At 71.5% G+C, this 56,955-nt stretch carries 54 protein-coding genes and 1 pseudogene (2 of these 55 only partly in view); 38 read left to right on the plus strand and 17 right to left on the minus strand.

The features are described 5' to 3' along the window. On the minus strand, positions 1-182 hold the 5' end (the start) of the coding sequence (locus ABFX51_RS20925) for a DUF7933 domain-containing protein (RefSeq protein ID WP_143249899.1). The gene continues 1,039 nt to the left of window position 1, outside the view; only the first 182 of its 1,221 coding nucleotides appear in the window; the start codon lies at positions 180-182; its stop codon lies beyond the left edge, outside the window. A 188-nt stretch (positions 183-370) separates the two neighbouring features. Further along, the gene (locus tag ABFX51_RS20930; protein WP_346054658.1) at positions 371-1,237 is read right to left on the minus strand and encodes a DMT family transporter; all 867 of its coding nucleotides are present in this window, start codon (positions 1,235-1,237) and stop codon (positions 371-373) included. Between the two features lie 52 nt (positions 1,238-1,289). Between ABFX51_RS20930 and ABFX51_RS20935 the strand changes: the two genes are divergently transcribed. Continuing rightward, on the plus strand, positions 1,290-1,868 hold the full coding sequence (locus tag ABFX51_RS20935) for a CGNR zinc finger domain-containing protein (RefSeq protein ID WP_346054659.1): 579 nt from the start codon (positions 1,290-1,292) through the stop codon (positions 1,866-1,868). Positions 1,869-1,878: 10 nt separating this feature from the next. On the opposite strand, the gene ABFX51_RS20940 is transcribed toward ABFX51_RS20935, so the two are convergent. After that, entirely contained in the window at positions 1,879-2,535 is a 657-nt protein-coding gene (locus ABFX51_RS20940) for a cation efflux transmembrane domain-containing protein (RefSeq protein WP_428832489.1), read from the minus strand. Further along, a complete protein-coding gene (gene cmtR, locus ABFX51_RS20945) occupies positions 2,532-2,873 on the minus strand; it encodes a Cd(II)/Pb(II)-sensing metalloregulatory transcriptional regulator CmtR (protein ID WP_346054660.1) in 342 nt (113 codons plus the stop codon). Before cmtR ends, ABFX51_RS20940 begins: the two co-directional genes overlap by 4 nt. Before the next feature lie 225 nt (positions 2,874-3,098). Between cmtR and helR the strand changes: the two genes are divergently transcribed. Together helR and ABFX51_RS20955 are read left to right on the plus strand one after the other, a co-directional pair. After that, positions 3,099-5,306: an RNA polymerase recycling motor ATPase HelR gene (gene helR, locus ABFX51_RS20950; RefSeq protein ID WP_346054701.1), complete on the plus strand. Its 2,208-nt coding sequence runs from the start codon at positions 3,099-3,101 to the stop codon at positions 5,304-5,306. Between the two features lie 43 nt (positions 5,307-5,349). Beyond that, positions 5,350-6,144, plus strand: a complete 795-nt coding sequence (locus ABFX51_RS20955; protein ID WP_091509537.1) for an IclR family transcriptional regulator — start codon at positions 5,350-5,352, stop codon at positions 6,142-6,144. On the opposite strand, the gene ABFX51_RS20960 is transcribed toward ABFX51_RS20955, so the two are convergent. Both ABFX51_RS20960 and ABFX51_RS20965 read right to left on the minus strand, forming a co-directional pair. Then, a complete protein-coding gene (locus tag ABFX51_RS20960) occupies positions 6,120-7,145 on the minus strand; it encodes a dihydroorotate dehydrogenase (RefSeq protein ID WP_346054661.1) in 1,026 nt (341 codons plus the stop codon). The two genes, ABFX51_RS20955 and ABFX51_RS20960, sit on opposite strands and share 25 nt — an antisense overlap. Continuing rightward, on the minus strand, positions 7,146-8,522 hold the full coding sequence (locus ABFX51_RS20965) for an MFS transporter (RefSeq protein ID WP_346054662.1): 1,377 nt from the start codon (positions 8,520-8,522) through the stop codon (positions 7,146-7,148). A gap of 143 nt (positions 8,523-8,665) precedes the next feature. Here ABFX51_RS20965 and ABFX51_RS20970 point away from each other — a divergent pair, with 143 nt between their 5' ends. The 8 genes from ABFX51_RS20970 to ABFX51_RS21005 all read left to right on the plus strand — a co-directional run bounded on the left by ABFX51_RS20970 (position 8,666) and on the right by ABFX51_RS21005 (position 15,304). After that, entirely contained in the window at positions 8,666-9,556 is an 891-nt protein-coding gene (locus tag ABFX51_RS20970; RefSeq protein WP_346054663.1) for a DUF6282 family protein, read from the plus strand. Between the two features lie 12 nt (positions 9,557-9,568). Beyond that, positions 9,569-10,435: a cupin domain-containing protein gene (locus tag ABFX51_RS20975; RefSeq protein ID WP_346054664.1), complete on the plus strand. Its 867-nt coding sequence runs from the start codon at positions 9,569-9,571 to the stop codon at positions 10,433-10,435. Then, positions 10,432-11,202 carry an HpcH/HpaI aldolase family protein gene (locus tag ABFX51_RS20980; RefSeq protein WP_346054665.1) on the plus strand — a complete coding sequence of 257 codons (771 nt, stop codon included), beginning with the start codon at positions 10,432-10,434 and terminating at the stop codon, positions 11,200-11,202. The genes ABFX51_RS20975 and ABFX51_RS20980 overlap by 4 nt, the downstream gene beginning before the upstream one ends. Continuing rightward, the gene (locus tag ABFX51_RS20985; protein WP_346054666.1) at positions 11,199-12,062 is read left to right on the plus strand and encodes an LLM class flavin-dependent oxidoreductase; all 864 of its coding nucleotides are present in this window, start codon (positions 11,199-11,201) and stop codon (positions 12,060-12,062) included. The genes ABFX51_RS20980 and ABFX51_RS20985 overlap by 4 nt, the downstream gene beginning before the upstream one ends. Further along, complete coding sequence (kce, locus tag ABFX51_RS20990; RefSeq protein ID WP_346054667.1) at positions 12,062-13,000, plus strand: 3,5-dioxohexanoate:acetyl-CoA acetone transferase; 939 nt, start codon at positions 12,062-12,064, stop codon at positions 12,998-13,000. Before ABFX51_RS20985 ends, kce begins: the two co-directional genes overlap by 1 nt. Continuing rightward, positions 12,997-13,752 carry an SDR family NAD(P)-dependent oxidoreductase gene (locus tag ABFX51_RS20995; RefSeq protein WP_346054668.1) on the plus strand — a complete coding sequence of 252 codons (756 nt, stop codon included), beginning with the start codon at positions 12,997-12,999 and terminating at the stop codon, positions 13,750-13,752. The genes kce and ABFX51_RS20995 overlap by 4 nt, the downstream gene beginning before the upstream one ends. After that, on the plus strand, positions 13,745-14,944 hold the full coding sequence (locus ABFX51_RS21000) for an iron-containing alcohol dehydrogenase (RefSeq protein WP_346054669.1): 1,200 nt from the start codon (positions 13,745-13,747) through the stop codon (positions 14,942-14,944). The genes ABFX51_RS20995 and ABFX51_RS21000 overlap by 8 nt, the downstream gene beginning before the upstream one ends. Positions 14,945-15,160: 216 nt before the next feature. Next, the gene (locus ABFX51_RS21005) at positions 15,161-15,304 is read left to right on the plus strand and encodes a hypothetical protein (protein ID WP_177228774.1); all 144 of its coding nucleotides are present in this window, start codon (positions 15,161-15,163) and stop codon (positions 15,302-15,304) included. A 35-nt stretch (positions 15,305-15,339) separates the two neighbouring features. Here the strand turns inward: ABFX51_RS21005 and ABFX51_RS21010 are convergent, their stop codons facing one another. Further along, positions 15,340-15,906: a TetR/AcrR family transcriptional regulator gene (locus tag ABFX51_RS21010; protein WP_091509858.1), complete on the minus strand. Its 567-nt coding sequence runs from the start codon at positions 15,904-15,906 to the stop codon at positions 15,340-15,342. A 104-nt stretch (positions 15,907-16,010) separates the two neighbouring features. Between ABFX51_RS21010 and ABFX51_RS21015 the strand changes: the two genes are divergently transcribed. From ABFX51_RS21015 to ABFX51_RS21030, 4 genes are all read left to right on the plus strand, one after another. Beyond that, positions 16,011-16,895, plus strand: a complete 885-nt coding sequence (locus ABFX51_RS21015; protein WP_346054670.1) for an alpha/beta hydrolase family protein — start codon at positions 16,011-16,013, stop codon at positions 16,893-16,895. Positions 16,896-16,998: 103 nt separating this feature from the next. After that, complete coding sequence (locus ABFX51_RS21020; protein ID WP_346054671.1) at positions 16,999-20,229, plus strand: TIM-barrel domain-containing protein; 3,231 nt, start codon at positions 16,999-17,001, stop codon at positions 20,227-20,229. Positions 20,230-20,529: 300 nt separating this feature from the next. Further along, positions 20,530-21,525, plus strand: coding sequence for an MGH1-like glycoside hydrolase domain-containing protein (locus tag ABFX51_RS21025; protein ID WP_346054672.1), 996 nt, complete (start codon positions 20,530-20,532; stop codon positions 21,523-21,525). Between the two features lie 3 nt (positions 21,526-21,528). After that, positions 21,529-22,575 (plus strand): glycosyl hydrolase family 65 domain-containing protein, encoded by a 1,047-nt coding sequence (locus tag ABFX51_RS21030; protein ID WP_346054673.1) that lies wholly within the window; start codon positions 21,529-21,531, stop codon positions 22,573-22,575. Here the strand turns inward: ABFX51_RS21030 and ABFX51_RS21035 are convergent. Both ABFX51_RS21035 and ABFX51_RS21040 read right to left on the minus strand, forming a co-directional pair. Continuing rightward, positions 22,547-22,891, minus strand: coding sequence for a hypothetical protein (locus tag ABFX51_RS21035; RefSeq protein WP_143249898.1), 345 nt, complete (start codon positions 22,889-22,891; stop codon positions 22,547-22,549). The two genes, ABFX51_RS21030 and ABFX51_RS21035, sit on opposite strands and share 29 nt — an antisense overlap. 71 nt (positions 22,892-22,962) lie before the next feature. Next, complete coding sequence (locus ABFX51_RS21040; RefSeq protein WP_091509509.1) at positions 22,963-24,096, minus strand: S1 family peptidase; 1,134 nt, start codon at positions 24,094-24,096, stop codon at positions 22,963-22,965. A gap of 168 nt (positions 24,097-24,264) precedes the next feature. On the opposite strand from ABFX51_RS21040, the gene ABFX51_RS21045 reads away from it, so the two are divergent. Further along, the gene (locus ABFX51_RS21045) at positions 24,265-24,831 is read left to right on the plus strand and encodes an O-methyltransferase (RefSeq protein ID WP_091509507.1); all 567 of its coding nucleotides are present in this window, start codon (positions 24,265-24,267) and stop codon (positions 24,829-24,831) included. Positions 24,832-24,912: 81 nt separating this feature from the next. On the opposite strand, the gene ABFX51_RS21050 is transcribed toward ABFX51_RS21045, so the two are convergent. The 3 genes from ABFX51_RS21050 to ABFX51_RS21060 all read right to left on the minus strand — a co-directional run bounded on the left by ABFX51_RS21050 (position 24,913) and on the right by ABFX51_RS21060 (position 27,067). Continuing rightward, positions 24,913-25,626 (minus strand): GntR family transcriptional regulator, encoded by a 714-nt coding sequence (locus tag ABFX51_RS21050; protein WP_091509505.1) that lies wholly within the window; start codon positions 25,624-25,626, stop codon positions 24,913-24,915. A 30-nt stretch (positions 25,627-25,656) separates the two neighbouring features. After that, on the minus strand, positions 25,657-26,151 hold the full coding sequence (locus ABFX51_RS21055; RefSeq protein ID WP_091509503.1) for a TetR/AcrR family transcriptional regulator: 495 nt from the start codon (positions 26,149-26,151) through the stop codon (positions 25,657-25,659). Between the two features lie 289 nt (positions 26,152-26,440). Then, positions 26,441-27,067, minus strand: a complete 627-nt coding sequence (locus tag ABFX51_RS21060; protein ID WP_091509499.1) for a TetR/AcrR family transcriptional regulator — start codon at positions 27,065-27,067, stop codon at positions 26,441-26,443. A gap of 121 nt (positions 27,068-27,188) precedes the next feature. On the opposite strand from ABFX51_RS21060, the gene ABFX51_RS21065 reads away from it, so the two are divergent. After that, a complete protein-coding gene (locus tag ABFX51_RS21065; RefSeq protein WP_218153499.1) occupies positions 27,189-28,046 on the plus strand; it encodes an enoyl-CoA hydratase/isomerase family protein in 858 nt (285 codons plus the stop codon). Between the two features lie 6 nt (positions 28,047-28,052). Next, on the plus strand, positions 28,053-29,255 hold the full coding sequence (locus ABFX51_RS21070) for a metal-dependent hydrolase family protein (protein ID WP_346054674.1): 1,203 nt from the start codon (positions 28,053-28,055) through the stop codon (positions 29,253-29,255). Positions 29,256-29,265: 10 nt separating this feature from the next. Here ABFX51_RS21070 and ABFX51_RS21075 read toward each other — a convergent pair whose 3' ends face one another. Further along, a complete protein-coding gene (locus tag ABFX51_RS21075; RefSeq protein ID WP_245783138.1) occupies positions 29,266-30,168 on the minus strand; it encodes a LysR family transcriptional regulator in 903 nt (300 codons plus the stop codon). A 125-nt stretch (positions 30,169-30,293) separates the two neighbouring features. Here ABFX51_RS21075 and ABFX51_RS21080 point away from each other — a divergent pair, with 125 nt between their 5' ends. The 8 genes from ABFX51_RS21080 (at position 30,294) to ABFX51_RS21115 (ending at position 39,957) form a co-directional block, all read left to right on the plus strand. Then, positions 30,294-31,376 (plus strand): tartrate dehydrogenase, encoded by a 1,083-nt coding sequence (locus ABFX51_RS21080; RefSeq protein ID WP_428832490.1) that lies wholly within the window; start codon positions 30,294-30,296, stop codon positions 31,374-31,376. Continuing rightward, positions 31,373-32,983, plus strand: coding sequence for a hydantoinase B/oxoprolinase family protein (locus ABFX51_RS21085; protein WP_346054677.1), 1,611 nt, complete (start codon positions 31,373-31,375; stop codon positions 32,981-32,983). Before ABFX51_RS21080 ends, ABFX51_RS21085 begins: the two co-directional genes overlap by 4 nt. Continuing rightward, the gene (locus ABFX51_RS21090) at positions 32,980-35,046 is read left to right on the plus strand and encodes a hydantoinase/oxoprolinase family protein (protein ID WP_346054678.1); all 2,067 of its coding nucleotides are present in this window, start codon (positions 32,980-32,982) and stop codon (positions 35,044-35,046) included. The genes ABFX51_RS21085 and ABFX51_RS21090 overlap by 4 nt, the downstream gene beginning before the upstream one ends. Before the next feature lie 75 nt (positions 35,047-35,121). Continuing rightward, positions 35,122-36,393: an MFS transporter gene (locus tag ABFX51_RS21095; protein WP_346054679.1), complete on the plus strand. Its 1,272-nt coding sequence runs from the start codon at positions 35,122-35,124 to the stop codon at positions 36,391-36,393. A gap of 13 nt (positions 36,394-36,406) precedes the next feature. Then, positions 36,407-37,375: a phosphoglycerate dehydrogenase gene (locus ABFX51_RS21100; protein ID WP_346054680.1), complete on the plus strand. Its 969-nt coding sequence runs from the start codon at positions 36,407-36,409 to the stop codon at positions 37,373-37,375. 5 nt (positions 37,376-37,380) lie between these two features. Continuing rightward, the gene (locus ABFX51_RS21105; RefSeq protein ID WP_346054681.1) at positions 37,381-38,760 is read left to right on the plus strand and encodes an acyclic terpene utilization AtuA family protein; all 1,380 of its coding nucleotides are present in this window, start codon (positions 37,381-37,383) and stop codon (positions 38,758-38,760) included. After that, positions 38,753-39,091, plus strand: coding sequence for a DUF4387 domain-containing protein (locus tag ABFX51_RS21110; protein WP_346054682.1), 339 nt, complete (start codon positions 38,753-38,755; stop codon positions 39,089-39,091). Before ABFX51_RS21105 ends, ABFX51_RS21110 begins: the two co-directional genes overlap by 8 nt. Beyond that, positions 39,088-39,957: an alpha/beta hydrolase gene (locus ABFX51_RS21115; RefSeq protein WP_346054683.1), complete on the plus strand. Its 870-nt coding sequence runs from the start codon at positions 39,088-39,090 to the stop codon at positions 39,955-39,957. Before ABFX51_RS21110 ends, ABFX51_RS21115 begins: the two co-directional genes overlap by 4 nt. 63 nt (positions 39,958-40,020) lie before the next feature. Here ABFX51_RS21115 and ABFX51_RS21120 read toward each other — a convergent pair whose 3' ends face one another. Next, a complete protein-coding gene (locus ABFX51_RS21120) occupies positions 40,021-40,320 on the minus strand; it encodes an imine reductase family protein (RefSeq protein WP_177228772.1) in 300 nt (99 codons plus the stop codon). A gap of 273 nt (positions 40,321-40,593) precedes the next feature. Here ABFX51_RS21120 and ABFX51_RS39650 point away from each other — a divergent pair. After that, positions 40,594-40,866, plus strand: a pseudogene (locus ABFX51_RS39650) (LysR family transcriptional regulator substrate-binding protein); the annotation flags it as partial. Between the two features lie 40 nt (positions 40,867-40,906). Here the strand turns inward: ABFX51_RS39650 and ABFX51_RS21125 are convergent. Together ABFX51_RS21125 and ABFX51_RS21130 are read right to left on the minus strand one after the other, a co-directional pair. Further along, positions 40,907-42,232 (minus strand): cytochrome P450, encoded by a 1,326-nt coding sequence (locus tag ABFX51_RS21125; RefSeq protein WP_346054684.1) that lies wholly within the window; start codon positions 42,230-42,232, stop codon positions 40,907-40,909. Between the two features lie 304 nt (positions 42,233-42,536). Then, entirely contained in the window at positions 42,537-43,328 is a 792-nt protein-coding gene (locus tag ABFX51_RS21130; protein ID WP_346054685.1) for a FadR/GntR family transcriptional regulator, read from the minus strand. A gap of 196 nt (positions 43,329-43,524) precedes the next feature. Between ABFX51_RS21130 and ABFX51_RS21135 the strand changes: the two genes are divergently transcribed. From ABFX51_RS21135 to ABFX51_RS21175, 9 genes are read left to right on the plus strand one after another with little or no spacing between them, the layout of a single operon-like run. Beyond that, positions 43,525-44,892, plus strand: coding sequence for an ABC transporter substrate-binding protein (locus tag ABFX51_RS21135; RefSeq protein ID WP_346054687.1), 1,368 nt, complete (start codon positions 43,525-43,527; stop codon positions 44,890-44,892). Continuing rightward, a complete protein-coding gene (locus ABFX51_RS21140; RefSeq protein WP_346054688.1) occupies positions 44,889-45,800 on the plus strand; it encodes a carbohydrate ABC transporter permease in 912 nt (303 codons plus the stop codon). Before ABFX51_RS21135 ends, ABFX51_RS21140 begins: the two co-directional genes overlap by 4 nt. Further along, positions 45,790-46,737 (plus strand): carbohydrate ABC transporter permease, encoded by a 948-nt coding sequence (locus tag ABFX51_RS21145; protein WP_346054689.1) that lies wholly within the window; start codon positions 45,790-45,792, stop codon positions 46,735-46,737. The genes ABFX51_RS21140 and ABFX51_RS21145 overlap by 11 nt, the downstream gene beginning before the upstream one ends. 39 nt (positions 46,738-46,776) lie before the next feature. After that, positions 46,777-48,693: a DUF8034 domain-containing protein gene (locus ABFX51_RS21150; protein ID WP_346054690.1), complete on the plus strand. Its 1,917-nt coding sequence runs from the start codon at positions 46,777-46,779 to the stop codon at positions 48,691-48,693. Continuing rightward, positions 48,690-49,634 (plus strand): aldo/keto reductase, encoded by a 945-nt coding sequence (locus tag ABFX51_RS21155; RefSeq protein WP_091509464.1) that lies wholly within the window; start codon positions 48,690-48,692, stop codon positions 49,632-49,634. The genes ABFX51_RS21150 and ABFX51_RS21155 overlap by 4 nt, the downstream gene beginning before the upstream one ends. Beyond that, positions 49,631-50,467: an amidohydrolase family protein gene (locus tag ABFX51_RS21160; protein ID WP_177228770.1), complete on the plus strand. Its 837-nt coding sequence runs from the start codon at positions 49,631-49,633 to the stop codon at positions 50,465-50,467. Before ABFX51_RS21155 ends, ABFX51_RS21160 begins: the two co-directional genes overlap by 4 nt. Beyond that, positions 50,464-51,507 carry a zinc-dependent alcohol dehydrogenase gene (locus ABFX51_RS21165; RefSeq protein WP_346054691.1) on the plus strand — a complete coding sequence of 348 codons (1,044 nt, stop codon included), beginning with the start codon at positions 50,464-50,466 and terminating at the stop codon, positions 51,505-51,507. The genes ABFX51_RS21160 and ABFX51_RS21165 overlap by 4 nt, the downstream gene beginning before the upstream one ends. Before the next feature lie 5 nt (positions 51,508-51,512). Further along, on the plus strand, positions 51,513-52,268 hold the full coding sequence (locus ABFX51_RS21170) for an SDR family oxidoreductase (protein WP_091509844.1): 756 nt from the start codon (positions 51,513-51,515) through the stop codon (positions 52,266-52,268). A gap of 39 nt (positions 52,269-52,307) precedes the next feature. Then, entirely contained in the window at positions 52,308-54,296 is a 1,989-nt protein-coding gene (locus ABFX51_RS21175) for a right-handed parallel beta-helix repeat-containing protein (protein WP_346054692.1), read from the plus strand. Between the two features lie 15 nt (positions 54,297-54,311). Here ABFX51_RS21175 and ABFX51_RS21180 read toward each other — a convergent pair whose 3' ends face one another. Then, positions 54,312-55,352, minus strand: a complete 1,041-nt coding sequence (locus ABFX51_RS21180; RefSeq protein WP_091509456.1) for a LacI family DNA-binding transcriptional regulator — start codon at positions 55,350-55,352, stop codon at positions 54,312-54,314. 177 nt (positions 55,353-55,529) lie between these two features. Between ABFX51_RS21180 and ABFX51_RS21185 the strand changes: the two genes are divergently transcribed. Next, positions 55,530-56,834 (plus strand): ABC transporter substrate-binding protein, encoded by a 1,305-nt coding sequence (locus ABFX51_RS21185; protein ID WP_091509453.1) that lies wholly within the window; start codon positions 55,530-55,532, stop codon positions 56,832-56,834. A 31-nt stretch (positions 56,835-56,865) separates the two neighbouring features. Further along, positions 56,866-56,955, plus strand: the 5' end (the start) of a protein-coding gene (locus ABFX51_RS21190; RefSeq protein WP_091509451.1) for a carbohydrate ABC transporter permease. The gene runs 840 nt beyond the window's last position; 90 of the gene's 930 nt are visible here — the first part of the coding sequence; its start codon is at positions 56,866-56,868; the stop codon falls past the right edge of the window.

Consider the following 56,955-nt stretch of genomic DNA (forward strand, 5'->3'; position numbering starts at 1 on the left):
ATCGTCTGGCCCACTCCGGGGGTCGCTGCCGGGGAGACACTGGTCATCCACTGCTGCGAAGCCGAGGTGGCCGCACTGGCCGACCCCAGCGCGGCGAACGCCCCACCCAGTGCGAGCAGCGATACGGCAGCACCGGCCGCCACCCTCCTCGCCCGCCGCCGCGGTCTCGAGCGTGCTGTCATCGGTTTTCTCCTTCCGGAAAGGACATCACCGGACAGACCGGGGCAGGAGAGGAAACCCTGACGCACCTACCCCTTCACGGGGATGGCCCACCGCCCACACCCACCCACGTTGGGGCCGCTCAGCAGGCGCGCCAGCGCCGATGGACCCCGGCGCCCAGGCCCTCGGGGGAGAAGAGTCAACCCGGAACTCACTTCCTGGCCACGGCCAACCGAAATGCTCCCGCGAGGATCAGCGCGCACCCGACGAGCTGCCAGGGGGAGGGGTGTTCGCCGAGCACCACCGCGCCCAGCACCACTGATCCGATGGGCGTCAGCAGCAGGAGCACCGCACCGAGCTGGCTGGACAGCTTCGGCGAGCACACGGCGACCAGCAGCCAGCCCACGATCTGCGACGACAACGCCACCAACGCCAGCCAGCCCAGTGCGGGGGCGTCGGGCGTGAGGTCCAAGCCGTACCACCAGGCACCGGCCGCCAGTGACGCCACCGTCGCCGCGACCATCACCAGGACGTACGGCTGCACGGGCGGTGCACCCTGCCCGCCGCGCCGCAGCAGGAACAGGAAACCCGAGTAGCACAACGCCGCCAGCAGCGCGTGCACCGTGCCCCACACCGGATCCGCGCCCGCCGGAGCCCGGTCGAGCAGTCCTGCGGTGCACAGCACCCCCGCCAGCATCACCGGGGCGCACACGAAGAACGACCGCGTCATGCGTTCCCGGTCCACCAGCCACGCCAGCACCGGCACCAGGACGACCTGCAGGTTCACCAGCACCGTCGACAGCCCGGCGCCCACCTCGGAGATCGCCTGCGTCCACAGCAGCATGTCGCCGGCGAACAACACCCCGGCGACCGCCGCGGTGAGCAGCGCGCGGCGGGACGGCGCGCCACTGCGGCGCCGCTCCCACACGGCGACCGGCACCAGCGCCGGCAGCGCCATCAGGCAGCGCCAGAACGAAGCGGTGCCCGGTGCCGTCCCCGACACGCTGATGACCACCGCCGACGCGGACACCGCCAGTGCCGCCGTCGTCATGCCCCACACCGCTGCCGTCCGTTCCATGCCTCCCGGCTACCCGGCAGACCTAACAACCAAAACCGGTTATGGTTGTTAGATGGAGATGCGGCCGTCGGTGGGCGGGCACGTCGTGCTCGATTTCGTCAACACGGTGGCGTGGCGGCTCGACCCGGCGCGGTTCGTCGACGACCTCACGACGGCCGACGCGCTGGTGACCTGGCTGCGCCGCACCGGACTGCTGCGCACCGATCCAGCGCCGGTCTCGCCAGCCCGGGCCGAGGCTGCCGTCAAGCGGGCGCGGAAGCTGCGTGACGACCTCTACGCGGTGCTGAGCGCCTCGATCGACGGTCGGGAGCCACCTTCCGACGCGGCGGAGGCGGTGCACCACGCGATCGTCCAGGCGCTGGGGCGGGCGCGGCTCACCGGCGTGGTGCCGCTGCGGTGGGAGTTCACCCCCGCCGACGTGTCCGAGCTGCCCGTGTCGCTCGCGCTGGAGGTGTGGCGGTTCCTGGAATCCGTCGACCGGACGCGGCTCCGGCAGTGCGCGGACGAGGGGTGCGGGTGGGTGTTCCTCGACGGCAGCAGGAACGGCTCACGGCGGTGGTGCAGCTCCGCCGACTGCGGCAACCGCTCCCGCGCCCGGCGCCACTACGAGCGGAACCGGCCACGGCGCTGATCAGGCCTGGTCAGCAGCAGTCCTCGCCCCGCCACGCTTCGCGCCCCTCGCGGACGGCGACCGCGGCGATCACGAGTGCGACCACCGGATCGGCCCACGACCAGCCGAACAGGCTGTTGAGCAGCAGGCCGAGCAGCAGCACGCCGGACAGGTAGGTGCACAGCAGGGTCTGCTTGGAGTCGGCGACGGCGCTCGCCGAGCCGAGTTCCCGGCCGGCGCGCCGCTGGGCGTACGACAGGCCCGGCATGACTAGCAGTGACACGGCGGCCAGCACGATGCCGACGGTGGAGTGCTCAGCCGCCGCACCCAGCAGCGACCGGACCGCCTCGACGGTCACATAGGCCGCGAGCGCGAAGAACGACACCGCGATGACCTTCAGCGCCGTGCGTTCCCGGGCCTCCGGGTCGCTGCCCGAGAACTGCCACGCGACAGCCGCGGCGGAGGCGACTTCGATGACCGAGTCCAGCCCGAACCCGATCAGCGCGGTGGACGAAGCCGACGAGCCCGCCGTGATCGCGACGACCGCCTCGATGACGTTGTAGGTGATCGTCGCCGCCACCAGCCACCGCACCCGCCGCGACAACGCCGCCCGCCGCGACCGCGCAGGCGTGCAGCACCCGTCGGCACAGGTGTCCTCGGCCGCGGAAAGCGGCAGCCTCTCGTTCACCGGACGACCTCCGCGGCAGCGGGCTCGTCGAGGCAGGGCTGCGCGGTGTCGACCGCCAGCACGACCTGCGCCAGCTCGTTGAGCGCCTTGGCCAGGTGCGGGTCGGCGAGCGCGTAGCGGACCTGCCTGCCCTCGTAGGTGGCCACGACCAGCCCGCAGCCCCGCAGGCACGCGAGGTGGTTGGACACGTTCGACCGCGAAAGGCCCAGCTCGGCGGCCAGCACCGCGGGGTAGGCGGTGCCGTCGAGCAGTGCGACCAGGATGCGGCAGCGCGTCGGATCGGCGAGGGCGCGGCCCAGCCGGGCGAGCGCGTCACCCCGCGTCTCACACTTCAGCATGCCTCAAACAGTACAGCGACGGCTGAACCATGGGAAGGCCTGAAGCGCGCGCTGAAGAAGGGGTGTCATCCGGGGAATGGCGCGTCCACTGCGGAATGGCGGGCCGCGAGATGGGAAATACTTCTCCTCCCACTTGAACATATAGCGCACCCCGGGGCTTGCGGCAAGACCCGGGTGATGCCGCAGAATCGCGTCTCCGACCCGGAAAACAGCATGAGGGGGCACGTGTCCGAGCAGGGGTACCAGGAAGAACTCCGGTCCGAGCGGAACTACATCGCCGGGCTGTACGCGCGGCTCGACGCCGAGCGGGCGAGGGTGAAGGGGGAGTACGAAGCGGCGCTGCGGGGCGACGGCAGCTCGCCGATGGAGCGGGACGTCGAGGTGCGGGCCAAGGCCAGGGAGGTCAAGCGGCTCAACGTGGCGGACAACGGGTTGTGCTTCGGCCGCCTCGACACCGTGGGCGGTGACCGGCTGTACATCGGCCGCATCGGGTTGTTCGACGAGGAGGACGAGTACCGGCCCGTGCTGCTGGACTGGCGCGCCCCGGCGTCGCGGCCGTTCTACACCGCCACCGCCGTCAGCCCGGAGGGCATGCGCCTGCGCCGCCAGTTCCACACCCGCGGCCGTCACGTGGTCGACTACACCGACGAGGTGCTCGGCCGCCCGAGCGGGAGCGAGCACGGGGACGCCGCACTGCTCGCCGCGATCAACGCGCCCCGCGGCGAGGGCATGCGGGACATCGTCGCGACCATCCAGGCCGAGCAGGACGAGATCATCCGGCTCGACCACCCCGGGGTCCTCGTGATCGAGGGCGGCCCCGGCACCGGCAAGACCGTCGTGGCGCTGCACCGCGTCGCCTACCTGCTCTACACGCAGCGGGAGCGGATGGAACGCCACGGTGTGCTCGTCGTGGGGCCGAACCCGGCGTTCCTCAACCACATCGGGCGCGTCCTGCCGTCGCTGGGCGAGTCCGACGTCGTGTTCGCCACGCCCGGCGACCTGGTGCCCGGACTGCACGTCACCGCCGACGACACGCCGGAAGCCGCGCGGTTCAAGGGTTCCCTGGGCATCCTGGACGTGCTGAAGGCTGCGATCGCGCGGTACCAGCGGCTGCCGGAGGAGCCGGTGCAGGTCGAGCTGGGCGGCGTCACGGGACGGATCGACGCGGCGACCGCCGAATGGGCAAGGGAGGAGGCGCGGGGAAGCGGCCTGCCGCACAACGAGGCGCGCGCGGTGTTCACCGACATCGTCACGTACGTGCTCACCGAGCGCGCCATGGGCCGCATCGGCCGGGGCTGGCTGGACCGCAACGACCGGCAGGCGTGGGAGGACCTGCGGCGGCAGTTGCTGGAGGAGCTGGCGGGCAACGAGACCTTCACCGCCGCGCTCGACCGGCTGTGGCCGGTGCTGACCCCGGAAACCGTGCTCTCGGAGCTGTACGAGTCGAAGGAACGGCTGCGTGCGGCGGGTGCCGACGAGGCGCTGTGGCGCGCCGACGGTGCCGCGTGGACAGTCTCGGACGTGCCGTTGCTCGACGAGCTGGTCGAGCTGCTGGGCCGTGACAAGGCGGCCGAGGCCGAGGCCGCCCGCGCAGCGGAGCGGGAACGGCGGGCCCAGGCCGCTTACGCCGACCACGTGCTGGACAACCTCATCGAGCGCCAGGACGTGGACGAGGACATCGGCCTGATCGCCAGCGACCTGCTCTACGCCGAGGACCTCGCCGAGCGGTTCACCGAGCAGGACACGCGGGAGCTCGCCGAGCGCGCCGCCGCCGACCGCGAGTGGACCTACCGGCACGTCGTCGTCGACGAGGCGCAGGAACTGTCCGAAATGGACTGGCGGGTGCTGATGCGGCGGTGCCCCGACCGGTCCTTCACCGTCGTCGGCGACCTCGCGCAGCGGCGCTCGCCCGCCGGGGCGCGGTCGTGGGAGTCGATGCTGGAGCGGTACGTGCCGGGACGCTGGGTCTACCGGTCGCTGACGGTGAACTACCGCACCCCGGCGGAGATCATGGAGGTCGCCGCCGCGCTGCTGGCCGAGTTCGCGCCGGGAGTGCGGCCGCCGGAGTCGGTGCGCGCGTCCGGGGTGCGGCCGTGGGCGCGGCAGGTCACCGAGGACGAACTGCCCGGCGCCATCGAGGAGTTCGAGCGGGACGAGGCCGGGCGCGAGGGCACCAGCGTCGTAATCGGACCGCCGGGCGTGCCGGGTGCGGTGCCGCCCTCCGAGACGAAGGGGCTGGAGTTCGACGCGGTGCTGGTGGTGGAACCGGAGCGCATCCTCGCGGACGGGCCGCGTGGCGCGGCGGAACTCTACGTCGCCCTCACACGGGCGACGCAGCGCCTCGGCGTGCTGCACCGGGGCCCGCTGCCCCGGGCACTGAGCGGTCTCGCCGGGGCCGGGTCAGGTAGCCTGACGGGCGTGTTCACGAAGTGAACACCCAGTCCACGCTTTCGATCACCGTTCGGCGGAGGGGCCCGTGACCAAATCGACGCGGTCGGCGGACGCCGGCCGTGCCGACCGCGGCGACCAGGCCGACATCCAGGCGGTGAGCCGGGTCAGCCAGATCCTGTCGCTGTTCGAGCCGGCCACCCCCGAGGTGACGCCGGCCCAGGTCGCCGAGCGGCTGGGGCTCAACCGCACCACCGCGTACCGGTACTGCACGTCGCTGGTCGCCGCCGGCCTGCTGGAACGCAGCGCCGACGGCGCCTACGTGCCCGGCGGGCTGCTGCTGCAGCTGGGCGCGTTCGCCATCGGGCACCGCCGGGTCGTCAACCTGGCGCCACGGCACATGCGCGCGCTTTCCCGCGCGACGCAGACGAGCGTGGTGCTGAGCCTGTGGGGCCTGACGGGCCCGGTGGTGTCGCGGGTGGAGGAGAACCCGTCGACGATCGTCGTGGTGTCGGTGCGGGTCGGCAGCCACCTGCCGCTGGACACTGCGCAGAGCAAGGTCTTCCTCGCCTACCACGCCGACCAGCTGTCGATGGAACGGCTGATGGCGAACCTGTCCGGCACGGCGCGCGACGAGCTGCGGGCCGAGGTCGAGCGGGTCCGCGAGGTGGGCCACTGTTCCGCGATGAGCACGCCCGGCGTCGTGGCGGTGGCCGCGCCCGTGTTCGACGAGTCCGGCATCTGCGCCACGATCGCGATCGTGGGCCCGGACAACACACTGTCCATGTCGGACGACGCCCCCGAGCTGCGGGTGGTCGTGGACACCGCGCGGGAGCTGACCGCCGAACTCGGCGGGCGTTACTGGCCGGACGAACCCAGGTAGGGCAGCCAGGCGGGGGAGGGCCTCGGCGGGATGTCGGCGTAGTCCCGTGTTCCGGCGAGCGCACTGCCGACGAACGCGTCCAGGCCTCCCTCTCGGGTAGCGAGGTACGCCTCGACCCCGGCGACCAGTTCCGCGACCACGCCGGGCCCGTCGATCCACAACGCGGTGACCACCTCGACAGCTCGGGCCCCGGCGGCGAGGAACCGCAGCACGTCGTCGGCGGTGCGTGCGCCATTGGTCCCGACCAGTGGCACGTCGGGGCCCAGCGCCTGCCGGGTTTTGCCGACCCAGTACAGGCTCATCGGCAGGCACGCCGGTGAACCCCAAGCGCCCCAGGACCCCAGCACCGCGCCGCCGTCGAGGTCGGGCAGGAAGCCCGGGTACCTCCCGACGAGCCCGATGCCGTCCGCCCCGGCCGAGCGGGCGGCACGGGCGAGTGCGACGACATCCGAGGCCTGACCGGGCAGCTTCACGAGGAGCGGGATGTCCACAGAGGACCGGACGATTCGCACCGCTTCGCGTACCGCGTCCACTTCGGTCAGCTGCCGTACGGCGCGGGCCTCGCGGCCGTGTGGGGCGCCGATGTTCAGTTCGACGGCGGGCACGGCCGCGGCCATCGCGTGCGCGATGCGGGCCGCCGCGCCCGGATCGCCGAGGGTGATGCTGCCGAGCACGGGGCAGCCCCGCGTCGCCCCGTGCCCGGCGGCGGCCGCGAGGACCTCCAGCCAGTCGTCGAGGTCTGCCTGCGCGAGCCCGGAGCGGTTGAGCAGCCCGTCTTCCCGGTGGGCCTCACCTGCCGGGCGTACTCCACGATCACCGGAAACGAAGGCGTAGTCGGCGATGTCCAGCTGCCGCCGGGCGGCCTCGCTCTCGTTCACCGACTTCGCCACGACGGCTCCCGCGCCCGCGTCCACGCAGGCGGCCAACCCGGCCGGGGTCATCGTCAGTTCGGAGGATCCGACCCAGACCGGGTTGGCGGTGACCAGTCCCGCGACGTCCACTCAGGACAGTGCGGGGATCGTGCGGTCGTCGGCCATGTCCACGTCCTTCGTCTCCGGGCCGAGGAAACCACCGAGGCTGATGAGCAGCCCGGCGAGCACGATCAGCACGGCGGGGGCGAGGTGCGGGGCCATCAGGCCGTCGAGCTGCTGCAGGTAGAACTGGTAGAATGCCGGTGCGATGAGCGCGAGGCTGTAGCCGACGCCGTAGCCGGTGGACCGGATGCTCGCCGGGAACCGCTCCGTCAGGTAGGCCGCGATCGGGCCGAACGTGCCGACGGTGAACACGCCGATCAGCACCGCCCAGCCCAGCGCCGCGCCGAAACCGCTGTGGGACACCATCAGCAGCGTGTAGGCCCCGGCGCCGAGCACCGAGACCGACAGCCCGTAGCCGATGTAGAACCGGCGCCGCCCGATGCGCTGGGACAGCATCCCGAACAGCGGGTAGGACAGGGCGGCGGACGCGTTGATCACGAGCATGATCAGCGTGATCTGCTTGCTGGACAGCTCCAGGTGCGCCTTGAGCTGCGCGGGCGTCACGGCGGCCTCCATGTTGGTCGCCAGCCAAGTGCCGGTCATCAGCACGAACACCTGGGCCAGCGCCTTCGGGTAGCGCACGAGCAGCCGGACGAACGGCAGCTTGTGCTTCTCCCCGGTCAGTTCCGCGGGCGGCTCGTGCACCTGCGTGAGGTAGTAGCGGAACAGCACCGCCGCGAGCAGCGCCCCGACGATGAACGGGATGCGCCAGCCCCACTGCACGTACGCGCTGTGCAGGCCGGCGGAAGGCAGCAGCTGGAGCAGCAGCAGCGTGATCGCGGCGATCACGGCGTAGGCCGCGGGCGAGGTCGAGGTGATGATCGAGGCGTAGAGGCCGCGTTTGTGCTTCGGGCTCCACTCCATCGCCAGCGGGACCGCGGTGGTGTACTCGCCGCCGAGGAAGATCCCGTCGAGGAAACGCAGGGCGATCAGCACCCCGACCGACCACATGCCGATCGTCTCGTGGCCGGGCAGGCACGCGGTCAGGAGCGTGATCGTGCCGAAGCCGCCGACCGCGACGAGCGTAGTGCGCTTGCGGCCGACCGTGTCGGCGAAGTGGCCGAAGATGACGGCGCCGAGCGGGCGGCCGATCAACGTCGAGGCGAACACCAGCGACGACAGCAGCGCGGTCGTCGCCGCGCTCAGGTTGGCCGCCTGGAAGTACATCGTCGCGGGCGCCAGCACCACGATCGGCAGGTAGATGTCGAACTGGTCGACGAAGTAGGCGAGCGTGCCGCCGCGGACCGCGGCACGCACCTTGGCGGGGTCGGGGCCGTGCGGGGTGCCGGCACGGGGAGCCTCCAGGGCCGCGGGAGGTTCCGCGGCTTCGGGCGGTGTGGACATCATCGTCCTCCGAACTTCCAGTTCGCGAAGTGAACAGCCCATACCGTAAACAGGCAAACGAAGCAGCACAAGAGCGGAGGGAGGGTTGACACGTGGTCTTATAGTGAACTTTGAATTCACAATACGAACGAAGGCGAGCCCTCATGAGCCAGCGTCCCGCCATCGCCGCCGTCCTGGACGGTCTGGTCGACATGCACGTCCACTCCGGCCCCAGCCCGTTCCCCCGGCGCTTCGACCACGTCGAGGCCGCGCAGGACGGCGCCAGGATCGGCATGCGCGCCATGGTCGCGAAATCCCACCACCACAACACGCAGATGGACGTCCTCGCGATGAAGGGGCGGCTGGCGGACGTCGCCGCCACCGTCTTCGGCGGGATCGCGCTCAACAGCACCGTCGGCGGGCTCAACGTGCACGCCGTGCGCATGTGCCTGCGGATGGGCGGCAAGGTCGTGTGGTTCCCGACGATCTCCTCGGGCAGGCACATCGACTGCCACCCCGAGGACGGCGCGTTCCCGACCACGACGGTGCCGCTGACGCTGGAGCGCATCGACATCGTCGATTCCGACGGCGTGCTGAAGCCGGAGGCGGGCGAGATCCTGGATGAGATCAAGGAGCAGGGGGCCGTCGTCAACGGCGGGCACATGTACCCGGAGTACATCCGCACGCTGTTCCAGGAGGCGAAGGAACGCGGCATCAAGCGGATGGTCGTGAGCCACCCGGACTTCGTGATCGGCGCCGATCCCGCGCTGTGCCGCGAGCTGATCGAACTCGGCGCGTTCGTCGAGCACGAGGTCGGCATGTACGACCCGGAGGGCACGCAGAAGTGGGACCCGAAGCAGCTGGCGAACTGGATCGAGCAGCTGGGCCCCGAGCACATCGTGCTGGCGTCGGACTTCGGGCAGAAGGCCAACCCCAAGCCGGTGGACGCGTGGCTGCGGGTCGGCGAGGCGCTGCTCGACCTCGGCGTCCCGGAGAAGGACCTCCGCCGCATGGTCCGCGACAACCCCAGCTACCTGCTGAACCTGGACGCCTGAAAGGACCCCACCGTGTACGAAAAGGACGATCCACGCTCGTCGCTGGCGACGGCGGCGCGGCCTGACACCGGGGACGCCATCGCGGCGCCGCAGTACTTCGACCTGCGGGAGAACTCCGTCGTGCGGGCGCAGAACGTGATTCTGGTGCACACCGAGGCCCGCACCGGGGACGACCTCGACAACGGCACGCTGGAGGGCGAACTCGCGATCATCGTCACCGGCGCCTCGCCCGCCTTCACCGTCGTCACCGAGGACGGCGCGACCAACGTCGATGAACCGGGCCTCGTGGTGGTGCCGCCCGGCGCCTCCCGGATCAGCGTGCGGGGCGACGGGCCGCTCGTCCGCCTCGTCGAGGCGGCCGAACCCGCCTGGCGGGACCGCCCGGCCAACGCCGACGCCTACGCGCAGGACCACCCACGCGTCGCGCTGCTGCGGCGGTGGCCGGAACCCGCCGGGAAACCGCGCGTGCGGTTCTACCCGCTGTCCCAGGTGCCGGACGAACCCGGCCGCTTCGGCCGCATCTTCCGCACCCGCTCGTTCATGGTGAACTTCCTGCCCGAGCAGCACGGCCCGCGTGACCCGCGCAAGCTCTCGCCGCACCACCACGACGACTTCGAGCAGCTTTCCCTCGCGGTGCAAGGGGAGTACGTCCACCACATCCGCACGCCCTGGCTCACCGACAGCACGACGTGGCGCGAGGACGAGCACGTGCGCATCGGCAGCCCGTCCGTCACGATCATCCCGCCGCCCACCGTGCACACCTCCGAGGCGAGCGACCCCGGGGTGAACCAGCTGATCGACATCTTCAGCCCGCCCCGCACGGACTTCTCCGAGAAGCCCGGCTGGGTGCTCAACGCCGACGAATACCCGATGCCATGAGCACGCGCACGGGCGGCGGGCTGTTCACCCGCGAGCACACCCCGGTCGGCACGTGGCTCAAGATCGCCTCGACCGAGCCGGTGGAGATCATGGCGTACGCGGGGTTCGACTTCGTCGTGATCGACCTGGAGCACGCGCCGCTCGACCTGCAGACCGCGTACCGGCTGATCAACTCCGCCGCCGCGCTCGGCGTCGTGCCCCTGGTGCGGGTGCCCGACAAGACGCCGTCGACCATCCAGAAGATCCTGGACGCGGGCGCGATGGGCATCCTCGTGCCCCACGTGGACACCGTCGAGCAGGCCGAGGCCGTCGGGCAGGCGTGCCGGTTCCCGCCCCACGGCATCCGCGGCGCGGGCGGCACGAGCCGCGCCGGGGCGTGGGGACTGCGCCCGACCGCCGAGTACCTCGCCACCGGCAACGACGACGTGCTGTGCATCGCGCAGCTGGAAAGCGTCGAGGCGATCAAGGCCGCGCCCGAGATGCTGGCGCTCGACACCGTGGACGCCGTGTTCGTGGGCGCGGCGGACCTGTCGATGTCGATGGGCACCACGCCCGCGGCACCGGAGGTGCTGGAGCTGGTCGCCTCCGCGATCGACGCCGCCCACGCCGCCGGGAAGCGGTGCGGGCTGGCGTTCGGCGGTGCGCCGGGGCGGGCCGCGCAGGCGGTGCGCGACGGCTGCGACTTCGTCCTGCTCAGCAACGACACCACGATGCTCGCCGAGGCGGCGAGCGGGCTGGTGTCGGCGTTCCGGGAAGCGGTGGGATGACGCTTTCCCTGCCCCGCACGGCGTTGTCGGTGGCCGAGCTGGATGAGCTCGACCACGACGGCGTCGTGCGCTTCGTCCGTTTCCTGGAGGACAGCGGGCACCGCATGGTGTGGATCCCCGAGGTCGCCGGCCGGGAGGCCTTCACCACGGCGGCACTCGTGCTCGCCTCGACCGAACGGCTCGTGGTCGGCAACGGCGTGGCCCGCGCGCTCGAACGCGTGCCGAAGTCGGCCGCGTCCGCGGCACGGGACCTCGCCGCCGGCTACCCCGGGCGCTACGTGCTGGGCCTGGGCGCCAGCGGCGCGGCCCGCGAGCGGGGGATGGGCCCGTTGCCGTTCCTGCGGAACTACCTCGACGAGATCGACGCGACCCTCGAACGCCGCGGCGGCAAGGGCAGCGACGTGCCGCGCGTGCTCGGGGCGTACTCGCCCGGGATCACCCGGCTCGCCGCCGAGCGCGCCGACGGGTTGATCACGTTCCTGGTCACGCCCGAGCACACCCGCTGGGCGCGGGAGACGATCGGGAGCGAGCTGTTCCTGTCCGTCGTGCAGTGGGCGGTGGTCGGCCGCGACCGGGCGGCCGCCCGCGAGGTCGCCCGCAAGCGGCTCGCCTACTACCTGACGTTGCCGCACCAGCTAGCCAAGCTGGCGCGGCTCGGGTTCACCGAGGCCGACCTCGCCCCGCCGGGGTCCGACCGCCTCGTCGACGCCCTCGTCGCCTGTGGCACCCCCGAGCAGGTGCGCGAAGCCGTCCGGCGGCAGTACGACGCGGGCGCCACGCAGGTGGCACTGAGCCTGGTGGGCCCGCTCGACGACGCCAAGCTCGACGCCTACCGCGCCCTCACCGAGTTGGAGAACTGATGCGCGCAGCCGAAAAGGTCATCATCACGACCGCCGTCACGGGATCGGTCAACGTCCCGTCCCAGAGCCCCTACCTGCCGCTTTCGGCGGACGAGGTCGCCGACGCCGCACTCGGAGCGATCGCGGCCGGTTCCGCCGTCGTGCACCTGCACGCCCGCGAACCCGATGGCCGTCCCACCGCCGACCCGGAGGTGTTCGAGAAGATCGTCGGGCGCATCACCGCCGAGACCGACGCGGTCATCAACATCACCACCGGCGGCGCGACGTCGATGACGATGGAGCAGCGGCTCGCCGCCGCGCTGCGGCTGCGGCCGGAACTCGCGTCGCTGAACATGGGCTCGATGAACTTCGTCTACTCGGGCATCGCCGACAAGGTGACCGAGTGGAAGCACGACTGGGAAAAGCCCTACGTGCTCAACACGTACTCGCACCCGTTCGTCAACACCTTCGACTCCATCGAGCGGACCCTGCGCACGCTCGGCGAAGCCGGCACGCGGTTCGAGTACGAGTGCTACGACATCGGGCACCTGTACACGCTCGACTACTTCGTCCGAAAAGGACTCGCGAAGCCGCCGCTGCTGATCCAGGGCGTGTTCGGCGTCCTCGGCGGCATCGGTGCCGACCACGCGAACCTGGAGCACATGGTGCGCATCGCCGACAAGCTCTTCGGCGACGACTACTCGTTCTCGGCGTTCGCCGCCGGGCGCGACCAGCTCCAGTTCGGCACCCACAGCGCGTGGCTCGGCGGGCACGTGCGGGTGGGGCTGGAGGACAGCCTGTGGATCGGCAGGGGCAGGCTGGCGGAGAGCAACGCGCAGCAGGTGAGGAAGATCCGGGGCGTGGTCGAGGACCTCGGCAAGGAGATCGCGACCCCGGCTGAGGCGCGCGCGATGCTCGCGCTGCGCGGCAACGACGGCAACGACAAGGAGGCGGCATGAGCGCGCCACTGGCAGGCAAGGTCGTCCTCGTCGTCGGGGCCAGCGCGGGGATCGGGGCCGATGCCGCAAGGGTGTTCGCCGAGGATGGCGCGAAGGTGATGCTCGTGGCCCGCAGCGAGGAACCGTTGGCGGCGCTCACCAAGGAACTCACCGACGCCGGGCACGACGTGGCCTACACGGTCGGCGACATCGCCTCCGCGGACAGCGTGACCGCGTTCGTCGACGCCACCGTGGAGCGCTTCGGGCGGCTCGACGGCGCGTTCAACAACGCGGCCATGGGCGGGGCCGGGCGCCTCGACAAGGTTTCCGAGGAGGACTTCGACCGCATCATGGCGGTGAACGTCAAGGGCACGTGGCTGTGCCTCCGCGAGGAGGTGCGGGTGATGGAGCCGCTCGGCGCCGGGTCGATCGTCAACGTGAGCAGCATCGGCGGCCTGCGCGGCAGTTCCGGCAGCGGCGCCTACCAGGCCACCAAGCACGCGGTCATCGGGTTGACGCGCACCGCGGCACACGACTTCGGGCCGCTCGGCATCCGCGTGAACGTGCTGGCTCCCGGGCCGACCGAGACCGCGATGCTCGACCAGCTGCGCCAGGCGATCCCGGGCGGGGTGGAGGCGCGGATCGCCGCCACGCCACTGCGCAAGGCGGGCACGGGCGCGGAGGTCGGTGCGGTGGCGGCGTTCCTGCTCAGCGACCGCGCGAGCCACCTCAGCGGCGTCATCCTGCCGGTCGACGGGGGCTTCCTTGCCTGAAGACGTCGGGACCCTCCGGCTGCCCGGCCGGGTGCACTTCGGTTACGGCGCACGGGCCCAGCTGCCGGAGATCGTGGCGGCGCACGGCAAACGGGTGCTCGCGGTCGTCGACCCGTTCCTCGAAGGAACGCCGCTGCTGGGCGAGCTCACCGCGGCCCTGGCGCGGCACGGGTGCGAGGTGCGGAAGTGGTCCGGCGTCACGCCGGAGCTGCCGCTGGGCACGCTGGACGAGGGTGCGTCGGCGGCGCGGGAGCACGCGGCGGAGGTCGTGCTCGCGGTCGGCGGGGGCAGCGCGCTCGACGCGGCGAAGCTGATCGCGCTGCTCGCCGTCCACGACGGGCCGCTGAGCCGGTACTACGGCGAAAACCTCGTGCCGGGCGCGGTCCTGCCGCTGGTGGCCGTGCCGACCACGGCGGGCACCGGCTCGGAGGTGACGCCGGTGGCCGTCGTGTCCGATCCGGACCGCGAGCTCAAGGTGGGGATCTCCAGCCCGTTCCTGGTCCCGGCCGCGGCGGTCGTGGACCCGGAGTTCACCCTGGCCGCCCCGCGCCAGGTGACCGCGTTCTCCGGCATCGACGCGCTCGTGCACGCGGCCGAGTCCTACACCGCGCGGCCGCTCGGAACGGAGTGGTCCGCGGCGCTGCCGGTGTTCACCGGCCGCAACGCGCTCGCCGAGGCGGTCGCGTTGCAGGCGGCGGAAAAGCTGGGGCCGTGGCTGCCGGTCGCCGTGCGGGGCCCGGGCGACCGGCGGGCGAGGAGCGAGGTGGCGCTGGGGGCGTTGCTGGGCGGGATCGCGTTCGGCTCCACCGGAACACACCTGTGCCACGCGCTCCAGTACCCGATCGGCGCGCTGACCAAGACCCCGCACGGGCTCGGCACGGGACTGCTGCTGCCGTACGTCCTTGACACACTGCGTGCGGATCCTGTTGTCGCGCAACGGATAGCCCGGTTCGGGGCGGCGCTGGACCCGGCGGCGGGGGAGTCGGCGGAACGGACGGTCGCGCACGTGGCCGGGATCAACCGCGCGATCGGCGTGCCCGCCACGCTCGCCGAGATCGGCCTCGGCCGCGACCAGCTGCCGCGGATCGCCGACCTGGCGCTGCGATCCGCGCGGCTGCTGGCGATCGCCCCGGTCGAACCGTCCCGGGAACTCCTGCTCGACATCCTCGGCCGCGCGCACGCCGGGGCGTAGGTCCCCTCGTCGGGCGCGGGGGACCGGCTGCCACCGGATCGGCGACCGCGGCTGCGGGCGGTGCCGGGTCGATGACAGTGACCGGCGGCGGAAAGCCTGCGGGCCTGAGGCGGTCGCTGGCTGCCGTGGTGGCCCCCGCCTTCCACGAAGGTCCTTCCGCCTGCCACAGCCCGAGGTTGCGGTAGTCGCCGGGCTGGACGCGAGGGCGCGGACTACGTGCTCACGCTCGACGGCGGGGAACTCCGTGGCGAGAAACTGCTCGTCGCGACGGACGCGCCGGTCAGCGCGACCGTGCCGGAGGCGGGGGAGTGGCTGCAGCAGGCGACGCTGGCGATCCGGGCGCGGGTCCGCTGGCGATGAGCGCTGCACGGGTTGTCCGACCGGTGGCGGGTGAGCTACCGGCGCAGCCCCGCGATCAACAACCGGACCATGCGGCGGGCGTCGAAGCGGGAATTGCCGCCCGCCCCTGCACAAAGGCTCGCCACGCCGCGCAGCAGTTCGTGCGCGTCCTGCCCCTCGACGATCTCTCCCGCGGCCACCGCGGCCTCGAGCAAGCGCTTGCACACCGGCAGCAGCCGGTCCAGGAAGTACGAGTGCAGCGGGTCGTAGCACGGGTCGTCGGACTGCAGCACCGTCGCGAGACCCTGTTTGGTCACCACGAAATCCACGAAGTGGTCGATCCAGTTCCGCAGCGCGGCGTACGGGCCGGGGGCGGCCGCGAGCAGCGCCGGCCCCTCCTCGGCGAGTGACTCGACCTGGTGCCGGTACACGGCCACGATGAGGTCCGCCCGCGTCGGGAAGTGGCGGTAGATCGTGGCCGTGCCGACGCCGGCCTTCGCCGCGATGTCGCGGATCGGCGCTTCCACGCCCGATTCCACGAAGACCGCGGCCGCCGCGTCGAGCAGCGCGGCCTGGTTGCGCAGTGCGTCCGCCCGTTTGGGCCGTTCCCCGCTGCGCGTCATGACGTCCACCACCCTCGTTGCTAACCGGGACAGTGTCCCGTATCGTCAAACGGGACACTGTCCCGTTTCTCTCATCCTGCCAGTCCCGCTGGGGAAGGACAACCATGATCGTTTCCGTGAAGCCCGTCGTGCTGCCCGCTCCGGGCCGCGGCCACGACCTCGAAGTGCGGATCTCCGCGCCGCTGACCGGGGAAGACCTGCCGGTGGTCGTCTTCTCGCACGGCTTCGGGTCCTCCCTGGAGGGCTACGCGCCGCTCGCGGACTACTGGGCGGCCCACGGCTTCGTCGTCATCCAGCCCACCCACCTCGACTCCACCACGCTCGGCATCCCACCGGACGATCCCCGCGCCCCAAGGTTCTGGCGCTACCGCGTGGAGGACGACAAGCGCGTCCTCGACCGGCTCGACGACCTCGCGGCCGCCGTGCCCGGCCTGCCGGGGCGGCTCGACCGGAGCCGCATCGCCGTCGCCGGGCACTCGTTCGGCGGGCAGACCGCGGGTATCCTGCTCGGCCTGCGGGTCGGGGATCCGGAGACGGGGGAGGCGGAGGACCTGTCCGACCCGCGGGTCAAGGCCGGCGTCCTGCTGGCCACGGCCGGGCGCGGCGGCGACGCGCTGACCCCGTTCGCCGCCGAGAACCTGCCGTGGCTGCGGCACATCGACTTCACGGAGCTGACGCGGCCCGCACTGGTGGTGGCGGGAGACAAGGACGACCTGCCGCTCACGGTGCTCGGCCCGGACTGGACGACCGACCCCTACCACCTGAGCCCCGGCCCCAAGAGCCTGCTCACGCTGTCCGGCGCGGAGCACTTCCTCGGCGGGATCTCCGGCTACGGGGTCAGGGAGACGACGGACGAGGACCCGGCGCGGGTCGCACTGGTCCAGCGCGCCACCCTCGCCTACCTCCGCCACGCGCTGGACATCGACCACAGCGGCTGGGAGGCGTTGGCGGACAAGGTGAATCCGTTCGGACGACTCGAGTCGAAGTAAAGCCGGGGACCGGACAGAACACCGGACAGCTTTGCGCGATCTTGCTCGGTTCAGTTACCCGCGGAGGTACGTTTCCCCGCGAGTGATCGGGCAAGGAGGCGCGATGGCGGTGCGGGCAAGGGTTTTCCGCAGACGGGTAGTGACGGTGCTGGCCGCGGTGGCCGGGCTGGTCGGGACGACGGCGGCGGCCACCGAGGCGACGGCGGTCCCGTCGCCGGGGGGACAGGCCGTGGTCGCGGGGCAGGCGCGGTTCGAGGTGCTGTCCCCGACGCTCATCCGCACCGAGTACGCCGGTGACTCCGCCTTTGTGGACTCCGGCACGTTCAACGCCGTCGGCCGCCGGGACTTCGGCCGGACCCCTTACACCACAAGGACGAGCGACGGCTGGCTGACGATCGAGACCAGCGCCGTCAAGCTGCGCTACAAGCTGGGCTCCGGCGCCTTCGCCGACGACAACCTCACCGTGCAGCTGCGGACGGGTGCCCAGACCGTCACCGCCCGCCCGTGGGCCGACCGGGTGGCGCCGACGTGTGCCGTCGGCGTGCTGTGCGAGGCCGAGGACCTGCAGCTGGCGGGGCCCGGCATCGCCACCGACCACCGGGGCTACACCGGCCGTGGTTTCGCCGCGGGGTTCCAGAACACCGGTGACCGGCTGACCTTCCGCACAGAGGTCCAGACCGCGGGCACCTACGAGCTCGACCTGCGCTACGCCAACGCGACCGGCGGCGACGGGCAGCACACCACCCGCACGCTGACGGTGCGCGTGGACGGCGGGGACGCGCACACCGTGACCCTGCCGCCGACCGCCGACTGGGACACCTGGGCGCTGGCCACCACGTCCGTGGCGCTGACGGCCGGGCGGCACGAGGTGACGGTCGAGCGGACTGCCGGTGACTCCGGCGACGTCAACATAGACAGCCTCGCCGTTGTCCCGCAGGGAGCCGCGTATCCGCAGCCCGCCCCGCCCGCGCCCACGCCGTGTGCGTTCGGCGTGGTGTGCGAGGCCGAGCAGGGCGCGCTGACCGGCGGTGCCCGTACGGCCAACGACCACGACGACTACTCCGCGCACGGCTTCGTCGCCGGGCTGGAGCAGGCCGGCGCGGCCGACACGCTCACCGTGACCGGCGTGCCCGCGAACGGGAAGTACGACCTGCAACTGCGCTACGCCAACGCGACCGGCGCGCAGCCGGCCCAGCAGCGCACGATGTCCGTCGCCGTGGGCGGCGCCGCGGCCACCAGCGTCACGCTCGCCCCGACGAGCAGCTGGAACTCGTGGCGCACCGTGGCCGTCCCGGTCACGCTCAAGGCGGGCACCAACACCGTGACGCTCGGCTGCCCCGACGCCACCAGCTGCCACGTCAACCTCGACACCGCCGCGGTCACCCCGGCGCGGTCCCCGCTGCTGGCGCCGCACGCGGCGCTCGGCGGCTACCGGCGCGGCCTCGACGGCGTGGACGGCACGACGACCACCGCACCCGGCATCCTGTACCAGGACGGCTGGTCGCTGCTCGACGACACCGCGTCGGCGCTGTACGACCCCCGCACGCAGAAGGTCACCCAGCGGCCCTCGCACGGCGGAAAGCCTTACCAGGACGGCTATGTCTTCGGGTACGGGCAGGACTACGCCCAGGCGCTGGGCGACCTGGCCAAGCTGACGGGACCGGCCACGCTGCTGCCGCGCTGGGCCTACGGCGTGTGGTACTCCGAGTACTACGACCGCACCGCCACGGACTTCCAGAACATCGTGCAGCGCTTCCGCGACGAGAAGGTGCCGCTGGACGTCCTCGTCGTCGACACCGACTACAAGTCGCCCAGCAAGTGGAACGGCTGGGAGATCGACGCGACGCGCATCCCCGATCCCACGGCGTTCTTCGCCTGGGCGCACGACCAGGGGCTGCACACGACGCTGAACATCCACCCCAGCATCCTCGCCTCCGACCCGCAGTTCGCGGCGGCGCAGGCGACGGCGAAGGGCAAGCTGCAGCCCGGCGGCTGCGGCGGTGGCGGCGACTGCTACGTGTTCGACTTCGGCGATCCCGACCAGCTGCGCGCCTACCTCGACCTGCACCGGCCGATCGAGCAGCAGGGCAACGACTTCTGGTGGCTCGACTGGTGCTGCGACGGCTCGGTCTCCAGCCTCCAGGGCGTCACCGGCGATTCGTGGATCAACCAGCAGTACGCCGACAACGCCGATGCGACGCTGGGCCGCGGGTTCGCGTTCTCCCGCGCATACGGCTCGCTGCAGGCCGGTGGCTACGGCTCGCCGACCCCGGTGCCGACGGGGCCGTGGGCCGACAAGCGCACCACGCTGCACTTCACCGGTGACACCACCTCCGACTGGGCCACGCTGGCGTTCGAGGTCGGCTACACGCCGGGCGAGTCCGCCGCGACGGGGCTGCCGTCGGTGAGCCACGACATCGGTGGGCACACGAACGGCCTGCAGCAGCCGGGCACCGAGCCCGGCAGCACGAAGCTGCCCGACGACCTGTACGCCCGGTGGGTGCAGTTCGGCACGTTCCAGCCGATCGACCGGCTGCACTCCAACCACAGCGACCGGCTGCCGTGGCAGTACGGCCCGGAGGCCGACGCGTCGGCCACGAAGTTCCTGAACCTGCGGGAAAAGCTGGTGCCCTACACCTACTCGCTGGCGCAGCAGGCCACCGTGACGGGCCTGCCGATCACGCGGCCGCTGTACCTGCAGTACCCGGGTGAGCAGGAGGCCTACGCGCAGGCCGGTGGCGAGTACCTGTACGGCCCCGACGTGCTGGTCGCGCCGGTGACGAGCCCGGGTACCACCGCGACGACGACGGTGTGGTTCCCGCCGGGCAGCGAGTGGACGGACTGGTTCACCGGCCGGACCTACCACGGCGGCACGACCGCCCAGGTCACGACGGGCTGGGACACCATGCCGGTGTTCCTGCGCTCGGGCGGCATCGTGACGACGCGGACCGGTGACGTCAGCGGGGACGTGAAGAACCCGCTCACCGACGTCACGGTCACCGTGGCGGCCGGTGCCAACGGGGCGACCACGCTGTACGAGGACGACGGCACGTCGGCCCAGCCGAAGAGCGCGACGACCGACATCCGGTACACCCAGCTGCCCCACTTCGGCACGCTGTCGATCGACGCGCCCCACGGCACGTACCCGGGTCGTCCGGCGCAGCGCAGCTGGACGGTCCGCGTCACCAACGCGACCTCACCGGCGGCGGTGCTGGTCAACGGCGTGCCGGCCGCGCGGGGCACGTGGAGCTGGGACCCGGCGACGAAGACCGTGACCACGCGGGTGGCGGCCCAGCCGACCGCCCGGCCGCTCACGGTGCAGCTGCTGGGCTGAGCAACCGGTACGCCGGAGCCGCCCGTCCCCGGTGGACGGGCGGCTCCGCGCATGCGGGGAGCGGCCTGCCATCACAGCGCCGCAGGGGTGTGCGGCCCCGGTCGCCCTCGTGGCCTGGTCGGACTGGGCCCCCGGCACCTCGCCGCGCATGTTGATCGGTCACCGCGGCGCCGACGAGCCCGTCGTCGTGGTCGTCGGCCTCATCGCGGTGAGCAGGCCGCCCTGAGCGGCGGGTGACAGAAGCGGACAGGTTTTCCCTTCCGCGGCGGCGAAAACCGGGTGCCGTGGTGGAATGATCAGGTGAAGTACCGGCTGACCGGGCGCCGCCGTGGAGCGGTCGCCGCGTTGATCACCGCGTTGTGCGCGACCGTTTTCACACCCGGCGCGAGCGGCAGCACGGCGCCCCCGGCGCCCTCACTCGAGTTCGCCAGCCCCGACAGCCAGGCGCTGTACGGCAACGCGTACCGCGCGGCGCTGGACAACCTGCTGCGCACCAACACGATCGCCGCGGATCCCGTCCGCTACGGCAAGAGCGGCCTGCTCGATCCGGACGTCGGCATCATCCGCGCGGGCGGCGGGTACGACCAGCCCTGGACCCGGGACGCGTCGGTCAACAGCTGGAACGCGGCAAGCCTGCTTTCCCCGGCGCAGGCGGAGAACACGCTGTGGTCGGTGGTCGACAAGGACGCCGCGGGCAACCTGCGCGTGCAGCAGGACGACCAGCAGTGGGACCAGGTCATCTGGGTGACCGCCGCGTGGAACCACTACCTCGTCACGGGCGACCGGACGTTCCTGGACAACGCCTACCGCACGGCGGCGGACACCGTCGCGATCCGTGAGCACAGCGCGGCTCCCGGGTTCAACCCGGGCTACGGGCTGTTCACCGGCGCCTCGTTCTTCAACGACGGCATCGCCGGATACCCCGCGCCGCCCGCCGACGCCACCGAGTCGGTGAGCACCGGGAGCATGCCATGGCCCGGCGTGGCGAACGGGATGTTCTTGAGCACCAACGAGGTCTACTACGCCGCGTACGTCAACCTGGCCAACATGGCCGAGCGGCTCGGACGGCCCGGTGGGGAGGTCGCCGGGTACCGGGCCAAGGCCGCCGCGTTGAAGTCCGCGATCAACCGGCACTTCTGGAACCAGCGGACCGGGCTCTACGACTACATGGTGCTCGCCGACGGCACCCACGGCGCCTACCAGGAAGGCACCGGTCTCGCGTTCGCGCTGCTCTTCGGGATCGCGAACCCGGCGCAGGCCCGTTCGATCGTCTCGCACGCGGCCGAGATGCCGTAGGGGATGCCCGACACTTACCCGAACTGGGCGCGGTACTCCGACGAGCAGCCCGGCAGGCACAACGCGATCGTGTGGCCGCTCGTCCAGGGATTGTGGGCCAAGGCGCTCGCGCAGCAGGGGGAGCAGGACGCGTTCGCCTCGGAAACCGCCCGGCTGGCCAAACTCGCGAACAGCAACAGCGGGTTCTGGGAGATCTACAACGGCAACACGGGCGTCGTCGACGGAGGCTGGCAACGCCTCGGGGACACCGTGAAGTTCCACTGGGGCTCGGAACCGGACCAGACCTGGTCCGCCACGGCGTTCCTCAGCATGATCCACAACGGACTGTTCGGCATGGACTTCACCGACGCCGGGCTGGCGTTCAGCCCGGTGCTCCCGGCGGGCTGGGGTGACGTGACGCTGCGGAACCTGCACTACCGCGACGCCGACTTGACCGTCGCGCTGCACGGCGCGGGGACCCGCATCCGGTCGTTCACGCTCGACGGCAGGAGGGTGCCGGGGAACTCGGTTCCCGCGTCGCTGCGTGGCGAGCACACCGTCAACATCGTGCTCACCGGCGCCACGAACGGCGACCGGGACGACGACGGGGTGACCGACGCGCGGGACGCGTGCCCCGACACGCCGGGCGTCGCGGCGCTGCGTGGCTGCCCCGATCCGGCCCACATCGAAGCCGAGGACGCGCTCAACACCGGCGGCGTGAAGACGAACGTCAACCACACCGGTTATTCCGGCCGCGCCTTCCTCGACGGGCTGTGGGCGCAGGGCGCGTCGTCGTCGTTCACCGTGCACCGCGCGACGGCGGCCGCGGGCACGGGCGCGATCACCCTGCGGTACGCCAACGCCAACAGCGACAGCCGCACGATGACGCTGTCCGTCGACGGGCGGAAGGTGCGGCAGGTGGCGTTCCCGAGGGTCTCCGACAGCTGGGACGCCTGGGGCACCGTGACGTTCGGCGACATCCCGGTGAGTGGGCCGAACCCCGTGGTGACGCTGTCCTACGAGTCCGGCGACACGGGCGCCCTCAACCTCGACTGGCTGGAATTCCACTGACCGCGGCCGCGCTGGACCACTGCGACAGTCCGATGAGGAGCAGTGCGCCCACCGCGGCGAGGGCCACGGCACCGAGCGTCGCGCCCAGGATCAGCCCCGTGCCGAACGACGGCCACGGTGGCCGGGCGAGCTTCAGCAGGCAGCCGGCCAGGATCGCGGCGAGGGTGATGGCGACGAAGGTGTAGGTGTACTCACCGGCGTGCCAGCCGAAAGCCCCGAAGGCGTCCCCGGCCAGTGCGACCACGTCCACCACCAGCAAGGCCACACACAGCGCGAACCCGGCCAGGGCCACGCCGGGACGTCGCGTTCCGGTCATGGCCCCAGTGTGGGGGCCGGCCGGGGCCCCGCGCATGAGTAGTTCTACGCGGAGCGCCCGGCCGGTACCGGTCAGGCCGTCACGAGTGAGAGTCCGTACCGCTGCAGGATCTCGTTCACCGGCTGGAACCACGTGTGCCCGCCGGTGCTGCAGTTGCCCGTCGTCCCCGAGGTGACGCCCTGCGCCTGGTCACCGGAGATGAACGAGCCACCCGAGTCGCCGGGCTCCGCGCACACCGTGGTCTTCGTCAGCTGGAACACCGTGCCCTGCTGGTAGTTCACGGTCTCGTTGAGCGCTTCCACCACGCCGCAGTGCCAGTGCGTCGTCGAGCCCGAGCGGCAGATCGACGTGCCGGGGGCCGCGACCGCGGAACCGCGCACCAGCTGGTCGCTCACGGTGCCCCAGCCGAGCACGACCGGCGTGGTCCACCAGCCGTTGCCGATGGTGATGTAGGAGTAGTCGTCGCCGGGGAAGGACGAGCCTGCGAACGAACCCATGGCCGAGCCGTCCCAGCCGGTCACCGACGCGCCCGGCTGCCCGCAGTGCCCGGCGCTGACGAACCCGCCCCGCACCGAGAACCCGATGGAACACCGGACGTTGCCGTTGATGTAGTAAGGATCGCCGCCGACGGTGCCGGCCGCGACGGTTTGCGGACGTGCCGCCGTTTCCACCGTCACGGGCACCCCGGTCTGCCGCGCCCGCGCGAGGAACGCGTCGACGTCGGCCCCCTGCGCGCCGGGCTGCACCGCCACGACGAGGTTGCCGTGACGGGGATCCGTGCGCCAGCTGGTCACCGACGCCGGTGCGGCCTGCGCCCGCACCGAGTCGTCGAGCTTGGCCTTCGCGGCGTCCAGGCTCGCCGCGCTGACCTTGGCGGGCACCGTCACGGCACCCGTCCGCTCGACGGCGGGGGCCGCGGCGGGGTCGGTCACCCCGACGACGAGCTTGCCCCGCGCCGCGTCGAACCACGCGCCGGCGAAGGCCGTGCCGGCGGCGCGTTCGGCGGCCGGCAGGGCTTCGGTCGCCGCCTTCTCCTGGGTCAACCTGGTCTGGACCTGTTCGGCGGTGAGGCCGAAGTCGCGCTGCAGAGCCGAAATCAGGCCGGGAGCGGCCTGCGCGGCGGTGGCCGGGGTCAGTGCGGCGGTGGTGACACCGAGGACGAGAGCTGCCGCACCACCGAGTGCGATCGCGATTCGTCGGCGCAAGGGGATACACCTCCTGGGGGGACCGGAAAAAACACACCGTGCGGGCAGTGTGCGAGCGATCGCCGTCAGTGGTCTAGACTTTTCCGCCGCTCTGTCCGATTCCTGTCCGGCGCTGCTCCGTTCGGCTCCCTCCGAAGGTTCCGTCCCGGCGAACGGGATACTGTCGGCGTGGACGAGGAATTCCGCCGGCGGCTGGCCGGGTTGTTCGAGCGGGGCGCGGCACAGGACGCGGCCGAGCCGGACCGGCTGCGGCGCCTGCGCAACCTCGAACCGGCGACGGCCGAGCTGCTCACGCTCGTGCTGCGGATCGCGGGGGCGAGGGAGGTCGTCGAAATCGGGACGTCGAACGGCTACTCGGCGATGTGGCTCGCCGACGCCGCCCGCGACACGGGTGGCCGCGTGACGACCGTGGACGTGGCGGAGTGGCCCGGCGTGGCCGAGAACCTGGCGGGTCTGGGCGTGACGCGGGTGATCGAGGACGGCGGCGCGTACCTGGCGCGGCGGGAAAGCGCTTCCGTGGACCTGCTCTTCCTCGACGCCGAGCGCACCCGGTACGCGGGCTGGTGGCCTCACCCCGCACGGGTCCTGCGGCCGGGCGGCGTCCTCGCGATCGACAACGTCCTGTCCCACCCCGCGGAGGTGGCCGACGTGCTGGCGCTCATCGCCGTCGATTCAGCGTTCGTCGCCGCGACCGTGCCCGTCGGCAAGGGCCTGCACCTCGGCTGGCGCCGCTGACGCGGGAAGGCTGGGGGTGCTTCCGCCGCGCCGGGCTGGAGTGGGGCGGCAGCTGGCTTGGCGCCGCTGACGCGGGAAGGCTCAGCGGGGTGGGTGGAGGAGGTCGTCCAGACCACCGCGCACGTCGGCGGTGACGAGGGCTTCCGCGGTTTCCGCGTCGCCCGCCCGGAGGGCTCGGACGAGTGCGCGGTGGCCGGAGTAGCGGTCGAGCCCGAAGGTCGGGTCGTGGGCGATGCGTTCGAGGCGGCGGGCCCGGCTTTCGGCGCGGGAGAACACCCTGGCCTGGTCCAGCAGGCGGGTCAGCACGGGGTTTCCCGCGCACGCCTCCAGCGCGTCGTTGAACCGCTGCATGGTGTCCATCAGCTGGTCGAGGTGCCGCTGCGGGTGCTGTCCCGCCTGCTTCCGCTGGACGATCAGGATCAGCAGGTCGTCGGCCTCGTCCAGGATCGCGTCGAGGCTGTCGAGCTGCTCCGGCGTTGCGCGGCGGGCGGCGAACCGCGCGACCATGCCACGTAGGCCCACCTCCACTTCGGCGAGGTCCTCCAGCGCCGCGTCGCCCATCTCGGAGACCATGACCGTGCGCGGGCCCTTGCGCACCAGGAGACCGTCCTGTTCCAGACGGCGGATCGCCTCGCGGACCGGCGTCGGACTGACCGACAGCTGTGCGGCCAGGCCGCGCTCGGTGACCTTCTCCCCGCTGCGCAGGCCTCCCGTCGCGATGGCGTCACGGATGGCCTTGTACGCGCGATCGGCGAGCGTGTCGCTCTTCAGCGTCGCGAGAAGATCCTCGGTCACACGCTCATCGTACCGCTCCCCGCCGGTTTGCTATAGCATCCGCCGGATCTGGTCCGCGTCCGGAGCGGGCGCGGGCAGTGGGTGCGTCGCGCCGGCGTGCAGCCCGGCCCGCCGCGCGCGCTCGAACAAGGGGACCGACTTGCCGAGTTCGGCCTCGCACTTCGCGGTCAGCTCGGGCCTGCCCGCGAGCTGCCTGCTGACGACGTCGCGGAAAGCCGGGTCCCCGGCCTGCTGCTCGCACAGCACGGTCACGTAGGTGACCAGCGAGCCCCACGGATCGGCGAGCGCCTCCGCACGGCTCAGCGCCTCGCCCATCCGCTCGGCGACCAGCGCGGGCATCACCGCGTCGATCAGCGCCTCCCGGCCGCCGAACCGGTTGTAGAGCGTCCCGGCGCTGACGCCCGCCCGCTGCGCGATCTCCTCCAGCGGTACCCCCAGGCCCTTCTCCCGGAACACCTCGGTCGCGGCCTTCGGCCGGGAGGGGTTCCGGGTCGCCCTCGTCGCCCGCAACCGCGACCGGCTCACGGCACTGGCCGGTGAGAGATCCCCGCGCTGGCCGGCGCGATCCGGGACCGCTTCGGCAGGATCGAGGTGGTGTCCTGCGCGCCGCTGAACACAGCGGACTTCCAGTCCGCCGCCGACTTGACCCCGGGGGCCGCGCAACTGGGGGAGATGCGCGAACGCGGCGAGGGCGGCATCCTCATCAGCCAGAGCTCTCCGCGCGCGGCGACGCTGCAGATCCGCGCCCTGATCACTGACAGCACGATCCACGCGCGGTCCTGTCCGGCACCATCCCCTGGGAGCTGCGCCCCCGTCACGTGGCTCGTGTTCGTCCTTTGTGGACGTCCGGCTCGGTTGCCGTGGCCCGCGCTCCCGCCAGGACGAAGTCGACGATGCGTTGCGCGTCCGCGCGTTCGAACGGTGTCCGGCCCCTGGTGAGGTGCAGGTGCACCGGTCCGGACAGCATCTGGTTGATGAAGACCGCGTCGACCCGCGGGATCTCGCCGCGTGCGGTGGCCCGGTCGAGCAGTGCCTGTACTTCGGGGAGCCGGTTGTCCAGCAGCTGCAGGCCCAGTTCGCGGATGACCGGCTCGTCGCCCGAGTGCATGGCCGCCTGCAGCAGTGCCCGTCCGACCGTGGACTGTCCGGTGCGGGCCATCGTGCAGAGGTAGTCGGTGAGGTCCGCGACGAGGTTTCCGGTGTCCCGCAACGGGATCGACTCGCTCGCGAACTCGGCGAGGGCGTCGCGCAGCAGGTCGTTGCGCGACGGCCAGTTGCGGTGGAGCGTCACCCTGTTCACCCCGGCGGTCCGGGCGATCTCCTCGTAGTTCAGGTGTTCCGTGCCGTGCTTCGCCACGAGTTCGATCGTCGCGCGGAGGATGCGCTGCCGCACGGCCGCGGTGCGGCCGCCGGGACGTGCTCGTTTTGGCTGCTCCGCCATCGTCGGGTCGCTCTCCAGTCGGTGCGGTACGGATCCGCCCTGACGATACCGGGTTGACTCCCCGCAGCCTTAATGCAAGACTCGTGTTGCTTTAAGGAGTTCGACGATGAAGGAGCTGCCCATGTCCCGAGAGGATCTGGCCGCGCGGTGGCCGGGATACGTGCCACCGCCGTCCCTGGAGGAGTACGCGAAGAAGTACGAAGACTCCTTCGTCATGCGACGGCGTGACGGCATCCTCGAGTTGCGGATGCACACCGACGGCGGCACTTACGTCCACAACTGGGCCGCCCACAACGCGTGGAACCGGGTGTGGCAGGACGTCGGGAACGATCCGGACAACGAGGTGCTCATCCTGACCGGCACCGGCGACCGGTGGTTCAGCGGCGCGCCGCGCGACGTGTGGCAGAAGCCGCTGTACGAGGAGGACCCCGACTACATCTACCAGCAGTTCTACGACGGCACCAAGCTGATCGAGAACTTCGTGACGGCGCTGGAGATCCCCACCATCGCCGCCATCAACGGGCCCGGCGTCCACACGGAGTTCGCCCTGCTGTGCGACATCACCCTCGCGACGGAGGACGCGGACCTCATGGATCCGCACTTCCTCGCCGGTACGGCCCCGGGTGACGGGCTGGGGCTGGCCCTGCAGGCGTTGATGGGGACGAAACGCGCCGCCCACCACATCTACACAGGACAGTCGATCCCGGCGCGGAAGGCGCTCGAGTTCGGGCTCGTCAACGAGGTCGTGCCGCACGACTCGCTCCTGGCGAGGGCCTGGGAGCTGGCCGAGATGATCATGGAGCGACCGCGCTACGCCCGGCGCATGACCCACTCGATCCTCTCGCGACCGTGGAAGAAGCTCGTCAGCGAGGACCTGGGCTTCCACGTCTCGCACCAGGGCCTGAGCATGCTGGGCGGCAAGAAACAGGGGATGGCCGCGAAAACCGTCGAAGAGGGCAACCAACGCAAGGCCTGGTGAGGTCCCATGGTACGCACGGTCGTACGCAACGGCCGCGTCTTCGACGGCACCGGCTCGGCCCCGGCGGAAGCCGACGTGACGTTCGAGGACGGCAGGATCGTCGAAGTCGGCAGTGGGCTCGACGGGGATGTCGCGATCGACGCGGCCGGCACGTCGGTCATCCCCGGCATGTTCGACTGCCACGTGCACGTCACGGTGAGCGGGACGGGCGTGTTCAGCACGGCGGCTCGTCCGTTCTCCTACCAGTTCTACGAAGCCGCCCGGAACCTGTCCGGCACGCTCGACTGCGGGATCACGACCGTGCGCGACGCGTGCGGTGCGGACCTGGGCATGGTGCGGGCCATCGAGAACGGGCTGATCGACGGCCCGCGGATGCAGATCTCCATCACCGCGTTGTCCCAGACCGGCGGTCACTGCGACAGCTGGCTGCCGTCGGGTCTCCACCTGACCCCGTTGCTGCCCCACCCGGGCCGGCCGGATGGTGTCGTCGACGGACCGGACGCGGTGCGCCAGAGGGCGCGCGAAATCATCCGGGCCGGCGCGGACGTGCTCAAGATCTGCACGACCGGCGGGGTCATGTCCCACACGGACAGTCCGGAGCACTCGCAGTTCCAGGACGACGAGATCGCCGTGGTCGTGGCCGAGGCCGAAGCCGTGGGGCTCCCGGTGATGGCACACGCACACGGGGCCAAGGGCATCAAGGCGGCAGTGCGCGCCGGGGTGCGGTCCATCGAACACGGGATCTTCCTCGACGAGGAGGCCATCGACCTGATGGTCGAACGCGGAACGTGGCTGGTGCCGACGCTGGCCGCGCCGCGCGCGATCGTGAGTGCCGGGGCGTCGGGCGCCGGTGTGTCGGCGAGCACCCTGGAGTACGCGGAGGAGATAGTCGAGATCCACCGGGACGCGATGACGCGTGCGGTGGATGCGGGTGTCAAGATCGCGATGGGGACCGACAGCGGCGTCTTCCCGCACGGAGCCAATCTGAGCGAGCTGGCGCTGATGGTGGAGGGAGGGCTCAGTCCGGCCGGCGCGCTCGTGGCCGCCACCTCGTCGGCCGCGGCACTGCTGGGCGTGGATGCCGAACTCGGCACCCTCGCCCCCGGCAAACGGGCCGACCTCGTCCTCGTCGACGGGGACGCGCTGGAATTCGCGGGGCTGAAGCAGCGGGTTCGAGCGGTGTTCAAGGACGGCTTCAAGGTCCGCTGAGGCCGCTCCCTCAGGGACCGATCCGCCGGGGCAGGTGGGCGGCGAGGTACTTGATCAGCTCGCTGACGCGGCGAGGCACGTGCACGTCGTCGGACAGGAGCGCGTAGATGTCGGCCGGCGGAGTCGGGACGCCGGGCAGCACCCGCACCAGCGCGCCGCTGTCGAGGTGGGACCGCACCTGCCACTCCGACCGCATGATCACCCCGCGGCCCTGGAGCGCCCAGTCGGTCACCACGTCGCCGTCGTTGCTCGACAGGCGCCCGCGCACCCGCACCTGACGCGGGTGGCGGGCGTCGCCGAAGCGCCACAGGTCGAAGTCGCCCTCGTTCTCGCGGAGCACGATGCAGTCGTGCTCCGCGAGGTCCTCGATCCGCTCCGGCATCCCGCGTTGCTCCACATAGGACGGTGCGGCGCACGGCACGCGGCGGTTCTTCGCCAGCCGCCGCATCCGCAGCGTCGAGTCCGGCGGGAGGCCCACGTGCACGGCCAGGTCGAACTCGTGCCGGTGCGGGCGCAGGGGGAGTGCCGACGTGCGCAGCTGGATGCCGACCTGCGGGTGCCGCGCGGTGAACTCGCCCAGCAGCGGGGCGATGTGCGCGCGGCCGAGGCCGAGCGTGGACTGGACCACAATGGACCCCCGCAGCTCGCCGGAGCCGTGGGTGATCAGGTCCTCCAGCTCCCGGAGCCGGTCGAGGATCGCCTCCAGGTGCGACGCGTAGAGCTCACCCTCCGAAGTCAGCACGAGACGCCGCGTGCCGCGGTGCACCAGGCGCACGTCCAGCCGCTGTTCCAGGGCTTTCAGTCGTTTGCTCACCGCGGGGAGCGACCAGCCGAGCTCCCGGGCGGCGGCGGTGAGCGTCTCGTTGGACGCGACCACGTGGAAGAAGTGCAGGTCGTCCATGGAGTTCGTCACGACGTCACCCCGGCGCTGAGGGTTTCCATGGGAGAAAGGATAGGTTGCCGCCGAGCGTCTTGCCGCGGTACCCGGCGCGGACCACAGTGGAGCGCGGAACAGCTCCGGCGTCGAAGGAGATGGTGGTGTCGCGCCGTTATCGTGTCGCGGTCATCCCGGGGGATGGCATCGGTCGTGAAGTGGTCCCGGAGGGGCTGCGGTGCCTGCGGGCCGCCGCCGATCTCCACGGGTTCGAGCTGGAGACGGCCGAGTTCGGCTTCGCCAGCGCCGAGTACTGGGTCCGCCACGGGGAGATGCTGCCGCCGGACTGGCGGGACGTGCTCGGCGGGTTCGACGCGATCTTCTTCGGCGCGGTCGGCTGGCCCGAGGTGGTGCCCGACCACGTTTCGCTGTGGGGCAGCCTGCTGCGGTTCCGGCGCGGCTTCGACCAGTACGTCAACCTGCGGCCGGTCCGGCTGCTGCGCGGGGTGCGCAGCCCGCTGCGCGACCGCGAGCCCGGCGACATCGACTTCCTCGTCGTCCGCGAGAACACCGAGGGCGAGTACTCCAGCGTCGGCGGCCGGATCTTCGACGGCACCGACCGCGAGACCGTGCTGCAGGAGACCGTGATGACCCGGACCGGCGTGGACCGGGTGCTGCGGTACGCGTTCGAACTCGCCGCCGCCCGGCCGCGCAGGCACCTGACGTGGGCGACCAAGAGCAACGGCATCTCCATCTCCATGCCGTACTGGGACGAGCGCGCCGAAGCGATGGCGCGGCAGTACCCGCAGGTGGCCGCGGACAAGGACCACATCGACATCCTCACCGCCAAGTTCGTGCTGCGGCCGGACTCCTACGACGTGGTCGTCGCGAGCAACCTGTTCGGCGACATCCTGTCCGACCTCGGCCCCGCGTGCGCCGGGACGATCGGGATCGCGCCGAGCGCCAACATCAACCCGGACCGCACGTGGCCGAGCCTGTTCGAGCCCGTGCACGGGTCGGCACCGGACATCGCCGGGCGCGGCATCGCCAACCCGGTCGGGCAGATCTGGAGCGGCGCCATGATGCTGGAGCACCTGGGGGAGACCACGGCGGCGGCGGGGATCGTGGCCGCGATCGAGAGCGTGCTCGACGAGCAGCCGGGCGTGCTCACCCCGGACCTCGGCGGTGCCGGGACGACCGAGGGCCTCGGCAAGGCCATCGCCACGGCGATCGGGGCGGCGTCATGACCACCCCCGTGCCCGACCCGGTGGGGCTCGAAGTCCGGTGGGACCGGCTGGCCGCCGCGACCGACGAGGCGGCGTCGACCATGCTGCGCACCGCGTTCTCCACCATCATCCGCGAGTCGAACGACTACACCGTCGTCCTGATGGACCGCCAGGGCCGCACGATGGCCGAGTCCCGTGCGGGCATCCCGGGTTTCGCCGCGCTCATGAGCTCGCTGACCGCCGTGATCCTGGAGCGGTTCCCGCACGAGGAGTGGCAGGACGGCGACTGCGTCATCACCAACGACCCGTGGATCGCCACCGGCCACCTGCCCGACATCGCCATGATCACCCCGGTCTTCCACCGCGGTGCGCTCGTCGCTTTCGCCGGTACCGCGGCGCATTCGCCCGACATCGGCGGCAGCCCGTCGATGGGGGCCACGGACCTGATGTCCGAGGGCCTGCTGATCCCGCCCCTGCGGCTCTACCGCGCGGGCCGGCTCGAACAGGGGGTCAAGGACCTGCTGCTGGCCAACGTCCGCCTCGCCGACGACCTGTGGGGCGACCTGGAGGCGCAGGCCGCCGCGCACGCCGTGTGCGGTCGCCGGGCACGGGAGTTCCTCGACGACTTCGGCGAGCCGGACTTCGCGGAGTTCGCGGCGCAGGTGCACGCGATGACCGACGCGGCGATGCGCGCGGCGATCCGCGAGCTGCCGGACGGGGTGTACCGGGCGGGCCTGGACGCCGACGGTGTCGAAGGCCATCCGACGCGCATCGAATGCGCCGTCACCGTGCGCGGCGACCGGATCGAGATCGACTACACGGGAACTTCGGGCCAGGTGCCGTTCTCCACGAACTCCACGCTGAACTACACCCGCGCGTACTCGATGTACCCGCTGAAGATCCTGCTGGACCCGGCGACGCGCACGAACTGGGGCTCCTACCGGGCCATCAGCGTGACGGCCCCCGAAGGCAGCATCGTCAACCCGCGGTTCCCCGCCCCCGTCGTCGCGCGCCACCTGACCGGGCACCTGCTCTCCTGCGCGATCTACCAGGCGCTCGCGCCGGTACTACCCGACCGGGTCATCGCCGACAGCGGGGGAGCGCCCGCGTTGCGGGTCCGCTTCGCCGGGGTCGACGACGCCGGGCGCCCGTTCGCCCAGATGCTCTTCGCCAACGGCGGTATGGGCGCGTCGAAGGAGAAGGACGGCCTGTCGGCCACGGCCTTCCCGACCAACTCCGGCAGCGGCAGCGTCGAGGCGATGGAGGTCGCTTCGCCGCTCCGGTTCGCACGCAAGGAACTCCGGGCCGGTTCCGGCGGCCGCGGGCGGCGCCGCGGCGGGCTCGGGCAGGAGATCGAGGTGCACAACCCGACGAGCCGCCCGGTGCAGCTGGTGCTGCTCGGCGACCGCGAACGGCACCCCGCGCTCGGGCTCGCCGGCGGCGAACCCGGCGCCACCGCGCAGGTGGTGCTCGACAACGGCAAGCGCGTGCCGCTGAAGTCGATCTCGCAGCTCGCGCCCGGTGCTTCCGTCGTGATCTCCTTCCCCGGCGGCGGGGGCTACGGCGCACCGGAGGACCGCGAGCCGGAACTCGTGCTGGCCGACGAGATCGGTGGGTACGTCCGATGAAACGCACCGTCCGCATCGGAGTGGACGTGGGCGGCACATTCACCGACCTGCTGCTGCACGACCCGGCTCGCGGCCTCACCTGGCCCGGCAAGCTGCCCACCACCCCGGATGCCCCCAACGAGGCGATCACCGCCGGGATCACGCGGCTGCTGGCCGAAACCGGGACGCCCGCCGGGGCCGTCGCCGCGGTCGTGCACGGCACGACGCTGGTGACCAACACCCTGCTCGAACGCACCGGCGCGGTCGTGGGCCTGCTCACCACGAGCGGGTTCCGCGACACCCTGGAGATGGCCAGGGAGATCAGGTTCGACACCACCGATCTCCTGGCCCGTCCCGCCGAACCGCTCGTGCCCCGGCACCTGTGCCGCGGGGTGGGCGGCCGCATCGGCTCCGACGGCACCGAGCTGGAGCCGCTGGACGAGGCGGGGGTGCTGGCGGAGGTGGCGGACCTGCTGGAGCGGGGCGTCGAGGCGGTGGCGGTGGCGTTCCTGCACTCCTACCGCGACGGCCGCCACGAACGGCGCGTGCGGGAGCTGCTGGCGCGGGCCCACCCCGGGCTGCCGGTCACGCTGTCCAGCGCGGTCGCCCCCGTGCTCGGCGAGTACGAGCGCGCGAGCACCGCGTGCCTCAACGCCTACGTGCAGCCGTTGATGTCGCGGTACCTCGACGCGCTGCGGGACGACCTGCTGGCGATGGGGATCGACGCGCCGCTGCACATCGTGTTGTCCGGCGGCGGGATCACGACCGTGGAGGACGCGAAGGAGTTCCCCGTCCGCCTGCTCGAATCCGGTCCGGCGGCGGGCGCGATCGCCGCCGCGGCGGTCGCGAGGCGGCTCGGCGAGCCGGACGTCCTCTCGTTCGACATGGGCGGCACGACGGCGAAGATCGCGGTCGTCAACGGTGGGGAACCCCGTCGCAAGCACGATTTCGAAGCGGGCCGCGTCGACAAGTTCAAACCGGGCTCGGGGCTGCCGGTCCGGCTGACGGTCGTGGACATGATCGAGATCGGCTCGGGCGGCGGTTCGATCGCCGCGCCCGATCCGCTGGGCCTGCTCAAGGTCGGCCCGCGGAGCGCCGGTTCCGTGCCGGGGCCCGTCGCCTACGGCCGCGGCGGGGAACGGCCCACGGTGACGGACGCGGACCTCGTCCTCGGCTACCTCGACCCCGCCGCGTTCCTCGGCGGCGAGATGCGGCTGCGGACGGCGGAGGTGCACAAGGCGGTGGACCGGGACGTGGCGGAGCCGCTCGGGCTCGACCGGGTCGGTGCCGCGTCGGGGATCGTCGAGGTCGCGACCGCCAGCATGGCCGCCGCCGCCCGGATGCACCTGTCCGAGCAGGGCCGGGACCCCGCCGCCTTCGCGCTCGTGGCGTTCGGCGGGGCCGGGCCCGTGCACGCCTACGGCCTGGCGAAGCAGCTGAAGATCCGGCGGATCGTCGTGCCGAGGCGGGCCGGGGTCATGTCGGCCTACGGCTTCCTCGTCGCCGCGCCGACGGTGGACCAGGCACGCAGCCTGCCCTCGGCACTGTCCGAAGTGGACCACGCGAGGGTCGCGGTCGCGTACGAGGAGATGACCACGCAGGCCCTCGCGGTGCTGCGGCCCGAGAAGCCGGAGGAGGTGCGGTTCCGCCGCTCGGCCGACCTGCGCTACCTGGGGCAGGGGTCCGAGATCGAGGTCGCACTACCGGACGGGGACCTGGACCTCGACCACCTGCACGCCGCCTTCGAGCAGGCGTACCGCGCGACGTTCGGGCGTTCGCTCGGCGGCCCCGCGGAGGTCGTCAACTGGCGGCTTTCGGCCCAGCTGCCGGGGCACGACGTCTCCCTGGCGTGCGAACCGCTCGACGGCGATCCGCGGCGGGGCACGCGTGAGGTGTGGATCCCCGGGCACGGCTGGCTGCGGGCCACAGTCTGGGACCGGTACCGGCTGCGACCGGGCACGGAGATCACCGGGCCCGCGGTCTTCGAGGAGCGCGAGTCCTCGTGCTGCTTCGGGCCCGAGTGCCGGATCCGTGTCGACGACGACCTGACGCTCCTGGTCGAGTTCGAACCTGCCATGGCATAGCTAATTGCAATCTATGAGTCTTTTGCTATAGCGTAAGCGCCACCCTCGGCGGTGGCGGGAGGAAAGGTTGCGCCAATGACGACAGCGACCGTTCAGCGCGTCCGCACGGGGCGGATCACGTTCTTCGTGGCTCTCGCGGTGTTCGCCCAGGAGTCGACCTGGAACCTCTACGAGTCCCAGGTCCCGCCGCTGCTGCGGCAGCACCTCACCAGCGCCGCGCTCATCGGCCTGCTGATGGGCATGGACAACCTGCTCGGCATCTTCGTGCAGCCGTGGATGGGCAACCGGTCGGACAACACCCGGACGTCGTGGGGCCGCCGGATGCCCTACCTCGTCGTGGGGATGCCGGTGGCGGCGCTGCTGTTCCTCGTCATCCCGCACGTGGCGGCGTCGCTGCCGCTGCTGGTGGCGGTGATGTTCGCGTACGCGCTGATCGCGAACTCGTTCAAGCCGATCGCCGAGGCGCTGCTGCCGGACTTCATCGCGCCCGAGCGGCGGAGCCGGGCCAACGCGGCGGTCAAGATCGCCTCCAGCGTCACGGCGATCGTGGCGGCGCTGATCAGCATCCTCCTGATCGACGACCACCCCGGGCTGTCGTTCGCCATCCCGTCGATCCTGATGGTGGTGTCCGTGCTCGTGCTCGCGCTGAAGGTGCGGGACAGCCGGTCCCCGGCCTACCAGGCGGCGCTGGCCGAGGACCGCGAGCAGCACGCCGAGCAGCGGGCGCGCGTCCGCGTGCGGGACATCGTGCCCGAGATCATCAAGGACAAGGACCGCAGCAGGTTGCTGCTCATCCTGTCCATCCTGTTCTTCGGCGGCGCGTGGGCCGCGTCGCGGTCGCTCATCACGCCGTACGGCATGGAGGCGCTGGGCATGTCCGCGGGGGAGGCGGGCGGGCTGACGCTGCCCAGTGGCGTGGCCTTCATCCTCGCCGCCTACCCCGTCGCGATGCTCGCGGAACGCTTCGGCCGGCTCCGCGTGATGATGATCGGGATGGCGGCGTTCGCGGCGGCCATGGTCCTGGGCACGGTGATCCAGACCCCCACCGGTGCCATGATCGCGCTGTGCCTCGCGGCCGCCTCCGCGTCCGCGTTCCTGGTCAACGCCGTCGTCGTGCTGTGGAACCTCGCCCCGTCGGACCGCGTCGTCGGGACCTACACCGGGCTCTACACCGTCGGCTGGGCGAGCGGCGGGTTCCTCGGGCCCGCGCTGGTCGGCGCGATGGTCGACGTGACCGGCTGGCCGCTGATGCTGCTGGACGTCGCGATCGTCGCACTCGTGGCGGTGCTCGGCGTCGCCAGGGTCAGTGCGTTGCAGCGCCGGTCCTCCACCGGCCGGGCGCTCTGAGAGAGAGGAAGACGTGCCCCGCGTTCTCATCACCACCGACTACCTCCGCCCCGGCGACGAGGTCGACCGGCTGCTGCGACGGGCAGGGCTGGAGACCGTCCACGTGCCTCCGACGGGCCGCGACCCCGAACAGCTCGTGGCGGCGCTGGACGGGATCGACGCCGCACTGGTGGGCCACGATCCCTTCACGGCCGACGTGCTCGCCCGCGCGCCCCGGCTGCGCGTCATCGTGCGCACCGGCGTCGGGTACGACTCGATCGACACCGTCGCCGCGGCGAGGCTGGGCATCAGCGTGAGCAACCTGCCCGGGGTCAACGCCAACGCCGTCGCCGAGTACACGATGGGCCTGCTGCTGGCGGGGGCGCGGCGGCTGGTGCAGTCCGCGCAGGGCGTGGCGAACGGGACCTGGCCACGCGAGGACGGGCACGAACTGCGGGGCGCGACGCTCGGCCTCGTCGGCTACGGCGCGGCGGCGCGTGCCGTGGTACCGCTGGCACGGGCCTTCGGGATGCAGGTGGTCTGTACCACGTCCGTACCGCCGGAGCTGCGGGACGGTGCCGAGGTGCGGTTCGTGGACCTGCCGGAACTGCTGGCCGTTTCCGACTACGTCTCCGTCCACACGTCCCTCACGGACCGGACGAGGGGCCTGCTGGACGAAAGCGCTTTCAAGCAGATGAAGCCCACCGCACTGCTCGTCAACACCGCACGCGGGGCCATCGTCGACGAGGACGCGCTCGTCGCCGCGGTGCGGTCGGGCGAGATCGCGGGCGCCGCGCTCGACGTCGCACGCGAGGAGCCGTTGCCGCCCGGTAGCCCGCTCCGCGGTGTGGACGGCATCGTCGTCTACTCGCACCTGGCGGGCCAGACCGCCGAAGCCCGTGCCGCGGCGGGACTCCAGGGCGCGGAGGAACTGCTGGCAGCACTCGCGGGCCGCGCCCGGTTCGCGGTGAACGCCGACCTGATCGCCGAGGGAAAGAAATGAGGACCATGGACAACGAACCGGTGGAGTCCGTCCGCGTGCTGACGCCGAGCGGCATGCTGGGCGCGGGCTGGGACCACGCGACGGTCGAGCGCGGGATCGCGCTGGGCGCCGACGTGATCAGCATCGACGGCGGGTCCACGGACTCCGGCCCCCACTACCTCGGGTCGGCGTCCCCGAAGACGACCGCCAAGGCGGTGAAGCGCGACCTGCGCAGTGCGCTGACGGCGGCCGCGGGCGCGGGCATCCCCGTGATCGTGGGGTCCTGCGGCACGAGCGGCACCGACAGCGGCGTCGACTGGGTCGCGGGCATCGTCGCCGAGGTGATGGCGGAGGAGGGGCTGGACCTCAAGGTGGCGCGGATCTACAGCGAGCAGAACTCGGCCGTGCTGAAGGAATACCTGGACGCGGGCCGCGTGCACCCGTTGCCGCCGTTGGGGGAGCTGCGGGCGGAGACGCTGGAAAGCTGCACCCACATCGTCGGCGCGATGGGGCACGAGCCGATCGTCGAGGCACTCCGCGCGGGTGCGCAGGTCGTGCTGGCGGGCCGCGCCACCGACACCGCGCTGGCCGCCGCGTACCCGCTGATGAAGGGGATGCCGCCGGGGCCAACGTGGCACGCCGCGAAGATCGTCGAGTGCGGTGGGCAGTGCACCACCAACCCGCGTGCGGGCGGGGTGCTGGCGACCATCGACGCCGATGGGTTCACCATCGAGCCGCTGGACCCGGACGTGTCCTGCACGCCGACCACGGTGGCCGCGCACATGCTGTACGAGACGGTGAACCCGTTCGAGATGCGGGAACCCGACGGCACCCTGGACGTCCGCGACGCGCGCTACACCGCGGTCGACGACCGGATCGTGCGGGTCGAGGGCTCGAAGTTCCACGTCGCCGACCAGTACACGATCAAGCTGGAAGGCGCGCGGATCACCGGCTACGAGACGATGTCGTTCTCCGCGATCAGGGACCCGCTCATCCTCGCCGACCTCGACGCGTGGGCGGAGCTGATGCACACGATCCTCCGGCAGCGCGTGAACCAGACGCTCGGGCTGGCCGACGATGAGTACGCCTTCGACCTCCGCCTCTACGGGTACAACGCGGTGCTGGACGAGCTGGAACCCGAAAGCGGGCCGCCGCGCGAGGTCGGCGTGATGCTGCTCGTGAACGCGCCCGACCAGGCGACCGCGACGGCCGTCGCGAAGGTCGCCAACCCGCTGATGCTGCACCTGCCCGCGCCCGGGATGGACTATCTGCCGAGCCTGGCGTTCGCGTCGTCACCCGCCGAGGTCGAGCGCGGCGCGGCCTACGAGTTCGTGCTGAACCACGTCGTGGACTGCGACAACCCCACCGAACTGTTCCGGATCGAGATGGAGACCACCGGTGCCTGAGACCACCCTCGCGGACCTCGCCCACGAGGTCCGTTCGAAAAATGCCGGGCCGTTCTGGGTCACGATGGAGGTGTTCCTGCGTGACGAGGAGGGGTACCGGATCGCGGCGGACGAGTCCTTTTTGAACGAACGCGTGGTCGCGGACCTCTACCGCGTCGACGCGGATTCGGTGCAGCTGTTCCGGATCCCGTCGCTCAACGTCGTGAAGATCTCCTTCCCGCGCCCGGTGAGCCAGGGTTCGCTGCGGGACCGCGACATGCACGCGGGCCAGCACCACGTGCCCCTCGCGCGCCTGTCCGTGCCCGGCCGAGCCGGGGGAGAAGCCTCGTGATCCGCGTCGCCGACCTGCCCGCCACCCACCCCGGCCGGCGGCTGCTGACCAAGCGTTCGCCGTTCTTCGTGGCGCCGCGGGATCCGCGGTGCAGCTACAGCGTCTACGTGCCGACGAGCTGGACCCCGGACAGCGAGCTGCCCGTGCTGGTGGCCGTGCACGGCACGGGCCGCAGCGTGGGGGAGCTGCGTGAGGGGTTCATCCCGTTCGCGGAAGAGCACGGCGTCATCGTCGTGGTCCCGCTGTTCCCGGTCGGCCTCAACGGCCCCGACGACGTGGACAACTACAAGACGATCGACTCCGGCGGCGTCCGGTTCGACCTGGTGGTGCTGGACATCCTGGAGGAGGTCCGGCACCGGTGGCACGCGCGGACCGACCGCGTGCTGCTGTGCGGGCACTCCGGGGGCGGCCAGTTCGCGAACCGCTTCCTCTACCTCCACCCGGACCGGGTCATCGCCGTCGCCGTGGGCGCGCCGGGCAGCGTCACCGTCCTCGACGAGGCCCTCGACTGGCCAGAGGGCATCGCCGACACCGAGCGGCGGTTCGGGATTCCCGTCGATCCCGCCGCGGTTGCGCGGATCCCGGTCCTGCTGGTCGTCGGCGCCGAGGACGACGGCAGGGCCGACCTGGCCGCGATGGGCCGGGCCGGCCGCAGCCGCCCGGAGGAGCTCTCCCGCCTGCGTGAAAGCCTTGCGCAGCACGGATCCCCGGTCCGCATGGTCGTGGTGCCCGGCGTCGGGCACAGCGCGCCGGGCACACGCGCGCCGGTGGTGGAGTTTCTCACCACTCAGCTGGCGGAAGCGGGTGTTGCTCCCAGCGTGGATCAGGAAAGCCTGGTGTCGGCCTCGGAGATGCCGAACGCGTAACGGGGGGCCTGACGGCCGTGACGCGCCGCCTGCCGAGACCCGGCGCTGGCCAGCGCGCGATCCTCACCGCCGCTTCGCGACCGCCTCCCATGGGCTGGTCCAGTTCTCCACGCCATGCCCCGCGCTGATCGCCCTGCCGTACAAGGACTTCACCGCCTCGGGCAGCGCCGCGTCCACCCCGAGGTCACGGGACGTCCCCACGATGTGCGCCGCCGTCGCGCCCATCATCGTCGCCGTGCTGAGGTAGCCGGGGTAGCGTGACCTCCTTGCGAACGGCGCGAGCCGCGCCGGGTCGGTGCCCCCGGCGTCCAGCAGGGCGAACGCCTGCAGGTACGCGCAAAGCGCGGTGAGGAAAATCGTCAACTGCGCCCGGTAGAACAGCTGCGCCAGCGCGTGGTCGCGCCCAGGTACTCCGGCCTGCCGAGGTGCCGCAGCACCGCTCGTGGACCTCGAAAGCCTCCCTCGGTCCACTGTAGAACACCCCGCACTCGGCGAGCCACGCGGCGGCCTCCCGTGTCCGCGCCGGGGTGTCCGAACTCAGGTTGACGACGACACGTCCGGCCAGCGCATCACGGGCGTCGCGGAGGACGTCGTACATCGCCTGTTAGTCGATGAGGCAACCGCGACGCGGCGCGGATCGCGGGCTGCGAGAACTGCCGCCGCGAGTTCCTGGGCGCCTGTGCGAAGGCGGGCTTCGTCCCGTCCATCGCCTGCACCGGCGACGACCCCATCGTGCAGCAGGCGCTCGTCGCGGCCGGCATGGGCGTGACCACGATGGCGGGGCTCGCCCTGCGCACCCACCGCACGCCGGGGATCGAAGCCAGCGAGGTGGGGGAGTTCCGGCGGCACGTCTACCTGGCCGCCCACGGCGAGCCGCCGGACCCGCCCGCGACCACGGCGTTCGTCACCGCGTTGCTCGGCGCCGTGGCGGAAATCCGGCCCGACGGACTCACCGGCCGCCCGCTGAGACGAACCCCGCCTCCTCGTGCTCCCGCACGGCGAACGAGGCACGCAGGCCCGCCGGCGACAGCAGCGCCGCGGGACTGGCGGGAACGGTGCCCGGTGTCTCGACGGCGATGGAGTAGCGCCGCGCCAGCCACGACGTGACGAGCGTCAGCTGCAGCATGCCCAGGTGGGTACCGAGGCACGTCCGAGGCCCGGCCCCGAAAGGGAAATACGCGTGGCGTGCGTGGGGCGCCTTTTCACCGAGCCAGCGCCCGGGATCGATCTTCTCCGGCTCGTCCCACCAGCGGGGATCGCGGTGGATGAGGTAGGGGCAGAACATGATCTGCCGTCCCGGCGCCAGCGTCCACGGACCGACCCGCACCTCCTCCCGCACCGTCCGCCCCATCAGCCAGGTCGGCGTGTACGCGCGGAGGATCTCCTTCACCAGCGCTTCCGTGTAAGGGAGTGTCGCCAGTTCCGGCGGGGTGTCCCGGCCGTCCCACGCGGTCGCCTCGTCCTGGACGCGGGCCTGGATGTCCGGGCGGAAGGACAGCTCGCGCACGATCCAGGCGAGCGTCGTGCCGGGCACGCCGTAGGAAGCCAGCAGCGTCACCCTGAGCACTTCCTCGATCTGGTGCTGGGTGAGTTCGGGATCGCGGGCGGCCAGCAGGACGTCGAGCAGATCGCGGGGCGGCTCGGGGGCGGGGAGGGCGCGGCGCCGGTCGACGATCCCGCCGATCGCGGCCATCGTCCTGCGGCGGGCGGCGGCGAAACGCCGGTTCCTCGCCGCGGGCATCCACCGGGGCAGCACGCGTGCCGCCGACATGATGGGGATCGCCGCCGCCACCTGGGCTTCGATGGTCTCGACCAGTGCGCTGCCCTCGCCGCCGAAGCAGTAGTCCGCCACCATGCACCCGGAAACGCGGGCCATCAGCGGCTGCACGTCGACCGTCCGCGCACCGGCCCGGCCGAGCTGCTCGTCGAGCATGCCGATCATGCGTTCGGCGTGCGCGGTGGCGACCCTGCGGTTGAAACCCCGCGATCCCTTGCGGCGCGCGGCCATCCACACCGCGGCGCGCTCCGCGGCCTCGTCGAGGTCGTCCCCTCCGGCGAACAGCGTCCCCTCGGCGAGGTACTCCGCGTTGGTCTTGCCGAGGATCTCGTGCACCGCCACCGGATCGCCGACTACCACCGTGTTCCCGTCGAAGGAACAGAAATCGCCGTACTCCTCTTGGCAGCGCCGGAGGAACCCGAGCCGGTCGGCTTCGTAGCGGGGGAGGTTGCCCCGCAGCCAGTGCCCCCGCGGTCCCGGTGGTAGGTGCTCGGTCAACGCCGCCTCCTGTCCGAAGTGGATATACGGCCCGCGGCACGGGCCGGCCCACCGCACGGCGCGCCGGCCCGCGCCGGTCGGTCAGTGGTACCAGACGTAGCGGCCCGCCATCCGGCCCATACCGAAGATCCGTTTGGTCGCACGGGAGATGATTTTGCTCATCCTGCCTCCAATCGGTCGTTTTCCAACAACAGCAGCGTGAAAGCCGTGTGGGCCCGGGACAAGTACCCGTCCCCCGATTGCCGGGCAGGTCTGACTGAACGGCTCGGTGATCGTGTATGAAAAGGCAGGCGCGCGACGCCGGTCAGCCGAAGACCCGCCGCTGGATCTCGCGGCGGTAGTCCTCCAGGGTGTTGTCGAGGTGGACCGCGGCGGCCTGTGCGGCCGCTTCCGGGTCACCGTCCCGGATCGCCTGGTAGATCGCGGCGTGCTCCTCGACCGCCTCGGCGGCGTGGCCGCCGACCGTGCCGTGGAGCCCGATGGTGCTGGACTGGTGCTGCAGCCGCCGCGCTTCCCGTACCGCGGCGAGCAGGAACTGGTTGTGGGACGCGGCCGCGATCCCGAGGTGGAACTCCTCGTCCCCGCGGTCGAACAGGGCCGCCTCGCCGGTGAGGTGTCCCTGGCGGCAGGTCTCCGCGGCCGCCTCGATCGCCCGCAGTTCGACGGGGGTGGCCCGCGTCGCCGCGAGGCGGCTGGCGGTCATCTCCTGCACCCGCCGGAACTCGAACAGCATGTAGATGTGGTCCAGGTCGGTCGGCAGGAAGAAGCCCGACCACCGCGCCGAGCCGAGCATCCCCTCGTCGTCGGCGACGTAGAGACCTCGCCCCTTCTGCGCGCGGACGCGGCCGAGCGCGGACAGGATCTTGATCGCCTCCCGCACCACGGTCCGCGACGCGCCCAGGCGGGTGGCCAGCTCGTTCTCGGTCGGCATGCGGTCACCGGCGCGCAGGTCGAGCTCCGCGATGAGCAGGAGGATCTGCTCGGCCACGAGTTCGTAGCCGGGCCGGTAGGGGGCCGCCTGCCGGTTCTCGTCAGGGCCGGGACCGGCCGGAGCGGGCACGCCGTCCACCCACTCGCCTCCTTCGTCGTCGGACATCCCGAGAAACATACATCCCCGATACCGACGGCACAATGTGTATGACTTATTTTTCTCACGCTCCTCTCTTGACGTGCCGATGCGCACCGGTTTTCATGGACACGCCAGCGCGACATCACGAATGTGTCGCATACATCCTGGGAAACCTTGTCCGATCAGTCAGACCTTCCGGTGCCACGACGAAGTGGAGTAGCTGATGACACCTGATGCCGACGCGACCCGCGGCAGGAGAACGCCCCGGCGGCGCGGGTGGTACGCGGGGGTGGTCCTCGCGGCCGCGGCCGTGCTCGCCGCGGTCACGGCCTGCGGGAACGGCGGGAGCGGGACCGGCGCACAGGGCGAGTTCCGGCCGGTGGACCAGAAGGGCGGGACGATCACGGTCTGGGTGGACTCGACCCGGTTGCCGGCCGCCCAGCTGTACCAGAAGGAACACCCGTCGGTGCAGATGGACATCGTCACCTACGACGGCGACGCCAACGGCTCGAACTACCTGCAGACCAAGGTCAGCCTGTTCAACCGCACCCGGAGCGGGTGGCCGGACGTGGTGTTCAGCTCGCAGAACAACGAGGTCTCGTGGGCGGTGCAGGCGGGGTTCACCGCGCCGCTGAACAAGGGGCTCGTGCCGGAGGCGACGCTGGCGAACTGGGCTCCCGGCTCGAACGATCCGTGCACTGTGGACGGTACGCTGTACTGCCTGCGCAACGACCTCGCCCAGACCGTGCTCTGGTACAACGCCCCGCTCATGCGGGAGTGGGGCTACCAGGTGCCGAAGACCTGGGAGGAGTACCAGGCGCTGGGGCAGCGGGTGGCCACCGAGCACCCCGGCTACCTCGTCGGCACGGCGGGTGACAGCTTCGCCCCGGAGATCTACCTGTGGTCCGCCAAGTGCGGCGCCAACGAGATCACCGGCCCGAAGGCGGTCAAGGTGAACACCACGAGCGCGAACTGCACGAGGATGGCGTCGCTGCTGGACACGCTGATCGCCGACCACACGATGGCCACCAGCAGCGTGTTCAGCTCCGACTTCGACAAGAACGCCGCCGACAAGGTCCTCATGATGCCGGGACCGTCGTGGTTCGGCGGCTCGGTGTTCCAGGAGTCGTTCAAGACGCCGCCGGGGCAGATCGCGGTGGCCCCGTTGCCCCAGTGGGCAGGCGACCCGGAACCGTCGGTGGGCAACGTCGGCGGCGGTACGTGGCTGCTGTCCGCGCACAGCGCGAACCTCAAGGACGCCACCGACTTCCTCACCTGGGTGACCACTTCGGACGCCTACCAGGGCCAGCTCGCGCCGGGCTACCCGGCCTACGCCCCGGCGGCGAAGACCTGGCTCGCGAAGCAGAACTCCGCCGGGTACTACGTGGGTGACATCGCGGAACCGCTCCAGACGGCGGCGAAGCAGGTGTGGCCGGGCTGGGGGTACGGGCAGTTCAGCCAGGAGGCGATCTGGGCCGCGACCGTCACGCCGGGGATGACCTCGGGCAGGTCGATCGTGTCCCTGCTACCCGACTGGCAGAACGCGATCGTCAACTACGCGCGGTCCAACGGGTACGAGGTCGGCCAGTGAGCACGGCCGCGGTGGCCCGCCCGGTCAGGACGTCCCGGCGGCGGACGCGATGGCCGGGCAGGGCCGGGCACCTCTTCGTCGCCGCGTACGTCGTCCTGCTGATCGCGTTCGGGGTCGTGCCCACGCTCTACGCGGTGTACTTCGCGTTCACCGACGCGGGCGACAACTTCGCCGGCTTCGCGAACTTCGCCGAGGCGGCGAGCGACTTCCGGTACCTTTCCGCGGTCGGGCACGTCGCGCTCTACCTGGTGTTCTGGCTGGCTTCGCTGGTGGTGTTCGTGGTCGGGCTGGCGTTGCTGCTGCACCGCCTGCGCTCGGGCGCGGCCAGCCGGACCTTGCGCTTCCTGTACTACATCCCGGGTGCGCTGGCGGGTTCCGCGAGCGTGCTGGTGTGGCTGTTCATGCTGGACCCGTCGGTGAGCCCGGTGAGCTTCCTGTTGCGGGCACTGGGTTTCGACGCGTTCGGCCAGGTCGTGGCGCCGGGGAACCTGCCGGTCCTGTTCACGCTGATCGCGTTCTGGACCGGCGCGGGCGGCTGGATCGTGGTGATGTACGGCGCGCTGAACAACATCTCGCCGGACCTGCTGGAGGCGGCGCGGATCGACGGCGCGGGGGTCTGGCAGACCGCGTGGCGCATCCAGATCCCCTTGCTGCGCAAGTGGATCGTCTACATGGTCATCCTCGCCTTCGCCGGCGGCACCCAGCTGTTCGTCGAACCGCAGCTGCTGTCGCAGGCGAGTGTGGGCGTCGCCGGGCACGACTACTCGCTCAACCAGCTCTCGTACGACTTCGCCTTCCAGAACAACAACGTGAACACGGCGGCGGCCATCTCGGTGGAGCTGCTGGTGATCGGGCTCGCCGTCGCCGGTGTGTTCGTCGCACGATCGGGGTTCTTCGATGCCGACTGACACCAGGGTGCCGACCCGGGCGGCGGAGGCGATGAGCGGCGGGCGCCCGGTGCCCGCGCGCCCGCGGAGGCACGGCGCGAGGGGACTGCCGAACCCGCTGTCGGCACTGGTGCTCGTGTTGTTCCTCGTCCTCTTCGTGCTGCCGGTGGTGTGGCTGCTGCTGGCCGCGACGAAGACCGACGACCAGCTCGTGCACGGCAGCCCGCTGTCGTTCGGTTCGTGGCGGGCGCTCGCCGACAACTGGCACGCGCTCACCTCGTTCCAGGACAACGCGATCTTCTCGTGGCTGGGCAACTCCGCGGTGTACTCGTCCGTCGCGCTCGTGATCACGTTGTGCGTGGCGGTCCCCGCGGGCTACGCACTGGCGATGATCGAGTTCCGCGGCCGGCGTACGCTGCTCGTCGCGACGCTCGTGGTGATGCTGATGCCCAACGCGACGCTGGTGGTGCCGCTGTTCCTGGAGGTGAACGCGGTGCACCTGATCGGCTCGATGTGGTCGGTCATCCTGCCCTACGCGTTCTACCCGTTCGGCGTGTACCTGACCTACATCTACTTCACCACCTCGCTGCCGCGGGACCTCATCGCCGCGGCGAAGCTCGACGGCTGCTCGCAGTTGGGCGTGTTCCGGCACATCGCGCTGCCGCTGGCCGCCCCGGTCGTGGCACTGGTCGGCTTCTTCAGCTTCGTGGCCAACTGGACCAACTACTTTCTGCCCTACGTCCTGCTGCCCGAGAGCGACCAGTTCCCCGTGCAGGTGGGGCTCGGCACCCTGCTGAACGCGGTGCCGCAGTTCAACCCCACCGTCGGCACCGCCGCCGTGCAACGGCCGGAGCTCGCGCTCGCCACGCTCGTGGCGATCACCCCTGTCCTCCTCGTCTTCCTCTTCTCCCAGCGCTTCCTGGTCGCCGGCATGCTCGCCGGCGCGACCAAGGAGTGACCTCGCCGCGCCACCGTCCCGGAACGGAGAACTCCCCTGATGCTTCCCGCCCTCACGGCCTCGGTCCCGCTGCTCGAACCGCCGGGCTGGGCGATCGCGCAGCGCGAGCTGTTCGACCTGCTCGACCACGCCTGGCGCCGGTTCGGGCGAGACTTCACCGAGCCCGACGGGCGCCTGCGGTACGGCGGCCGGCTGAGCACGCGGGACGGCGTGGACGACTTCTACGAGACGTTCTTCAACTGGCCGCAGCTCTACCTGCTCGGCGGCGCCGACGACCTGCTCGCCGAGTCGGAGCGGCACTGGGAGGGCGTCACCCGGCAGCTGACCGGGCTGGGCATGCTGCACGAGGAGTACGAACGCGGCTACGACTGGTTCCACCAGGGCGAAAGCCTGCTGCTGCTGTACTTCCTGTGCATGGCGGCGCCGGAGCGGTGGCGGGAGCGGGCCGTGCGGTTCGCCGAACTCTACGTCGATCCCGCCCGCGGCAACTACGACCCCGCGCACCGCATCATCCGGCGTCCCCACAACGGCAGCGACCCTTCGCGTGAAGGGCTTTTCGACGGGGACGCCTATCCGTGGCTGCCGCAGGAAGCGAGGATGTACGGCTATCCGCTGGAGTGGCTGACGAGCAGGGAGCACCCGCCGGGCCCGGATCCGCGGCTGGGCGAGGAGATGCGGCGCCGGATGGGGGTGGGCGACACCGCCGTCAACCTGGCCACGTCCGGGCTCGTGCTCAACGCGTTCCTGCTGACCGGCGACGGGCGTTACCGCGACTGGCTCGCCGAGTACGTGGGAGCGTGGCGGGAGCGCGCCCGCGCCAACAATGGCATCGTCCCCGACAACGTCGCCCCGGACGGCACCGTGGGCGGGCTGCTCGACGGCCGCTGGTACGGCGGGCACTACGGCTGGTCCTGGCCGCACGGCTGGTACAGCGTGGGGCACGCGGCCGTGGTGGCCGCGCTGGCGGCGGCACTGGTCACGGGCGACGACTCGTTCACCGACCTGGTGCGCCCGGCGCTGGACGAGATCATCGGCCACGGCAAGGTCATGGCGTTCACCGAGGCGGATTCCAGCCTCCAGTCGAAGTGGACGGTGCAGCTGCGCGAAGACGTGCACACGCCGACGCTGCACGTCCCCTTCCGGTACGACGACCGGGGCTGGTTCGACTACAACCCGATGCTGATGGGCGTGCCCGCGGCGTTGTGGCACCACACCGCGTCCCCGGAGGACCGGGAGCGCATCGAACGCCTCCGCGCCGCGAGCGGGCACGACTGGCGCACGGTGCGGCCCTTCCGCAGCAAGGAGGAGGCGGGGCACGAGGAGCCGTGGTTCGCCTACCTCGCGGGCGACAACCCGGGTTACCCCGAGCGGATCCTGGCGGCCGCGCAGGCGCAGGTGCGGCACCGGCTGGCGCGGATGGAGCGGTACCGCGGCCGCGACGTCCCCGAGGCGGACATCCACCTGTGGCAGCAGTCGAACCCGGTGGTCACCGAGGCACTGGTCCAGCTCACCTGGGGCGCCCCGCAGGTCGTGTACAACGGGGGACTGCAACAGGCCCGCGTGCGCTACTACGACGCGACCGCGCGCCGTCCCGGCCTGCCTCCCTCGGTCGCGGCGCTGGTGTCCGGGATCGAGCCCGAGGCGACCGTGGTCGACCTGGTCAACCTCGACCCGGAGGCCGCGCGCCCGGTGATCGTGCAGGCGGGGGCGTTCGCCGAGCACCACATCGAGACCGTGGAGCACACCGTGTGCGAGGACCCGTCGTGGGTCGGCGATCTCTACGACTACGGTCACAGCGAGCCGGTCGTGACCTCCGCGCCGGTCCACGTCGGCGGCCCCTGGCTGCGCGTGGACCTGCCGCCGTCCACCCGCGTCCGGTTGACGTTGCGGCTCGCGCTGCGGGCGCGCACCCCCTCCTACGCGACGCCGTTCGACCGGTCCGGAGGTGCCGCGTGAAGCGCCGTCCACTCGGCGGGACCGGGCTGGAGGTCTCGGAGCTCGGTTTCGGCGCCTCTCCGCTGGGACGGTTGCCGCGGGGCGGTGAACGACGGGGCATCGAGGCCGTCCACACCGCGCTCGAACTCGGCATCACGTTCTTCGACGTATCCCCGTACTACGGCGAGACGGTTGCGGAAACGGTACTGGGCAAGGCTTTGCGCGGCGTCGACCGCTCGGCCTACGTGCTGGCGACCAAGGTCGGCCGGTACAGCGACACGGAGTTCGACTTCAGCGCGGAGCGGGTGACCCGCAGCGTGCGGGAGAGCCTCGACCGGCTGGGCACCGACCACCTCGACCTGGTCCAGTGCCACGACGTCGAGTTCGGCGACCTCGACCAGGTGGTGCGCGAAACGATCCCGGCCCTGCGCGCGCTGCAGGAGGACGGCGTGATCGGCGCGGTCGGCGTGACGGGGTACCCCCTGCCCGCGCTCGCGTATGTCGTCGAACGCGCCCCGGTCGACACGATCATCTCCTACTGCCACTACACCCTGCAGAACCGGCGGCTGGCCGCGTGGCGGGACCGGTTCGCGCGCCGGGGCACGGCCGTGATCAACGCGTCACCGCTGGCGATGGGCGCGCTGACCAATCGCGGAGCGCCGTCCTGGCATCCGGCGCCGGCGGAAATCCTGAAGTGTTGCGCGGAGGCGGGTGCGTTGTGCGGGGCGCGCGGCGAGGAGCTGGCCCGTGTCGCGCTGCAGTTCGCGGTGAGCACCGGGGATTTCCCCACCACGCTCGTCGGCGCCGCCGACCCGGAGGAAGTGCGGCGGAACGTCCGTTGGCTTTCCGAGCCGCGTGACGAGGAACTGCTGCGGGAGGTCGAGGCGTGCCTGGAGCCCGTGCGGGACGTTTCGTGGCCCAACGGGCGCCCGGAAAACCAGAACCCCGGGGGAGAGCCGTGAGTGGTCCGGACCTCATCGACACCCACGTGCACTTCTGGGATCCACGGCGGTTGCGTTACCCGTGGCTGGACGAAGTGCCGCAGCTCAACCGGCCTTTTCTGCCGGAAGACTTTCCGGGGCGTGGAGCCGACGTCGTCTTCGTCGAAGCGGGAAGGAGCCGGGGCGACGCCGACGCCGAGATCGGGTGGCTCCGGCGGGAAGCGGAGCGGCACCCGTGGATCCGCGGCGTCGTCGCCCACGCCGAACTCGGAGATCCCGTTGCCACACAACGGTTTCTCGCGGAGTACGCCGACGATCCGTTCGTGCTCGGCGTGCGGCGCAACGTGCAGGACGAGGGCCCCGGCTTCCTCGGCGGACGCGAGTTCCGGACCGGCGTGAGCCTGCTGGGACAGGCGGGATTGCCGTTCGACGCGTGCGTCCGCGCGCACCAGTTGCCGGAGCTGACCGACCTGGCCGCCGCCTGCCCGGAGACGACCCTCGTCCTGGACCACCTCGGAAAACCGTCTCCCGGCGGCCCGGAGTACGGCCGCTGGCGCGAGGACCTGTACCGGCTCGCGCGGCACGGCAACGTGCTCTGCAAGCTGTCGGGCCTGGCGACGGAGACGAGACCGGGCACGACCCGCGCCGTCCTGCGCGACACGCTGCGCGAGGCGCTGGACGTGTTCGGGCCGGAGCGGTGCCTGTACGGCAGCGACTGGCCCGTGCTGACCCTGGCCACCGACCACGACGCCTGGCTCGACCTCGTCCGCGAGGCGCTCGCCGGGTTTCCGGCCGACGCCGTCCTGCACGGCAACGCGGCGCGGACGTACCACGCACGAAAGGACCCGCAATGAGTTCCCACGTCGCCTACTCCGGCGCCCGGACACTCGTCGTCGAAACAGCCGACGCCGTGCCACCGCCGCCGGGGCAGGTGCGGATCGCGGTGGCCTACACCGGGATCTGCGGCACCGATCTGCACATCTTCCACGGCGACATGGACGGCAGGGTCCGCCCGCCGGGCGTGCTCGGGCACGAGATGTCCGGGCGGATCGCGGAAATCGGCAGCGGGGTCGAAGGCTGGCAGGTCGGTGATCCGGTCACGGTGATGCCCCTGCGGTGGTGCGGCGAGTGCCCGGCGTGCCGGGCCGGGCACACGTCGATCTGCCACCGGCTGGTGTTCCTGGGCATCGACGCGCCCGGCTCGATGCAGACCAGCTGGACGGTGCCGGCGGACACCCTGGTGCGGCTGCCCGCGGACCTCCCGCTCGACCACGCCGCGCTGGTCGAACCCACCGCCGTCGCGGTGCACGACGTGCGGCGGGCGGAACTGCGGCCCGGCGAACGGGCGCTCGTCGTGGGCGGAGGGCCGATCGGGCTGCTCATCGCGGTCGTCGCACGGCGGTCCGGAGCGGAGGTCCTGCTGGCCGAGCCGGACCGCTACCGCAGGTCGATCGGGGAGGGGCTGGGCCTGACCGCGCTCGATCCCCGCGACGACGGCTTCACCGCGACGGTGGACGAGTGGACGGACGGCGCCGGGGCGGCGGTGGCCTTCGAGGTCTCCGGTGCGGCGGCCGGGGTGTCGACCGCGGTCGCCGCGCTGGCGACGCGGGGCAGGCTGGTCCAGGTGGCGATCCACCCTGCGCCCCGCGAGGTGGACCTGCACCGGTTCTTCTGGCGTGAGCTGACGTTGCTCGGCGCGCGCCTGTACGACCGCGAGGACTTCACCGCGGCGGTCGACCTCCTCACCGAGGGCGTGATCCCGGCCGCGACCCTGATCTCGCGGGTGGAACCGTTCGGCCGGGCCACGGAAGCCTTCGTGGCGTTGGAAAGTGGTGCGAACGTGGTCAAGGTCCTGATCGACTGCCAGTCCGGTGGGGCGGGGGAGGCACGGTGACCGGGATGTTCGACCTCACCGGGAAACTCGCGGTCGTCACCGGCGCCCGCCGGGGGATCGGGCTCGGGATCGCCGAGGCGCTGGCCGCCGCGGGCGCGGACATCGTCGCCGTCAGCGCACACCAGGAGACCTCGGGCAGCGAGGTCGAAGCGCGCGTCACCGCGCTCGGCCGCCGGTGCACCGCGCTCACCGCCGACTTCTCGGACCGGGCCGCGGTGGCGGAACTCGCGGCCGGCCTGGCCGATCTGGGGCGGCCGATCGACATCCTCGTCAACAACGCGGGCACCATCGCCCGCGCGCCCGCCGCGGAACACTCCGATGAGGACTGGGACCGCGTCATCAGCGTGGACCTGTCGAGCCAGTTCACGCTGACCCGCGAGGTGGGCGGGCGGATGCTCGAACGCGGCCGCGGCAAGATCGTGTTCACCGCGTCGCTGCTCAGTTTCCAGGGCGGGATCAACGTTCCCGGGTACGCGGCGGCGAAATCCGGCATCGCGGGCCTGACCCGCGCGCTGGCCAACGAATGGGCGGGGCGCGGGGTGAACGTCAACGCGATCGTCCCCGGTTACGTCGAGACGGACAACACCCTGGCCCTGCGCGAGGATCCCGCCCGGTTCCGGGCGATCCTCGAGCGCATCCCGGCCGGCCGGTGGGCCCGCCCCGAGGACTTCGGCGGCGTGGCCGTCTTCCTGGCCTCGGCCGCCTCCGACTACGTGCACGGCGCGCTGATCCCCGTCGACGGCGGCTGGCTCGGGCGCTGAACCCGGCCGGCACCAAACCTCCGGAAAGGACACTGCACCATGCGGTACACCGGCAGAAAAGCGCTGGCGGCGCTGGCCGTCGCGGCAGCGGTGGTGGCACTGACCACGGCCCCGGCGCAAGCCACCGGGACTCCCGGGTTCACGATCTTCGTCGCCCCCGGCGGGGACGACCACGACCGGGGCACTCCCGGCAGGCCGGTGGCCACCCTGGAGAAGGCACGCGAGCTGGCCCGCGGCCTGTCCGCGCGGGGGAACGTCACGGTCGCGCTCGCGGGCGGCACCTACCGGCTGGCCTCCCCGTTGAAGTTCACCAGCGAGGACTCCGGCCGCAACGGCCACACCATCACCTGGCAGGCCCTGCCGGGGCAGACACCCGTCCTGTCCGGCGGGCTGCCGGTGACCGGCTGGGAACAGCACGACCCGGCGGCCGGCATCTACGTCGCGGACGTGCCGAAGGGCGTGGACTCCCGCCAGCTCTACGTGGACGGTGTGTCGGCCCCGCGAGCGGCGATTCCCATCGCCCGGACCGACGTCCAGGTCACGCCGACGGGATTGTCCATTGTGAACCCGGCGCTCGGCTACCTGGCCACTCTGCCCGACCAGGACCGGATCGAGGTGGAGAGCCAGAACTCCTTCACGGACCGGTACGCGCCGGTGGAGAGCATCACCGGGACCACGATCACGATGCGGCAACCGGCCTGGAACAACAACAACTGGGGGTATGACACCCTCGCCCACCCCTTCGCGGGTGGCACGCTGCTGCTGGAGAACTCCTACGCGTTCCTGCAGACCGGGCAGTGGTACCTCGACCCGGACGCCGGGAAGGTGTACTACAAGGCGCCCGCCGGGTGGGACCCGGCACACAGCGACGTCGAGCTGCCGCGCCTGTCCTCGCTGGTCCAGGTGAGCGGCACCCGCACCCGGCCGGTCCACGACCTCGCGTTCCGCGGTCTCCACTTCGAGCACACCACGTGGCTCCAGCCCGGCACCTCGGTCGGTTACGCCAACCAGCAGAGCGGCACGTTCCTCGCCGGCGCCTACCCGCAGCCCGCCGACTTCCTCACCTCGTGCCAGCTGGGCTGCCCGCTGTTCGAGGCCGCGCGCAACAGCTGGCACCAGGTGCCCGCCGCGGTCCAGGTTTCGGCCGCCCGCGACATCTCGTTCACCGGCAACACCTTCGCCCACCTCGGGCAGGTGGCGCTCGGCATCGGCAACGACGCGAACGCCCACGCCTCCGGTGTCGGGCTGGGTGCCTCCCGGATCACGGTGCACCGCAACACCTTCCGGGACGACGCCGGTTCCGGCATCGTCGCCGGCGGCGTCCAGCCCGACGCCCACCACCCCGCCGATCCCGCGATGGCCGACCGGGACATCACCATCACCGACAACCTGGTCACGGACGTCGCGCGGGACTACAAGGACATGGCGGGCGTCCTGACCACCTACGTCACCCACGCCGTCATCGAGCACAACGAGGTGTCCGACCTCGCCTACGACGGCATCGACGTGGGCTGGGGCTGGGGCGCCAACGACCCCGGGGGCAGCCAGGACTACCGCGACCGCGGGCTGTACGACTACCAGCCGGTGTACTCGACGCCCACCACGCTCAAGGACACCGTCGTCCGCTACAACCTCGTGCACGGCACGAAGAAGGTCTTCCACGACGGTGGCAGCATCTACAACCTCTCGGCGAACCCGGGTGCCGTCATCGACCGAAACTACGTCTACGACAACCACGAGACCGTCGGGCTGTACCTCGACGAAGGTTCGCGTTACGTGAGCCTGACGGGCAACGTGATCCAGGACTCCGGCGTCTGGGCGTTCACCAACGCGAGTGCCACCAACAACACGAACGACAACACCTTCCGGGGGAACTGGTACGACACCGGGCTGACGCGCGTCGTGACCGGCGAGCCGCACCACAACGTCCTCGACGGCAACGTGCAGGTCGCTGACGGGAACTGGCCGGCGGAGGCGCGGGAGGTGATGCGCCAGGCCGGCATCGAGCCGGGAAGGGACCCGTCCTGACACCCGGCTTCCGGGTCAGCCCGCCACCGGCCCCGTGGAGTCGCGGACGTTGAGCGTCGTCGCGAGTTCGAGGTGGCGGGAGGCGGGCTGCACGCCGTCGGCCATGCCGAGGACGGTCTCGACGGCCATCCGCCCCATGCCGACGAGTGGCTGGCCGACGGAGGTCAGCCGGGGCGTGGTCCACTGGGCCTGCGGGGTGTCGTCGAAGCCGGTGACCGACAGCTGGGCCGGCACGGGGATGCCGAGTTCGCCGGCCGCCGCGAGCACACCGACGGCGATCTCGTCGTTCCCGGCGACGATCGCGGTCGGCCGGTCCTCGAGCGCCAGCATGGTGCGGCCGTGCTCGAGCCCGGCTTCGACGGAGAACGTGTCGTGGCGGATGAGCGCGCGGTCCGGCGTGACGCCCGCCGCGTGCAGCGCGGCCTGGTAGCCGTGGAAGCGTTCCGCCGAAGGGGCGGAGCCCAGTGGCCCGCCGATCCAGCCGATCCTGCGGTGCCCCAGTTTCAGCACGTGTTCGGTCGCCGAGCGCCCGCCTGCCCAGTTGGTGGAGCCGATGCTGATGATCCGTGAGTCGGTGGTGTCGATCGGGTCGATCGTGACCACCGGCAGCGCCGCCTCCTCCGCGGCGAGGAGAACGGCGTCGGGCACGGCGATGGCGAGCGCGATGATGCCGGAGACGCCCGACGCCTGCGCCTCGGCGACCCACGCGCGGGCCGCCGTACGGCTCGTCGCGGTCCAGTCCGGCGGCGGCAGCCGCAGCAGGAGCTCGGCGCTCGCGGCGGTCGCGGCGACGAGGATGCCCTGGAGAACCGTGCCCGCGTAACGGGATTCCACGATGTCGAGCACGGTGACGAGGGTCCGCTCCCGCTGCGGGTCGCGCCGCCCCGTCGTCGGCTTGTAGCCGAGCTCGGCGATGGCGCCGAGGACGAGGTCCCGCGTGCCGGCCCCCACGTCGCTGCGGCCGTTGAGGACCTTCGACGCGGTCGCCGGCGAGACACCGGCCAGCCGGGCGACGTCCGCGAGCGTGGCCCGCCCGGACCGAGATCGCCGAGTCATCGGCACTCCGTTCTTCCCGAAACTTTTTCGAACCCGGCCTCAGGTTACACAGCGCACAAGGTTGCCGCCTCCCGCCCTCGAAGTCCTTGACGCCCGGCGAGAGAGCCCAGTAACTTGCCACCAGCGTTCGAAAAAGCTTCGAAACAGTTTCGAGTCATCTCAAGGAGGAGGCGGCTCATGAGGCTCCCCGGAAAAGCAAGGTTCCTCGCCGCGGCGCTCGTGCCCGTGCTCGCGCTGGCGGCCTGCGCCAGCGGGCCCTCGGACAGCGGAGGCGGTGACGGCCCGGTGAAACTGACGGTCTGGAGCTGGGACGACACCGTCGCGAAGGCCGTGCCCGGCTTCGAGGCCGCGAACCCGGACATCAAGGTCGAGGTGGTCAACGCGGGCTCGTCGTACGACGAGTACACCGCTCTCGACAACGCGATCCAGGCCGGCTCCGGCGTACCCGACGTCGCGATGTTCGAGTACTTCGCGGTGCCCTACTTCGCCATCCCCGGCAAGCTCGAGGACCTCGGGGGGCACGGCGCCGACAAGCTCAAGGCGGACTACGTCGAGGCGGCCTGGAACGACGTGACGGTCGACGGCAAGGTCTTCGCGCTGCCGTCCGACTACGGCCCCTCGGTCATGTTCTACAACGAGGAGAGCTTCAAGAAGGCCGGGATCACCCAGCCGCCCGCGACGTGGGACGAGTACTACGCCGACGCCAAGAAGATCCGCGCGCTCGGCGGTGAGCACTACATCGCCCAGGACACCGGCGACCTGTTCTTCCTGCTGTCGCTGATCTGGCAGGCCGGCGGGCGGCCGTTCAAAGTGGACGGCAACAAGGTGCACATCGACTTCACCGAGCCCGCCACGACCAGGGCCGTCGCGTTCTGGCAGAAGATGCTCGACGAGGGGCTGCTCAACACCAAGGTCACCGCGTGGTCCGACGACTGGAACCGCACGCTCAACGACGGCAGCCTCGCCTCCCAGATCATGGGCGGCTGGCTGAAGTCGTCGCTGCCGCAGCGCGCGCCCCAGGCCGCCGGCGACTTCCGCGTCGCGCTGATGCCGCAGTGGCAGCCGGGCGCCAAGGTCGGGGCCGAGAACGGGGGCAGCGCCTTCGGCATCCCGGCCGCGTCCGGGCACAAGGACGCGGCGTACAAGTTCCTGGAGTACTTCACGCACGGCGGCGGGCTTTCGTCCCGTGTCGAGGCGGGCGCGTTCGTGCCGAACAAGTCCGTGCTGGAAAGCGCCGACACGCAGAGCAAGGCCGACGAGTACTTCGGCGGCCAGAAGACCGGCCCCGTGCTCGCGGAAGCCTCGGAAATCGTCGCGGGCGGCTGGCAGTACCCGCCGTTCTTCGAGTGGGCCCGGTCGGTCTACGGCGACCTCGTCTCGCAGCTCTACAGCACGGGGAAGGGCTCGCTCGCCGCGATCCTCGAACAGTGGAAGCAGCGGATGATCGCCTACGGCAACGAGCAGGGCTTCCAGGTGGACTGACGGTTCCCCGGCAGGAAGGAGCACCGCGACCATGGTCCACACAGCCACCTTGCCGGCCACGGCGGCCCCGGCCACCACGCGGCGCCGGAAGCGCCGCGGGCGCCAGATCGGGCTGGTGTTC

Source organism: Amycolatopsis dongchuanensis (assembly GCF_039542405.1).
In the GTDB taxonomy this organism is placed as follows: domain Bacteria; phylum Actinomycetota; class Actinomycetes; order Mycobacteriales; family Pseudonocardiaceae; genus Amycolatopsis_E; species Amycolatopsis_E sacchari.

Bases quoted from the DNA above. Each gene is read 5' to 3' on its own strand.
- cmtR (WP_346054660.1), bottom strand. From the start codon at position 2,873: ATGCTGAAGTGTGAGACGCGGGGTGACGCGCTCGCCCGGCTGGGCCGC.
- ABFX51_RS21085 (WP_346054677.1), top strand. From the start codon at position 31,373: ATGACCACCCCCGTGCCCGACCCGGTGGGGCTCGAAGTCCGGTGGGAC.
- kce (WP_346054667.1), top strand. From the start codon at position 12,062: ATGCGCGCAGCCGAAAAGGTCATCATCACGACCGCCGTCACGGGATCG.
- ABFX51_RS21150 (WP_346054690.1), top strand. From the start codon at position 46,777: ATGCTTCCCGCCCTCACGGCCTCGGTCCCGCTGCTCGAACCGCCGGGC.
- ABFX51_RS21095 (WP_346054679.1), top strand. From the start codon at position 35,122: ATGACGACAGCGACCGTTCAGCGCGTCCGCACGGGGCGGATCACGTTC.
- ABFX51_RS21185 (WP_091509453.1), top strand. From the start codon at position 55,530: ATGAGGCTCCCCGGAAAAGCAAGGTTCCTCGCCGCGGCGCTCGTGCCC.
- ABFX51_RS20930 (WP_346054658.1), bottom strand. From the start codon at position 1,237: ATGGAACGGACGGCAGCGGTGTGGGGCATGACGACGGCGGCACTGGCG.
- ABFX51_RS21030 (WP_346054673.1), top strand. From the start codon at position 21,529: ATGCCCGACACTTACCCGAACTGGGCGCGGTACTCCGACGAGCAGCCC.
- ABFX51_RS21130 (WP_346054685.1), bottom strand. From the start codon at position 43,328: ATGTCCGACGACGAAGGAGGCGAGTGGGTGGACGGCGTGCCCGCTCCG.
- ABFX51_RS21105 (WP_346054681.1), top strand. From the start codon at position 37,381: ATGGACAACGAACCGGTGGAGTCCGTCCGCGTGCTGACGCCGAGCGGC.
- ABFX51_RS21165 (WP_346054691.1), top strand. From the start codon at position 50,464: ATGAGTTCCCACGTCGCCTACTCCGGCGCCCGGACACTCGTCGTCGAA.
- ABFX51_RS21090 (WP_346054678.1), top strand. From the start codon at position 32,980: ATGAAACGCACCGTCCGCATCGGAGTGGACGTGGGCGGCACATTCACC.
- ABFX51_RS21065 (WP_218153499.1), top strand. From the start codon at position 27,189: ATGTCCCGAGAGGATCTGGCCGCGCGGTGGCCGGGATACGTGCCACCG.
- ABFX51_RS21145 (WP_346054689.1), top strand. From the start codon at position 45,790: ATGCCGACTGACACCAGGGTGCCGACCCGGGCGGCGGAGGCGATGAGC.
- ABFX51_RS20935 (WP_346054659.1), top strand. From the start codon at position 1,290: ATGGAGATGCGGCCGTCGGTGGGCGGGCACGTCGTGCTCGATTTCGTC.
- ABFX51_RS20980 (WP_346054665.1), top strand. From the start codon at position 10,432: ATGAGCACGCGCACGGGCGGCGGGCTGTTCACCCGCGAGCACACCCCG.
- ABFX51_RS21135 (WP_346054687.1), top strand. From the start codon at position 43,525: ATGACACCTGATGCCGACGCGACCCGCGGCAGGAGAACGCCCCGGCGG.
- ABFX51_RS21020 (WP_346054671.1), top strand. From the start codon at position 16,999: ATGGCGGTGCGGGCAAGGGTTTTCCGCAGACGGGTAGTGACGGTGCTG.
- ABFX51_RS20965 (WP_346054662.1), bottom strand. From the start codon at position 8,522: ATGTCCACACCGCCCGAAGCCGCGGAACCTCCCGCGGCCCTGGAGGCT.
- ABFX51_RS21035 (WP_143249898.1), bottom strand. From the start codon at position 22,891: ATGACCGGAACGCGACGTCCCGGCGTGGCCCTGGCCGGGTTCGCGCTG.
- ABFX51_RS21180 (WP_091509456.1), bottom strand. From the start codon at position 55,352: ATGACTCGGCGATCTCGGTCCGGGCGGGCCACGCTCGCGGACGTCGCC.
- ABFX51_RS21010 (WP_091509858.1), bottom strand. From the start codon at position 15,906: ATGACGCGCAGCGGGGAACGGCCCAAACGGGCGGACGCACTGCGCAAC.
- ABFX51_RS21170 (WP_091509844.1), top strand. From the start codon at position 51,513: ATGTTCGACCTCACCGGGAAACTCGCGGTCGTCACCGGCGCCCGCCGG.
- ABFX51_RS20985 (WP_346054666.1), top strand. From the start codon at position 11,199: ATGACGCTTTCCCTGCCCCGCACGGCGTTGTCGGTGGCCGAGCTGGAT.
- ABFX51_RS21175 (WP_346054692.1), top strand. From the start codon at position 52,308: ATGCGGTACACCGGCAGAAAAGCGCTGGCGGCGCTGGCCGTCGCGGCA.
- ABFX51_RS21060 (WP_091509499.1), bottom strand. From the start codon at position 27,067: ATGGCGGAGCAGCCAAAACGAGCACGTCCCGGCGGCCGCACCGCGGCC.
- ABFX51_RS21015 (WP_346054670.1), top strand. From the start codon at position 16,011: ATGATCGTTTCCGTGAAGCCCGTCGTGCTGCCCGCTCCGGGCCGCGGC.
- ABFX51_RS20995 (WP_346054668.1), top strand. From the start codon at position 12,997: ATGAGCGCGCCACTGGCAGGCAAGGTCGTCCTCGTCGTCGGGGCCAGC.
- ABFX51_RS21070 (WP_346054674.1), top strand. From the start codon at position 28,053: ATGGTACGCACGGTCGTACGCAACGGCCGCGTCTTCGACGGCACCGGC.
- ABFX51_RS20970 (WP_346054663.1), top strand. From the start codon at position 8,666: ATGAGCCAGCGTCCCGCCATCGCCGCCGTCCTGGACGGTCTGGTCGAC.